The organism is Pseudophaeobacter leonis, from assembly GCF_002087335.1.
Classification (GTDB): domain Bacteria; phylum Pseudomonadota; class Alphaproteobacteria; order Rhodobacterales; family Rhodobacteraceae; genus Pseudophaeobacter; species Pseudophaeobacter leonis.
Genome location: NZ_MWVJ01000006.1, coordinates 57,672 through 115,342, shown reverse-complemented (window position 1 = coordinate 115,342; position 57,671 = coordinate 57,672). Strand labels below are relative to the sequence as shown.

At 61.2% G+C, this 57,671-nt stretch carries 40 protein-coding genes, 1 tRNA gene and 12 pseudogenes (2 of these 53 cut by a window edge); 24 read left to right on the top strand and 29 right to left on the bottom strand.

What is annotated here, in order from left to right; genetic code table 11:
* From nosZ to B4968_RS02925, 4 genes and pseudogenes are all read right to left on the bottom strand, one after another.
* Positions 1 to 205: pseudogene (gene nosZ / locus B4968_RS02945) on the bottom strand (TAT-dependent nitrous-oxide reductase) (it extends 1,708 nt beyond the left edge of the window).
* A gap of 11 nt (positions 206 to 216) precedes the next feature.
* A pseudogene (locus B4968_RS02940) lies at positions 217 to 2,391 on the bottom strand (4Fe-4S binding protein).
* A gap of 20 nt (positions 2,392 to 2,411) precedes the next feature.
* Entirely contained in the window at positions 2,412 to 2,879 is a 468-nt protein-coding gene (locus B4968_RS02935) for a hypothetical protein (RefSeq protein WP_083096454.1), read from the bottom strand.
* A 428-nt stretch (positions 2,880 to 3,307) separates the two neighbouring features.
* A complete protein-coding gene (locus B4968_RS02925) occupies positions 3,308 to 3,778 on the bottom strand; it encodes a hypothetical protein (RefSeq protein ID WP_139792557.1) in 471 nt (156 codons plus the stop codon).
* 83 nt (positions 3,779 to 3,861) lie between these two features.
* On the opposite strand from B4968_RS02925, the gene B4968_RS02920 reads away from it, so the two are divergent.
* Genes B4968_RS02920 through B4968_RS02900 form a run of 5 tightly spaced genes read left to right on the top strand, consistent with a single transcriptional unit; the run spans position 3,862 to position 7,851 of the window.
* Positions 3,862 to 4,434, top strand: coding sequence for an efflux RND transporter periplasmic adaptor subunit (locus B4968_RS02920; protein ID WP_139792556.1), 573 nt, complete (start codon positions 3,862 to 3,864; stop codon positions 4,432 to 4,434).
* Positions 4,413 to 4,721: an efflux RND transporter periplasmic adaptor subunit gene (locus B4968_RS02915; RefSeq protein WP_139792555.1), complete on the top strand. Its 309-nt coding sequence runs from the start codon at positions 4,413 to 4,415 to the stop codon at positions 4,719 to 4,721. Before B4968_RS02920 ends, B4968_RS02915 begins: the two co-directional genes overlap by 22 nt.
* Before the next feature lies 1 nt (position 4,722).
* Entirely contained in the window at positions 4,723 to 5,598 is an 876-nt protein-coding gene (locus B4968_RS02910) for an efflux RND transporter permease subunit (protein WP_083096439.1), read from the top strand.
* Positions 5,513 to 6,289: an efflux RND transporter permease subunit gene (locus B4968_RS02905; protein ID WP_161492544.1), complete on the top strand. Its 777-nt coding sequence runs from the start codon at positions 5,513 to 5,515 to the stop codon at positions 6,287 to 6,289. Before B4968_RS02910 ends, B4968_RS02905 begins: the two co-directional genes overlap by 86 nt.
* Positions 6,280 to 7,851: an efflux RND transporter permease subunit gene (locus tag B4968_RS02900; RefSeq protein WP_083096434.1), complete on the top strand. Its 1,572-nt coding sequence runs from the start codon at positions 6,280 to 6,282 to the stop codon at positions 7,849 to 7,851. The genes B4968_RS02905 and B4968_RS02900 overlap by 10 nt, the downstream gene beginning before the upstream one ends.
* A gap of 36 nt (positions 7,852 to 7,887) precedes the next feature.
* Here the strand turns inward: B4968_RS02900 and nagA are convergent, their stop codons facing one another.
* From nagA to paaZ, 6 genes and pseudogenes are all read right to left on the bottom strand, one after another.
* On the bottom strand, positions 7,888 to 9,075 hold the full coding sequence (gene nagA / locus B4968_RS02895) for an N-acetylglucosamine-6-phosphate deacetylase (RefSeq protein ID WP_083096503.1): 1,188 nt from the start codon (positions 9,073 to 9,075) through the stop codon (positions 7,888 to 7,890).
* A gap of 104 nt (positions 9,076 to 9,179) precedes the next feature.
* Positions 9,180 to 10,070 carry a glucosamine kinase nucleotide-binding domain-containing protein gene (locus tag B4968_RS02890; RefSeq protein ID WP_083096432.1) on the bottom strand — a complete coding sequence of 297 codons (891 nt, stop codon included), beginning with the start codon at positions 10,068 to 10,070 and terminating at the stop codon, positions 9,180 to 9,182.
* A 65-nt stretch (positions 10,071 to 10,135) separates the two neighbouring features.
* Positions 10,136 to 10,212 (bottom strand) — tRNA-Met (locus B4968_RS02885).
* Between the two features lie 106 nt (positions 10,213 to 10,318).
* Positions 10,319 to 11,302 (bottom strand): alpha/beta fold hydrolase, encoded by a 984-nt coding sequence (locus B4968_RS02880; protein ID WP_083096430.1) that lies wholly within the window; start codon positions 11,300 to 11,302, stop codon positions 10,319 to 10,321.
* A gap of 32 nt (positions 11,303 to 11,334) precedes the next feature.
* On the bottom strand, positions 11,335 to 12,186 hold the full coding sequence (locus B4968_RS02875; RefSeq protein WP_083096428.1) for a PaaX family transcriptional regulator C-terminal domain-containing protein: 852 nt from the start codon (positions 12,184 to 12,186) through the stop codon (positions 11,335 to 11,337).
* Between the two features lie 69 nt (positions 12,187 to 12,255).
* Positions 12,256 to 14,288, bottom strand: a pseudogene (gene paaZ, locus B4968_RS02870) (phenylacetic acid degradation bifunctional protein PaaZ).
* 214 nt (positions 14,289 to 14,502) lie between these two features.
* Between paaZ and paaG the strand changes: the two are divergent.
* From paaG to B4968_RS02850, 4 genes and pseudogenes are all read left to right on the top strand, one after another.
* A complete protein-coding gene (gene paaG / locus B4968_RS02865) occupies positions 14,503 to 15,288 on the top strand; it encodes a 2-(1,2-epoxy-1,2-dihydrophenyl)acetyl-CoA isomerase PaaG (protein WP_083096502.1) in 786 nt (261 codons plus the stop codon).
* Positions 15,289 to 15,290: 2 nt separating this feature from the next.
* Entirely contained in the window at positions 15,291 to 15,716 is a 426-nt protein-coding gene (gene paaI / locus B4968_RS02860; RefSeq protein ID WP_083096426.1) for a hydroxyphenylacetyl-CoA thioesterase PaaI, read from the top strand.
* A 14-nt stretch (positions 15,717 to 15,730) separates the two neighbouring features.
* A pseudogene (paaK, locus tag B4968_RS02855) lies at positions 15,731 to 17,040 on the top strand (phenylacetate--CoA ligase PaaK).
* Positions 17,041 to 17,061: 21 nt separating this feature from the next.
* Positions 17,062 to 17,658, top strand: a complete 597-nt coding sequence (locus B4968_RS02850; RefSeq protein WP_083096424.1) for a TetR/AcrR family transcriptional regulator — start codon at positions 17,062 to 17,064, stop codon at positions 17,656 to 17,658.
* A 61-nt stretch (positions 17,659 to 17,719) separates the two neighbouring features.
* Here the strand turns inward: B4968_RS02850 and B4968_RS02845 are convergent, their stop codons facing one another.
* Together B4968_RS02845 and trpS are read right to left on the bottom strand one after the other, a co-directional pair.
* On the bottom strand, positions 17,720 to 18,151 hold the full coding sequence (locus B4968_RS02845) for a VOC family protein (RefSeq protein WP_083096422.1): 432 nt from the start codon (positions 18,149 to 18,151) through the stop codon (positions 17,720 to 17,722).
* A gap of 279 nt (positions 18,152 to 18,430) precedes the next feature.
* A complete protein-coding gene (gene trpS, locus B4968_RS02840) occupies positions 18,431 to 19,459 on the bottom strand; it encodes a tryptophan--tRNA ligase (RefSeq protein WP_083096420.1) in 1,029 nt (342 codons plus the stop codon).
* 222 nt (positions 19,460 to 19,681) lie between these two features.
* On the opposite strand from trpS, the gene B4968_RS02835 reads away from it, so the two are divergent.
* Entirely contained in the window at positions 19,682 to 20,368 is a 687-nt protein-coding gene (locus B4968_RS02835; RefSeq protein WP_083096418.1) for a rhomboid family intramembrane serine protease, read from the top strand.
* Positions 20,369 to 20,516: 148 nt separating this feature from the next.
* Here B4968_RS02835 and murJ read toward each other — a convergent pair whose 3' ends face one another.
* From murJ to B4968_RS02820, 3 genes and pseudogenes are all read right to left on the bottom strand, one after another.
* Positions 20,517 to 22,073 carry a murein biosynthesis integral membrane protein MurJ gene (murJ, locus tag B4968_RS02830; RefSeq protein WP_083096416.1) on the bottom strand — a complete coding sequence of 519 codons (1,557 nt, stop codon included), beginning with the start codon at positions 22,071 to 22,073 and terminating at the stop codon, positions 20,517 to 20,519.
* Positions 22,070 to 24,855 (bottom strand): annotated as a pseudogene (locus tag B4968_RS02825) ([protein-PII] uridylyltransferase). Before B4968_RS02825 ends, murJ begins: the two are co-directional and overlap by 4 nt.
* Before the next feature lie 7 nt (positions 24,856 to 24,862).
* Entirely contained in the window at positions 24,863 to 26,035 is a 1,173-nt protein-coding gene (locus B4968_RS02820) for a penicillin-binding protein activator (RefSeq protein WP_083096414.1), read from the bottom strand.
* An 86-nt stretch (positions 26,036 to 26,121) separates the two neighbouring features.
* Here B4968_RS02820 and rsmI point away from each other — a divergent pair, with 86 nt between their 5' ends.
* The 3 genes from rsmI (at position 26,122) to gshB (ending at position 28,381) form a co-directional block, all read left to right on the top strand.
* Complete coding sequence (gene rsmI, locus B4968_RS02815; protein ID WP_083096412.1) at positions 26,122 to 26,979, top strand: 16S rRNA (cytidine(1402)-2'-O)-methyltransferase; 858 nt, start codon at positions 26,122 to 26,124, stop codon at positions 26,977 to 26,979.
* A gap of 1 nt (position 26,980) precedes the next feature.
* Positions 26,981 to 27,355 carry a YraN family protein gene (locus tag B4968_RS02810; RefSeq protein WP_083096410.1) on the top strand — a complete coding sequence of 125 codons (375 nt, stop codon included), beginning with the start codon at positions 26,981 to 26,983 and terminating at the stop codon, positions 27,353 to 27,355.
* Positions 27,356 to 27,439: 84 nt separating this feature from the next.
* Positions 27,440 to 28,381, top strand: a complete 942-nt coding sequence (gene gshB, locus B4968_RS02805; protein ID WP_083096408.1) for a glutathione synthase — start codon at positions 27,440 to 27,442, stop codon at positions 28,379 to 28,381.
* Between the two features lie 90 nt (positions 28,382 to 28,471).
* Here the strand turns inward: gshB and B4968_RS02800 are convergent.
* The 4 genes and pseudogenes from B4968_RS02800 to cobU form a co-directional block, all read right to left on the bottom strand.
* A pseudogene (locus B4968_RS02800) lies at positions 28,472 to 29,973 on the bottom strand (YifB family Mg chelatase-like AAA ATPase).
* A 164-nt stretch (positions 29,974 to 30,137) separates the two neighbouring features.
* Positions 30,138 to 30,820 (bottom strand): annotated as a pseudogene (locus B4968_RS02795) (glutathione S-transferase).
* Between the two features lie 58 nt (positions 30,821 to 30,878).
* Positions 30,879 to 31,460, bottom strand: coding sequence for a histidine phosphatase family protein (locus B4968_RS02790; RefSeq protein WP_083096405.1), 582 nt, complete (start codon positions 31,458 to 31,460; stop codon positions 30,879 to 30,881).
* The gene (gene cobU / locus B4968_RS02785) at positions 31,457 to 31,975 is read right to left on the bottom strand and encodes a bifunctional adenosylcobinamide kinase/adenosylcobinamide-phosphate guanylyltransferase (RefSeq protein WP_083096402.1); all 519 of its coding nucleotides are present in this window, start codon (positions 31,973 to 31,975) and stop codon (positions 31,457 to 31,459) included. Before cobU ends, B4968_RS02790 begins: the two co-directional genes overlap by 4 nt.
* A gap of 381 nt (positions 31,976 to 32,356) precedes the next feature.
* On the opposite strand from cobU, the gene B4968_RS02780 reads away from it, so the two are divergent.
* From B4968_RS02780 to B4968_RS02755, 7 genes and pseudogenes are all read left to right on the top strand, one after another.
* Complete coding sequence (locus B4968_RS02780; protein WP_083096399.1) at positions 32,357 to 33,235, top strand: RNA polymerase factor sigma-32; 879 nt, start codon at positions 32,357 to 32,359, stop codon at positions 33,233 to 33,235.
* Positions 33,232 to 34,128: a ChaN family lipoprotein gene (locus B4968_RS02775; protein WP_083096397.1), complete on the top strand. Its 897-nt coding sequence runs from the start codon at positions 33,232 to 33,234 to the stop codon at positions 34,126 to 34,128. Before B4968_RS02780 ends, B4968_RS02775 begins: the two co-directional genes overlap by 4 nt.
* 72 nt (positions 34,129 to 34,200) lie before the next feature.
* Positions 34,201 to 35,469 (top strand): bifunctional phosphopantothenoylcysteine decarboxylase/phosphopantothenate--cysteine ligase CoaBC, encoded by a 1,269-nt coding sequence (coaBC, locus tag B4968_RS02770; protein WP_083096395.1) that lies wholly within the window; start codon positions 34,201 to 34,203, stop codon positions 35,467 to 35,469.
* A gap of 127 nt (positions 35,470 to 35,596) precedes the next feature.
* The gene (gene dut / locus B4968_RS02765) at positions 35,597 to 36,052 is read left to right on the top strand and encodes a dUTP diphosphatase (protein ID WP_083096392.1); all 456 of its coding nucleotides are present in this window, start codon (positions 35,597 to 35,599) and stop codon (positions 36,050 to 36,052) included.
* On the top strand, positions 36,052 to 37,110 hold the full coding sequence (locus B4968_RS02760) for a HesA/MoeB/ThiF family protein (protein ID WP_083096390.1): 1,059 nt from the start codon (positions 36,052 to 36,054) through the stop codon (positions 37,108 to 37,110). Before dut ends, B4968_RS02760 begins: the two co-directional genes overlap by 1 nt.
* 1 nt (position 37,111) lies before the next feature.
* The gene (locus B4968_RS22935) at positions 37,112 to 37,501 is read left to right on the top strand and encodes a hypothetical protein (protein ID WP_139792554.1); all 390 of its coding nucleotides are present in this window, start codon (positions 37,112 to 37,114) and stop codon (positions 37,499 to 37,501) included.
* Between the two features lie 203 nt (positions 37,502 to 37,704).
* Positions 37,705 to 39,721: pseudogene (locus B4968_RS02755) on the top strand (M3 family metallopeptidase).
* 102 nt (positions 39,722 to 39,823) lie between these two features.
* Here the strand turns inward: B4968_RS02755 and B4968_RS02750 are convergent.
* The 7 genes and pseudogenes from B4968_RS02750 to B4968_RS02720 form a co-directional block, all read right to left on the bottom strand.
* Positions 39,824 to 40,750: a 2-hydroxyacid dehydrogenase gene (locus B4968_RS02750; RefSeq protein ID WP_083096388.1), complete on the bottom strand. Its 927-nt coding sequence runs from the start codon at positions 40,748 to 40,750 to the stop codon at positions 39,824 to 39,826.
* A complete protein-coding gene (locus B4968_RS02745; RefSeq protein WP_083096386.1) occupies positions 40,747 to 41,157 on the bottom strand; it encodes a VOC family protein in 411 nt (136 codons plus the stop codon). Before B4968_RS02745 ends, B4968_RS02750 begins: the two co-directional genes overlap by 4 nt.
* Before the next feature lie 97 nt (positions 41,158 to 41,254).
* Positions 41,255 to 42,395: pseudogene (gene rodA / locus B4968_RS02740) on the bottom strand (rod shape-determining protein RodA).
* Positions 42,392 to 44,338: a penicillin-binding protein 2 gene (gene mrdA / locus B4968_RS02735; RefSeq protein ID WP_083096383.1), complete on the bottom strand. Its 1,947-nt coding sequence runs from the start codon at positions 44,336 to 44,338 to the stop codon at positions 42,392 to 42,394. Before mrdA ends, rodA begins: the two are co-directional and overlap by 4 nt.
* Positions 44,335 to 44,874, bottom strand: coding sequence for a rod shape-determining protein MreD (locus tag B4968_RS02730; protein ID WP_083096381.1), 540 nt, complete (start codon positions 44,872 to 44,874; stop codon positions 44,335 to 44,337). Before B4968_RS02730 ends, mrdA begins: the two co-directional genes overlap by 4 nt.
* Complete coding sequence (gene mreC / locus B4968_RS02725; protein ID WP_083096379.1) at positions 44,867 to 45,808, bottom strand: rod shape-determining protein MreC; 942 nt, start codon at positions 45,806 to 45,808, stop codon at positions 44,867 to 44,869. Before mreC ends, B4968_RS02730 begins: the two co-directional genes overlap by 8 nt.
* A 62-nt stretch (positions 45,809 to 45,870) precedes the next feature.
* Positions 45,871 to 46,922: pseudogene (locus B4968_RS02720) on the bottom strand (rod shape-determining protein).
* A 279-nt stretch (positions 46,923 to 47,201) separates the two neighbouring features.
* On the opposite strand from B4968_RS02720, the gene B4968_RS02715 reads away from it, so the two are divergent.
* Positions 47,202 to 47,990: a 23S rRNA (adenine(2030)-N(6))-methyltransferase RlmJ gene (locus B4968_RS02715; protein WP_083096377.1), complete on the top strand. Its 789-nt coding sequence runs from the start codon at positions 47,202 to 47,204 to the stop codon at positions 47,988 to 47,990.
* A gap of 60 nt (positions 47,991 to 48,050) precedes the next feature.
* On the opposite strand, the gene B4968_RS02710 is transcribed toward B4968_RS02715, so the two are convergent.
* The 3 genes and pseudogenes from B4968_RS02710 to B4968_RS02700 form a co-directional block, all read right to left on the bottom strand.
* Entirely contained in the window at positions 48,051 to 49,502 is a 1,452-nt protein-coding gene (locus tag B4968_RS02710) for a sulfotransferase family protein (RefSeq protein WP_083096374.1), read from the bottom strand.
* Between the two features lie 203 nt (positions 49,503 to 49,705).
* Entirely contained in the window at positions 49,706 to 51,280 is a 1,575-nt protein-coding gene (locus B4968_RS02705) for a 2-isopropylmalate synthase (protein ID WP_083096371.1), read from the bottom strand.
* A gap of 414 nt (positions 51,281 to 51,694) precedes the next feature.
* A pseudogene (locus B4968_RS02700) lies at positions 51,695 to 53,168 on the bottom strand (MORN repeat-containing protein).
* 186 nt (positions 53,169 to 53,354) lie between these two features.
* On the opposite strand from B4968_RS02700, the pseudogene B4968_RS02695 reads away from it, so the two are divergent.
* From B4968_RS02695 to gltX, 3 genes and pseudogenes are all read left to right on the top strand, one after another.
* Positions 53,355 to 55,014: pseudogene (locus tag B4968_RS02695) on the top strand (NAD+ synthase).
* 195 nt (positions 55,015 to 55,209) lie between these two features.
* Positions 55,210 to 56,517: an NAD(P)/FAD-dependent oxidoreductase gene (locus B4968_RS02690; RefSeq protein ID WP_083096369.1), complete on the top strand. Its 1,308-nt coding sequence runs from the start codon at positions 55,210 to 55,212 to the stop codon at positions 56,515 to 56,517.
* Between the two features lie 155 nt (positions 56,518 to 56,672).
* Positions 56,673 to 57,671, top strand: partial view of a glutamate--tRNA ligase gene (gene gltX / locus B4968_RS02685; RefSeq protein ID WP_083096367.1) — the 5' portion only. The gene runs 327 nt beyond the window's last position; only the first 999 of its 1,326 coding nucleotides appear in the window; it begins with the start codon at positions 56,673 to 56,675; its stop codon lies beyond the right edge, outside the window.

Genomic DNA, 57,671 nt, shown 5'->3' with positions numbered 1-57,671 from the left:
CGCCGGTCTGACCCGAGGACCAGAAGCCATAATACTCGTCCAGCTCACCCGGAGCCAGGCTGGCCGCATTGCCCGCAGCGTTAGCAGCTGTTGCGCCCAGCATGGCGCTGCCGACGCCGGTCGCAGCAAGGGCGGCGCCGGTGGCGGTTGCCCCCAGCAGGCCGCGGCGGGTGACGGAGAGGTCGTTTTTCTGGTCTTCAGACATGGTGTCCTCCTTTAGGAAACAGGTGTCTTGTTCGCGTTGGGGTGATTGGCCGGTGGGCGGCCAAGGTTGAGGTCAGGAGGGAGATTGGGGCCCGGGCTGCCGGTCTTGGAACGGCGTTTGATCTTTTTGATCACCACCGGGCATTTGGTGTCCGACTGGTACAGCACCTGACAATGCAGACAGTTGACGCATTCATTCGGGTTGATTTCACCCGTGGGGTGAATGGCCTGAACCGGGCATTCATTGGCGCAGGTCTGGCAGGGGCTGCCGCAGTCCTTGTAGCTTTCCAGCCAGTCAAACATGCGGATCCGGGCCGGGATCGCCAGCGCGCCGCCCAGCGGGCAGAGGTAGCGGCAGTAGAACCGCTCGACAAACAGACCCGCCAGCAACAGCAGCAGAGCAAAGACGACAAAGGGCCAGGCGCGCGCGAACTTCAGAATGATCGCGGTCTAGAAGGGTTCAATCTCGGCGTAGGTTTCTGCCAGCGGCATCGACACCATCGAGAGGCCAAACAACCCGAGAAAGATCATGTATTTCAGCGGCCAAAGGCGTTCATGCAACCCCCAGGGCAGGGTCCATTGCGGCACCTTGAGGGCGCGCGCCAGTCTGTTGGTCAGCTCCTGCAGCGCGCCAAAGGGGCACAGCCAGCCGCAATAGGCGCCACGGCCCCAAAACAGCAGGGCCGCCGCAATAGAGAACCACTGGATAAACACCAGCGGGTCCATCAGGAAGGCGTCCCAGGTAAAGCCCGACCGCAAGCTAGCCGCCAGCGCCATCAGGTTGACCACGGAAAGCTGCGCATTGGCGTACCAGCCGAGAAACACCAGGGTAAAGCTGAGATAGCCAATGCGGAACCAGTAAAAAGCACGCGCATTCCTGGTGGCCTGAACCTGAAAGAAAAAGACCCCGGTCAGCACCAGCAGCATGACGCCAAGCACGGCGATCTCAATCTGTTTGTCGCGCCAGATCCGCTGCCAGAGCGCAGATTTTGCAGCCGCCTCATCTGTCGCGCTGTCGACCACCACAGGCGCGGCGGCCAGGGGCAGCAGATAGTGTTCCGGCAGCTTGTAGCCGAGATCAAAGGTCAGGAAGGTCTTGTCGATCGCACCGACCACCCGCTGCGCCAAAAGCTGCAGCCGGAAGGGCTCAGTCGGGTCGAACCCGGCGTTGGCAGGGATCTTGAAGATGTCCAGCTCGGAAAAACTGGGGCTGTCAGGGGTCGCAAGCGCGCCCAGCCGACGCTGTTGTTTGTCAAAAAAGCGCACCGAGTTGTCGCCCTGGATCAGCTGGATACGGTCAAAGATTCCGCCGCGCACATAGCCCGAGCCCTTAAAGCTATAGACGCCCCGCCCCAGCACCAAAATGGCCTCTTCGCCCTCTTCCAGCCAATCGGTGAGGTTCTGGTACTCGGCTTCGCCCAGCAGGCTGAGGCCAATGGCGGGCACCGAGACCAGCGCCACATGCATGTCGATGTAGGTGCCGTCAGCTGCGCCGCGTTCCCGGCGCCGAATGGCGCGCCGGTCCCCTGTGGCCTCAAAGGCGGCGTTGATCTGGCCGATGTCCAGTGTCATGCGCCGGGTGGTGCCGTCGCCTGCCATGCTGTGCCAGTCAGATGTCTCGCGCTGGGCCATGTCGACGGCGCGCGTGGGGCCGGTGGCCAGATTGGGCGCAAGGCCGCCCAGACCCAATGCGCGCGCAACCTTGATGCCGCCGCGTACCAGGCTGTCGTCAATGATCATGATGGTGACGGTGGCGCCGGAAATAATATCGAGGTCATGGGCTTCGCCGCCGGTGGCCGCCTCTGCCTTTAGATCCAGCCCGGTATAGCTTTCGGTCAGGTTCACCATTTTGGAGTTGGGAATACCGATGAGCACGATCGGCTCGGAATGTTTCACTAGCTTGACGCCGGTTAGCACGGCCTCGGTGTCAATGCCTGCAACCACGTGGATCGGTTTGCCGGAATACCCGGTGGTGCCGACAAAATCCGAGGTCAGAAAGGCGTAGGCGACCGTGTCGCCCCCCCGCAGGATCGGAGCAACCGGCACGTCCGCGCGGATCGGGCCAAAGGCATCGGCACCGGGGTAAAGATCTGCAGGGGTGAGCTCTGTGAGGAAGGAGGCGAGGCTATCTGCCTGGGCCGGCCCCGGGGCGACAATGGCCACGAGAGAAATCATCAGGGCTGTCATCCAGCCACAAAGAGTGCGCGTTAGCTCCAAAGCACCGCCTCCTTACCTTGAGTGGTTGCCATGGCCGCGCCGCATGCGCGTGTCATTGTATCTGGGGTCAGGCGCGGCGGTCCCCGGCCGTCATGCCAAAACTGCGCCGGGTTTGACGCCGTCTCGATGGGGTGCCCCTGTGCTGTCACGCGGGTGATCCAAACAGCGCTAAGCACGGGGCGCGCGACGCTGCGGGACAGACCATTTTGCGCAGCACACATCAGGCAGATGTCGCAGTCTGGGCAGTCCTGAGACGGGGCATTGCCCTCTGTGACCTGCACCAGGATTTCGATCGCGCCAAATTCGCTGCAGATTTCGATCCATGTCTCTGCCGCACCGGCCTTGCCAATGCTGGGCAGCAGCAGTTGCACCGCAAACAACAGCACCGTCACACAGCCCGCAAGGCGGCGGAAAGCTCCGGTGCCGCGCCGCGGGGGATATCGGGAGAAAGGATGCATTGCTCGCCAGATTCGGTTTCAGGATCTGGGGCAACCCTAGCGAGGTCGCCATAGCCGAAGTTTGTTCCAGCACAAAGATACGCGAATTCCTGCGTCAAGAAATTCGAATTCAATATATTGAATTTATTGTGAAATTTTCTGGGCATGTACAGGAAATGGTCAATGAGGCCGCAGACTTTTGGGAGGCTTGCGAGTGACTTGCGAGTGGTATTCCGGCGTCATCTCCTCTGCGAAATCGTGAAAGGGTATCTTGCCTGCGCAGCGCTGTCAGGGCGCCAAAGAAAAACAGATCGCCCCTGGAAGGGCATCAGGTTTCTGCGGTGGCAATTTCTCTGAAAAAGCGCACAGTAGGGGCGACGGAACACATCTGGTTCTGCGTGTATTACGGGTTGCCCCTTGCTCTGCGGGGGCTGCAGAACTGGTCACAGTCAGAAAGAAGCCTTTATGAACCTCCGCCCTCTTCTCGTTCTTCCGCCTGTCGTGCTGGGTGTTTTGGCTTTCGTCTGGATGACCTCCCGGCCGGACCCTGAGGTGAGCGCGCCGCCGGAAGCGGCGCTGGCCGTGCGGGTGCAGGCGGTTACCCCCAGGACGATCATCGCCACAGCCCAGGGTTTTGGCCGGGTCGAGGCCGAACACAGCTGGGCCGCCCTTGCCGAGGTGCAGGGCCGGGTCACAGGCGTTTTGCCGGGGCTGAACACCGGCAGCATCGTCGAGGCCGGTGCGGTTCTGATCGAGATCGACCAGACCGACAATGAGCTGTCGCGGCAAAAGACCCTTGCCAATATTGCCGCGGTCCAGGCCGATCTTGCAGAGCTGAGCCGCCAGGAGGAAAACTCACAGCGGTTGCTGCTGGTCGAGCAGCGCATCCTCAAGGTGGCCGAAGCAGAGCTGGCCCGCATTCAGTCACTGCTGGAAGCGGGGCGCGGGCACGCAGGCCAATGTCGACACCGCAGAAAAGTCGTTTTTGTCGCAGCAGACATCGGTGACCAATCTGACCAATACACTGTCGCTTTTTCCGGCTCAGGGCGATGCTCTGCGCGCGACTTTGGCGGTGCGGCAGGCCGAACTGGCCGAGGCAGAGCGCGCACTGGAGAAATCCACGATCATAGCGCCCTTTCGGGGCCGGGTGGCCAGCATGGACGCGGAGGTGGGGCAATTTGTCGGCACGGGCGACAACCTGCTGTCGCTGGACAGCACAGCCGCCGCCGAAGTGGTGGCAGAGATTCAGCCCAGCAGTTTTGGCCCCGTTGTCTTTGCCAGTTTTGCCACCGCGTTTCTGCAGGACGGCAGTTTTGACACCAGCCAGTTTATTGCCGCCCTGCAACGCTCTGGGGTGAGCGCGCGGGTTGAGCTGTCGAGCACAGAGGCCTTTGCCGCCGGGGAGGCCGAGATTGTGCGGCTGCGCGGCACGATGGATTCAGAGACGGGCACCATGGGGATTGTCGTCAGAGTAGCCACCCGCTGGTCTTGCGCCCGGGTGTGCGCCCCCCGCCGCTGCATACCGGCAGTTTTGTGCGCGTGGTCTTCTCCAGCATGCCCCGTGCCGACAGTATAGCCGTGCCGCGCCATGCCTTGCATATGAGCGATCAGGGGAAGCCCTTTGTCTATCTGGCTGTTAGCCCGCCTGACAGCCCCTCTGACAGCCCGACTGGCAGTCCCTCTGGCAGTGCCGCGCGACTGGAGATCCGAGAGGTAGAGACGGGCCAGATCATTGGCAGCGAGGTGATCGTGACGGCGGGGCTGGACGGCAGCGAGACCCTGGTTCTGGGCCAGCCCAGCCCGCCGGTTCCCGGTATGAAGCTGGTGCTGATACCCGCGGCGACCCTGGGTGAAGGCAACTGATATGATCTCCTTTTTTGTCCGCCACCCGGTTGCGTCAAACCTGATGATGGTTCTGCTGTGTATTCTGGGGATCGGGGTGCTCGGCAATCTTGAGCGCGAAACCTTCCCGGAATTTACCGCCTCAACCGTGGGGGCCACGGTGATCTACCCCCGCGCCTCGGCGCGGGACGTGGACGAAGAAATCTGCAGCCCGCTAGAAAGCGCGCTCACAGGCACCAACGGCCTGGCTGAGCTTACGTGCCTGTCGACCGATGGTATGGCCACGCCCACGGCAGAGTTGGAAGAAGGCGGCGATCTCACCTTGTTTTTCAACGATGTTTTCTCAGCGGTGTCGGGCATCAATGACTTCCCCACGGATGCCGAGGCGCCAACGGTCGAGATACTGGCGCGCAGTGATCTGGTGGCGCTGGTTGCCGTCTCGGGAATCTCGAGCAAACAGGGCTTGATCGAATATGCCGACCAACTGGCGGATCAGTTGCAGGCCTTGCCGGGGGTGGCTGACATTTCTGTGTCGGGCATTACCGACCGCGAGCTGCAGGTGGTTTTTGACGAGGACACCCTGTATCGCTACGGGCTGTCGACCCGCGATATTGTCGATGCGATCCAGGCCCGCAGTCTCAGCCAGCCGCTTGGTAATGCTGAGTTGGATGAAAACAGCATTGTGCTGCGCTATGCCAATACCCGCCGCACCAAAAGTGATCTCGAAGACCTGATCGTGTTGCCAAACAGCTCTGGCAGTTTTGTGCGGCTGCGCGACCTTGCCGAGGTCCGCATGATGGATACCGATGAGAATGTCGCCTCCTTTATTGACGGCGATCAGGCGGCGATTATCTCGGTGTCCGAAATCCAAGAAGGTCGACAGTATTCGTGTTTTTGAGGCGGTAGAGACGGGGCTCAACGCCGAGCGCGCCGCCTATCCCGCGCCGTTTCGCATCACCGTGACCAACAATATGACCGAACTGGTCGAAGAACGCCTGAACCTGATTGCCGAGAATATCGCCGTGGGGCTGGTGCTGGTCTTCATCACCATGTGGCTGTTCTTTTCCCTGCGCGAAGCCCTGTCGATCTCAGCCGCCCTGCCGGTCTCATTTTTGGGCACGCTGTTTGCCATGAGCGTCTTTGGCATCACCATCAATATGATCACCCTTGTGGCCCTGTTGATGGCGGTGGGACTGATCATGGACGATTCCATTGTGATCGCGGAAAACATCGACAAATGGCGCGCCCGCGTGGGGCCAGCCGAGGCCGCGGCCCGGGGGGCTATGGAGGTCCTGCCCGGCGTTGTCTCGTCCTTTCTGACAACGGTCTGTGTCTTTGGGCCTTTGCTGTTTCTGGCCGGGGATATGGGCCAGATCCTGCGGTTTATTCCCATGGTGCTGCTGATCACCCTGGCGATCTCTCTGTTTGAGGGGTTCTTCATTCTGCCGCATCACCTCAATCACGACGCAGCTTCAAAGCCCGTCTCAAAACCCGGCACAAAACCTAGGCGCATAAAATCCGCCTCGCAGCGCGGGGCCTTGAATGGGTCAAAGAACACGGCGTTCTGCCCATCGCGGCCATGCTGGTAAAGCTGCGCTATCTGACGCTTGGCTCGGTCTTTGCGGTGCTGATTGTGTCGATTGGCCTGATCGCCTCGGGTTCGGTCAAGATGATCGGCTTTCCCTCGACCGAAAGCGACACGCTGACCATGCGGTTTTCGCTGACCTCGGGGATATCCCGGGCGCATACCGTCAGCACGGTTGAGCAATTGTTGCAGGGGCTGCGCGAGGTCGATGCCGAGCTTACCCCCAAGACCGAAGGCGGTGCACCGCTGGTTGAACGGGTACTGGTGCGCTATGCGGTGAATTCCGAGGTCTATGACAATGGGTCAAACACCGCCACCATTACCGTGGATCTCCTGGCCAGCGCGCAGCGCAATGTGCAGGCAGATGACGTGCTTGAGGCCTGGCGGCTGGCGGCGGGACCGATCCCCGATCTGATCCAGTCTTCGTTCTCGCAGTCGGAAATGGGCCCCGGCGGCTTTGATCTGGATGTAGAGCTCACGGGCTATGATCTGGAAGAGCTTGAGGCGGCCTCAACCGCGCTGCGCAACAGTCTTTTGCAGCGTTCTGATGTGGTCGAGGCCTTTCAGGACTTTTATGGCGGCCGGCAAGAAGTGCAGCTGGCGCTGAATGAATATGGCTATCTCACCGGGCTCACGCCGCAGGGGCTGTCCGACCAGCTGCGCAGTGCGTTTGAAGGCACCGAGACGGATAGTTTTCGCTCTAACCAGTCCAATATGGCGGTGCGGGTAAAGCTGGACGATACGGTCTCCCATCTGACTGAGCTGGAGCGGTTCCCCATTCTGGTTGGCAATGGCAAGCTGGTCGCCCTGTCCGAGGTTGCCGAGATGACCCTGACCCAGGGCTATCCCACGAGCACCCGCAAGAATGGCAAAGCCCTGGCGCGTATTCGGGGCAAGATCGACACGACCACCGTCACCTCGGCGCAGATTTCGGCCGTTATCAGCACTGCGCTGGCAGCAGAGCTGCAAGAGCGTTTCCCAGGCGTCGAGGTCGGGATTTCCGGTGCCACGGCCGAGCAGAACAAATCACAGGCGTCTTTGCTAAAGCTTCTGCTGCTTGGGCTGGTGGGGGTCTATATGGTTCTTGCCTTCCAGTTCCGCTCTTATTCGTTGCCGGTGGTGGTGATGCTGTCGATCCCCTTTGCACTGGTCGGCACCATCTGGGGCCATTGGGCGCTGGGAATGGATATCTCGATGCCCAGTCTGATCGGCTTTGCCTCGCTGGCGGGCATTGTGGTCAATAATGCGATCCTGTTCCTCACCTTCTTTCAGACCCATCTTGAGGGCGACGACTATGTTGCGGCCTCACTGGATGCGGTGCGGGCCCGGTTCCGGCCAATCCTGTTGTCGACCTCGACCACCATTGCAGGGCTGGTGCCGATCCTGTTTGAGACCAGCCCGCAGGTGCAGACCCTTGTGCCGGTTGTGGTCTCTGTCGCCTTTGGGCTGATGGCCTCGATGGTATTGGTGCTTTTGGTGCTGCCGGCGCTGATTTCGGTCTATTTTGATGTGGTCAATGTGCGCAAATGGGTGGATCAGTTTCCACGCAGCGAGAACGTTTTGTAGCGCTCAGGGCAAACAACAGCGTCAGGTGCGCAAAGACTACATGCTCAGAACAGGCGCCTCTAAGCCGGGCAAATCCAGAACAGGCTGCGCTGCGGACAGATCGCTTTGAATTCTGATAAAATCAGTTTCTGCCATGCCAAGGGCAGTGCTGCCCGGCGCCCATTGTCCGATCACGTGGCGCGGCGTGGTGATGGCCGCCGTCAGAGCCTGTTGCAGAGGGATATCGCAGTGTTCAACCAGCACCCGCAGGGCTGTGGTAAGATCAAGATCCGCGCCCGCCAGCGTGCCATCGGCCAGCGTCAGCCGTCCATGGCTGCGCGAGATCTGCCGCCCTTCGAGCCTGAAAGAGGTGATATCACTGCCTGCTGGTGCCATAGCGTCGCTGACCAGATAGATCTGTCCAGTCGTTCCGGCCAAAGCCTGCTTGGCGGCCCAGGCGGCGCGCAGTGTCGCTGGGTGGACATGTATCCCATCGGCAATCACCCCGGCGCATAGCCCCGGTGAGCTGAGCGCGGCGCCGACCAGACCGGGGGCACGATTGCCCATCTGGCTCATGGCGTTGAACAGATGGGTGACACAGCTGACGCCCGCCTCGGCATAGTCCATCGCCAGCTCGAACGACGCGTCCGTATGGCCCAGCGACAGGATCACCCCGGCCTGTCGCAGTGTTCTGACCTGCGCAAGGGTGACGTTTTCGGGGGCCAGCGTGACCATGAGCACAGGAAAAAGGGCTGCGGCTGCCACTAGCTGTTCCAGATCGTCCTGTGTCATGGGCCGGATCAGCGCGCCGTCATGGGCGCCCTTGCGGGCCTGCGACAGATGCGGCCCCTCAAGGTGTAGCCCGGCAATTCCGGGCAGGCCTGCGGCGCGGGCCTCGACCACCGCCGCAATGGTTTGCGCTGTTTTCTCTTGCGTGTCGGTGATCAGGGTGGGCAGAATTTGCACCGCACCCAGGCCCCGGTGCGCGGCTGCGATGCGCTGTAGCCCGGCGCAGCTTGGCGCTTCATTCAGCATGATGCCATCGCCGCCATTGACCTGCAGATCCAGATAACCGGGGCTGAGGATGTCGCCTGCGAGATCCACATAGGTCTCGCCTTCGGCTGCGCGGTCTGCCTCTGAGACACTGGTCAGCCGCCCGGCGCTAAATCGTGCGACCAGGTCCCGGTGCAGGGTCTGGCCGTCAAATATGGCCCCGCCCCCATATAGAGTGTCTGTCTCCCTCATTCTGTAACGCTCATCCCGTCTTTCTGATCCGATTTTGAGGGCGTTGCCCACCCGGGGCCCAGCCAAGCTGGCCCAAACCCCGCGCCACAAGACACCCGCCTGCGTCATGTGGCGCGCAGGGTCGCAAAATCCCGCGCCAATGCAAGCGCACCTGTCAGCGGTTCCGCCTCGGGTTGGCACAGGGCCTGCTGCATGTCTTGTGGCAGATAGCGGCTATACTGCGGGGCCAGCCCGCCGGTGAGACAGAGGCGCGCGCCCGGAGACCAGCCGATCTTTAACAGCTGTGCTGCGATATAGTCGGCCCCACGGCGCATCAGGTCAATCGCCAGCCCATCGCCGCTGGTGGCATGCTCTGTGACCTCTCTGGCAAAGGCGCCCATATCCTTTGGGCTGGCCGAGGCGGCAAAGGCCACAATACGGGCCGGGCTTGGCAGGCGCGCCAGGATCGCGGTGCTGAGCGTTGAGGGAGCCGCCAGCCCGTCGACCACATCCAGGGTAGCTGTCAGCGCCATCCGTCCCAGCCACTGCGCCGAGGCCTGATCGCCCAACTGCGGTCCCCAGCCGCCAATGATGCGCTGCTGCAAATTGATCTGGCTGGCGAGGAATGAGCCGGTGCCACAATGGGCAATCGCGCCATCCGCCACCCCTAGCGCGCCGCGTAGGGCTGCGGGTCTGTCGTCTTCGATACGGGTGCGCGATAGCGGTAGTGCTTGGCGCAGACGCGCAGCGATCTCGGGGCTGATCATGCCCGCAAGACCCAGATAGGCGGGTGTTTCGGCCAGAGCTTTGGGCGAGAGGCCTGATGTGGCCGCAAGTTGCGCCAGCCCCAGTTGGATTTGTGCGACGGCCAAATCAAAATTGCTGGAGACATTGGCCGGGCCGGTCTCAACCCGCACAACCTCGGAGCCCCGTGCCAGAGCAAGACGGCAGCGGGTTCCGCCACCATCGAACGCAAGAATTTGGTCAGGATTCTGGACAGGGCTGTGCTGCGTCATATGGATATCTATACCGACCCTAACGAGGGCATGGAAAGAGAACTTATTGGTTTTTTGGGGAAAAGTGGTGGCGTGGGGGAGACTTGAACTCCCGACCTATCGATTATGAGTCGATCGCTCTAACCAACTGAGCTACCGCGCCACTGTCTGTGAAGGGCGATTTACGGAATGGAGCCGATGGGGTCAAGTTGGAAATGCAGCAGAATTCTGTTTTGGGTGAAATATTTTCGCCTCTCTGCTCAAATCCGTTATTCGTCAACCGGTTGCTGGGGTGCGGGTAATTTTGCAAGGGTGGCGCGGATAAAGTCTTCGCACAGCTCGGGCGCGGTAATCGGCAGCATGTGGCCGCGCTCGGGGGCGATTTGACAGTCAAGCCCATAGGCCTGCATGGATTTGCCCTGGGCGGTGGCGTCCAGAATGGCGTCCTGCGCTCCAAACAGAATCGCGCCCGGTGCCGAGAGCTCATTGGCGTAGCGCGCTGCCTGGGTCTCAATCGCGGGATAGAGAAACGAGGCATCCGCCGAGGCCGCAACAAAGCTCTCGGGTCTGAGCCCCAGCGCGCCGCCTGCCTTGAGCAGGAAATCGTCGGGGCAGGATTCCGGCGCAAAAATCTGGCTCAGTATCGGCGCGGCGGTGCGTTTGGCGGTTGGGACGGCCACGGTCTGTGCCATCAGGTGGCGCATCAGACTGGTGTGTACGATCAGGCCTTTAAAGGCATCGACCCCCTGCGGCGCAGGGTGGGTGAGCGGTGCCAGCAGCGCCAGGCCGCGAATCTTCTCAGGCGCCTGCAGTGCCATCGCCAGAGAGACAGCGCCACCCAGGGAATGCCCCACCAGCACGGGCTGTTTGATGTCTAGACTGTCCAGGCAGCTGAGCAGGGTTTTGGCCTGTTCCGGCAGGCGGGCCATCGCATCACTGGCGCGGGTGGAATAGCCACAGCCGGGCCGGTCCAGCGCGATCACACGGTAGTCCCGGGCCAGCGCATCCGCCAGAGCATAGGTGAAATGCTGCAGCTGGCCGCTGAGCCCGTGGATCATGACCAGAGGTTGGGCGTCGCGCGGCCCGATGTCGATATAGTGGATGCGCCCATGGGGAGTGTCGCAGAACTGTCCAACCGGCGGCACCAGCGCGCGGGCCTCGCGTGCCAGTTTGCGGGTTTTGAGGTGGGCTGCACCCAAAAGCGCTGCGGGGGCGGCAAGGGCCATAAGGGCAAGGCTGCTGAGGGCGGACATTGTGAACTCCGGTATAGAGAGACCCTAGGGGCCTAGGGGGTTGGGGGGGATTGATCCAGCGCCTCTAGGGTCGGTTTCGGCAATCTGTCGAGCAGGTCAAACACAAGGGCGCGGCAGGTCTCACCGCTCCAATCTGTGGGATGGAACCTGTCGGGAAGGTCAGGGTGGCGCAGGGCAATACGGCGCCAGTGGTGCACGATCAGGGTGCGCAGGGTGGCAATCTGCACCGCAGAAATATCAGCCGGGGGCGCAATCGTGCGCAGCGCCGCAAGCAGCAACTGACAGGCCTGCACCAAATCATCGGGAAACAGTCGCGCCTGCAACCAGCGTGGGGCGTCCAGATCGGACACCACTGCGACAAACAGATCGTCAAGCCCGGTTGGCACTGTGCCATGTCCCAGTGCTGTGCTGCGGTTGATCGAGATATATTGCGGCAGCAAAAGCGCCTCTTCCAGCGCGTTCTGTCCCCTGTCCGGGCCATTACCCTGTCCGCTACTCCGTCCGCTCCCCTGGCCATTGCCCTCTTCGGCGACCAGCAGATGCCAGCTTTCAGGCACCTGTGGGTTGCGGGCATAGATGCGCGGCGTCACGGCGGCGGACTGGCTGCGGCCAAACCCGGTCAGGTAATGCACCGAGGCGCGTCCCGAGCGCTCACTTTCGATCCAGCCATCTTTGCGCAGGCGATGCAGGGCGACGCGGATCGCTTCGGGCTTTATGCCCATGGGTGTGATGATCCGGGTGAGGGTTGTGCCGCTGATCTGATCACCGGGCCTTTGCGCCAGATCACCAAACAGCGACACGATGATTGACCAGACCCGCAGGTTTTGCAGATCGTTCAGCTGGGCGATGCTTGCCTCAAACCATTGGGAGTGCGCGCTATTCATCCGCTCAATCTAGGGCGTCCGGGCCAGTTAGACCAGCCCGGCGCGCAAATGCTTTGTGCAAAGACTGCTTTAGAAGGCGTTCATGGTCAGCAGCTCGTATTCCGCGACCTTTTCATCGTCCTGATTGGTCAGGGTGACATGCCAGCGCACCTCGCCGTAGTCGTCGTTGCGGGGTGTCTTTTTCTTCACGCTCAGGCGCACCTTGATGCTGTCACCGGCCGACACTGGCTTCATAAAGCGCAGATTATCCAGCCCTGTATTGGCCAGAACCGGACCCTCATTAGGATCGACAAACAGCCCGGCAGCAAAGGACAGCAGCAGATAACCATGCGCCACGCGACCGGGGAAGAACGGGTTTCGTTTGGCGGCGGCGTCATCCATATGGGCATAGAAGGTGTCGCCGGTGAAAGTGGCAAAATGCTCGATGTCGTCCAGCGTCACAATGCGCGAGGGGCTGTTCAGGGTCTCGCCAAGCGCCAGCTCACCATATTTTCGGGTAAAGGGATGCGCGGGGGCGGGGATTTCTGTGCCGCCGGGAACCCACTGCTCGCCGATGGCCGCAAGAATGTCGGGGCTGCCCTGAATGGCGGTGCGCTGCATATAGTGTTTCACGCCGCGAATACCGCCGAGCTCTTCGCCGCCGCCGGCCCGTCCGGGGCCGCCATGCACCATATGCGGCAGGGGTGAGCCGTGACCGGTGCTTTCCTGCATCGAGGTGCGGTTGTTGAAATAGATCCGTCCGTGATAGGCTCCGGCCCCCAGTGCGACCTCGCGCGCCACTTCTGCATCATTGGTAATGCAGGAGGCCACCAGCGAGCCTTCGCCGCGGTTGGCCAGGGTTACGGCATGCTCCAGATCGCGGTAGCCCATCACGGTTGAGACGGGGCCAAAGGCCTCGGTGTCATGCACGCGCTGGGCGGCATCGGGGTTTTCACAGTGAAACAGCATCGGCGGCACAAAGGCGCCTTTGTCGGCAGCGGCACCCACAACGGTAAAAGCATCGGGATCGCCATAGACGCGGGTTGCCTCGGTGGCGATGATCGCCGCCTTTTCCAGCACGTCGCGTTTCTGGCTACCTGACACCAGCGCCCCCATGCGGGTGGCCTCAAGACGGGGATCGCCAATCTGCACTTTACTCAGCCGCGCTGACAGAGCTTCGATTACGGCCTCAGACTGGGCTTCGGGTGTGATGATGCGGCGCACGGCGGTACATTTCTGCCCCGCCTTGGTGGTCATCTCGCGGCTGACTTCTTTGATAAAGAGATCAAACTCGGGCGTGCCGGGCGTGGCGTCCGGTCCCAGGATCGACGCGTTGAGGCTGTCCTGTTCCGCGACAAAACGGATGGAGTTTTCCAGAATGACCGGGTTTTTACGCAGCATCAGCGCGGTCTGGGCCGAGCCGGTAAAGCTGACGATGTCCTGCATGGTCAGATGGTCCAGCATATCTCCCAAACCACCAGAGACCAGCTGCAGAGCACCGGCAGGCAGGATGCCACTGTCGAGCATCAGGCGCACGGCGAGTTCGGTGACATAGCAGGTGGCAGTCGCAGGTTTCACAATCGCGGGCACCCCGGCCTGCAGGGGGGGGGCCAGCTTTTCCAGCATGCCCCAGAACCGGAAAAGCTGAAGGCGTTGATATGCACGGCCACGCCCTGCATCGGCGTGCAGATATGCTGGCCCAGGAAGGTGCCGTTGCGCGACAGCTGCTCGACCTCGCCATCGAGATAGACCTTGGCGTCGGGCATCTCGCGGCGGCCCTTGGAGGCAAAGACAAACATTGTGGCGCAGCCGCCGTCGATATCGACCATATGGTCGGCCTGGGTGGCGCCGGTCTCGAAACTGAGATCATAAAGCGCCTGTTTGTGCTGGCCAAGGTGGGCCGCCAGCGCCTTGAGCATGCGGGCGCGGTCATGGAAGGTGAGGGCGCGCAGGGCAGGGCCGCCCACCTCGCGGGCATAAGACAGCATCGCCTGCACATCCAGCGCATCATTGCCCGCCTGCGCAAGGGGGGCGCCGGTCACGGCGCTGGCGATGCTGCGGGCCCCTGCGCCGGGGGCAATCCATTGACCGGCGGCAAAACTGGATATGTCTAGCAGGCTCATGCTTTGTCCTTTTCTTTCCTGATGCGGGCGCTGTCAGTGCTTGGCCAGACAGTGTTCGGCCAGACAGTGCCCCGAGGCGGCGCCTCAAATTCACGTTGATTGATATATTGACCGTCCGGTCGGTTTATGCAAGAAATTTGTCAAGCGGGGTTTGACGGGTCTGTTGCTGCGATGGCGCCAGGCCCGCAATCTGGCCCGAAAAGGGGAGAGAGACATGTCCGAGTCAATTTTGGTGGCGGATCACGGCGCCTGGGTGGAGATCACTCTGAACCGGCCGGATCGGCTCAACAGTTTCAACGATGAGATGCACTATGCCCTGCGCGCCGCCATAGAGGCCGCGCGGGATGGGGGCGCACGGGCGATCCTGCTGACCGGTGCCGGTCGGGGGTTCTGCGCCGGCCAGGATCTGGGCGACCGCGACCCCAGCAAGATGGACGGCCCCCCCGATCTGGGCAAAACCGTGCGGACCTTCTATGCGCCGCTGGTGCGGCTTATCCGGTCGCTGAACTTCCCGGTGATCTGTGCCGTCAACGGCGTCGCCGCCGGAGCCGGGGCCAATATCGCGCTGGCCTGTGATATGGTTTTTGCCGCTGAGAGCGCCAAATTCATTCAGTCTTTCTCAAAGGTTGGCCTGATCCCCGATACCGGTGGCAGCTGGCATTTGCCGCGTCTGCTGGGAGAAGCCCGCGCCAAGGGGCTTGCCTTTACGGCGGAGCCTTTGAGCGCGCAGCAGGCCGAAGACTGGGGGCTGATCTGGAAGGCGCTGCCAGACGCAGACCTGATGGGCGAGGCCCGCGCTATGGCGGAAAAGCTGGGCAATGGCCCCACCCTGGGGCTGGGATTGAGCAAGCATTGCATCCAGGACGCCGCCGTCGCCACGCTGCACGACCATCTGGAGCAAGAGGCGGACGCTATGAAGACCTGCGGTGAAAGCGCGGATTATGCCGAGGGCGTTAGCGCCTTTTTGGAAAAACGCGCGCCAAAGTTTCAGGGGCGTTGAGCATGACACCCAAACAACGCGCCGAAAAATCCGCCGCTGCCATGTGGGCCAGCGACAATGCCTCGAAATGGGCCGGGATGGAGATTGCTGCGATCAACGAAGGCACCGCAACACTGGAGCTGACGGTAGAGCCGCATCACTGCAACGGTCACGGCATTTGCCACGGCGGGGTGACCTTTATGCTGGCGGACAGCGCCTTTGCCTTTGCCTGCAACAGCCGCAATCAGTCGACTGTGGCCCAGAGCAACAGCATCACATTTACCGCCCCCGGCAAGCTGGGCGACCGGCTGGTTGCACGCGCCTCTGAGGTCTCTCTGACCGGGCGCAGCGGGATTTATGACGTGACAGTGGAAAATCAAAACGGCCAGATGATCGCAGTGTTTCGCGGGCTTTCCCGCGCGATCAAGGGCCAGTTGTTTGACGAATAGGTGAGGAAAAAGCCATGAAAGATCTGACCCCGAACAAGGCTGAGCTGGACCCGATCGAAATTGCCTCGATTGATGAAATCCGCGCCCTGCAACTGCAACGCCTGAAGTGGTCGCTGCGCCATGCCTATGACAACGTTGCGATGTACAAAGAGCGCTTTGACGCGGTCGGTGTGCACCCCGACGATCTGCAGCAGCTTTCGGATCTGTCAAAGTTCCCCTTCACCTATAAAAACGATCTGCGCGACAACTATCCCTTTGGGCTGTTTGCAGTGCCACGCGAACAGATCCTTCGCCTGCATGCGTCCTCCGGCACCACCGGCAAGCCCACCGTAGTTGGCTATACCGCTGGCGACATCTCCAACTGGGCGGATCTGGTGGCGCGGTCCTTGCGCGCAGCGGGCCTGCGCCGCGGCGATATGGTGCATAACGCCTATGGCTATGCTTGTTCACCGGCGGGCTGGGCGCGCATTATGGCATTGAAAAGCTGGGCGCGACCGTGGTGCCAATGTCGGGCGGCCAGACCGAAAAACAGGTGGGCCTGATCACCGATTTCCAACCCGACGGCATCATGGTGACCCCCTCTTATATGCTCAACATCCTTGAGCAGTTTCACAAGGTCGGCATTGATCCGCGCAAAAGCTCGCTGCAGGTGGGCATCTTTGGGGCCGAACCCTGGACAGACGCCATGCGCCGCGAAGTGGAAGCCGCCTTTGATATGCATGCGGTGGATATCTATGGCCTCAGTGAGATCATGGGGCCGGGGGTTGCCAGCGAATGCGTCGAGACCAAAGATGGGCCGGTGATCTGGGAAGACCACTTCCTGCCCGAGATTATTGATCCAAAGACCGGCGAGGTGCTGCCGGACGGAGAGATGGGCGAGCTGGTCTTTACCACTCTCACCAAAGAGGGCTTGCCGATGGTGCGCTATCGCACCCGCGATCTGACCCGGCTGTTGCCCGGCACCGCGCGCACGATGCGGCGGATGGAAAAGATCACGGGCCGGTCCGATGACATGATCATCCTGCGCGGCGTCAATGTCTTTCCCAGCCAGATCGAAGAGCAGCTGATGGCCACCGGTGGTCTGGCGCCGCACTACCAGATCGAGCTGTACAAAGCCGGTCGTATGGACGCGATGCGGGTGCTGGTCGAGGCGACACCATACGCCACCGACGAGATGTCTAAAACCGCAGCGGCGCGTATGCTGACCAAGCGGATTAAGGATATGGTTGGCGTCTCTACCGAGATCATCGTTGGCGACCCCGGCGAGGTCGAACGCAGTCAGGGCAAGGCCAAGCGCGTCGTCGACAACCGCGTCGCGGATTAATCAGAAGAGAGATATCAGGCCATGGCCCGCACCATTGCAAAAGATCACGACGAAAAGCGCGCCCAGATTTTGAAATCTGCGGCCAAGGTCTTTGCTGAGGCGGGCTATGACCGGGCCTCAATGACCCAGCTGGCGCGTGAATGCGGCATCTCCAAGGCCAATATCTATCACTACTATGATAGCAAGGATGCCGTGCTTTTCGGCCTCCTTGATGCCTACCTTTGCGCCTTGCGCGACCGGGTTTGCGGCGTCCAGGTGGCGGATCTGTCGCCTGATGACGCCCTGCGTCAGGTGGTGGCAGAGATCCTGCTGGCCTATCAGGGCGCCGACGATGAGCATAAGGTGCAGTCAGGGGCTATGGGGGCGCTGCCGGAAGAGCAGCAAAAACTCCTGCGGGCCTATCAGCGCGAGATGGTGCAGTTTCTCAGCGACACGCTGCAGAGCGTCGCTCCCGATGTGTTTGACAAAGACCCTGCCAAATTGCGCGCTGCCACCATGTCGGTCTTTGGCATGTTGAACTGGTACTACATGTGGAATTCCGGGGCTGGCCCACAGGCGCGCGAAGACTATGCCGACCTGGTCGCCAACCTGACCCTGAATGGCGTGCGCGGGCTTTAGCGCGGGGGTGCCGTGTTTTGGCGCATTGTTTTGGTGCATTGTTTTGGCCCTGTGGTTTGTATCAGTTGTCCCGCCCGGGGTCTTTTGGATTGCTGGAGAACAGTGCTATCTTGTTGCCCTGAGGATCCCGCAGGTAGCCAACATAGAAACGGGGACCATAAGAGCTGCGAAAGCCCGGCTGGCCCGCGTCACTGCCGCCTGCCGCAAGGGCGGCGGAGTGAAGGCTGCGAACCTGCTTTTGACTGCTGGCCTCAAATGCGATCATAGCACCGTTGCCGGCCGTGGCCGGATTTCCATCAAAGGTTGGTTTGACGTAGAAATCCGGCAGGGCGCCCGACTGACCGGGTTGTGACTGTCCCGGCTGTAACGGCAGACTATAGCTTAGCCCCTCGGGACCCTCCTTTAAGCCGTAGTTAAGTGCAGGCAGCAAGGCCGCGTAAAACCGTTTCGCGCGGGCGATGTCATCTGCGCCGACGGTGACGTAGGCAATCATGCTGCATGTTCCTTTCCTGACGTTTGGCATTTGAGGCACGCCGACTGGTTTACGATAGGGCCCCATAGAATTTGGCTCAAGAGACGCGCGGGTATAAACCGCAGCGCAGTTGGGAGAACTGGGCGCGGGGGCTAGCTGTGCGTTGAAGCCTTGCGTTGAAACTGTGCGTCAAAGCTGTGCGTTGAGGTCGCGCCCGGCTGAAAGCAGGCGGCGGCAATAGCAAAACCCGCCCAGGGTGAGCCGGGCGGGTTTGTATTACGCAACCATATTCTGACTGGGTCAGATTTCGACCGGTGGCACCATGCCGACGATCTCGTAGGTCTGGCGCAGGATGGGGGCGGTGATGGCGCGGGCGCGTTGGGAACCGCGGGTGAGGATCTTGTCGATCTCATCTTGGTGCTGCATCAGCCGCGCCATCTCGGTCGAGATCGGCGACAGTTTTGCCACCGCCAGATCCACCAGCATCGGCTTGAATTCCGAGACCTGTTTGCCGCCAACATCTGCCAGAACCTGATCCACTGACTGCTCGTTCAGGGCGGCAAAGATATTGACCAGATTGCGCGCCTCGGGACGCTCTTCCAGTCCCTTGGCCTCTGAGGGCAGGGCATCGGGATCGGTCTTGGCCTTACGGATCTTTTTGGCAATGGCGTCGGCATCATCGGTCATATTTATGCGGCTGGCGTCCGAGACATCGGATTTTGACATTTTCTTTGAGCCATCCCGCAGAGACATGACGCGGGTGGCTGCGCCCTCAATCACCGGTTCTGTGATGGGGAAGAAATCAACGCCGTAGTCGTGGTTGAACTTGGCGGCGATGTCGCGGGTCAGCTCAAGGTGCTGTTTTTGGTCCTCACCCACCGGAACATGGGTGGCGTGATAGACCAGAATATCCGCCGCCATCAGCGCCGGGTAGGCAAACAGGCCAAGCGAGGCGTTTTGGGCATTTTTGCCGGCCTTGTCTTTGAACTGGGTCATCCGCTGCATCCAGCCCATGCGGGCGACGCAGTTGAAGATCCAGGCCAGCTGCGCGTGTTCCGGCACCTGGCTTTGATTGATCAGGATCGAATTTTCCGGATCCAGCCCGGCTGCGATAAAGCCCGCGCAGAGCTCGCGGGTGGATTGCTGCAAATCCTTTGGGTTTTGCCAGACGGTGATCGCGTGCAGATCAACCATGCAGTAGATGCTCTCGACATCGCGGGCCTGCCAGTCGACAAAGCGCTTAAGGGCACCAAGATAGTTGCCCAGGTGCAGGTTGCCGGAAGGCTGAATGCCGGAAAAAACGCGTGGCGTGAATGTCGTATCGCTCATGAGGGCGAAACTCCCGTCTGGAATAATGGACCCTAGTCGCTTACCCATGGGTTTGGGCAGCGTCAACAGGCAGGCCGTGGAATGCGGGCGAAAGCCGCTGTCAGGCCTCTAAAAGGCATGGATCGGATCACTGGGTAAGATGGTGGGCCAGATCCAGGGGCCAAATCACTGGGGCATATTACTGGGCCAAATGAATGGGACAGATCAAGGAGTAGGTAGATTATGAGCAGCGACCCCAATATTTCTCCCGTCAACCCACTGCCGCCCGCGGTGGTGGCGCTGGTGCTGGTGATCATGGGCATTGAGGCGGCGTTCTCGCTGGGGATGCGTGGCATCATTGGGGGCCCCGAGGCGATCGGATGGCGGCTGGAGGCCTTTCAGTCCTATGCCTTTTCGTCCGAGATCTTTTGGTGGATGGCAGAGACCGGGCAATGGCCGGCCGAACATCTGATCCGGTTCCTGTCTTATGCCTTTGTGCATGGTGCCTTTACCCATGCGCTGTTTGTCTGCGTCTTTGTGCTGGCCATGGGCAAGATGGTGGGCGAGGTCATGGGCGATCTGGCCATGGTTATCATTTTTGTGCTCTCGGCCATTGGTGGCGCACTTGGCTATGCTGTTTTGATGAATGCGCCTGCGCCGCTGATCGGCGGCTTCCCGGCCGTTTATGGCCTGATTGGGGCCTTTACCTATATCCTGTGGCGGCAATTGTCGCTGGTGGGGGCGCAACAAAGCCGTGCCTTTTCGCTGATTGCCTTTTTGATGGGAATACAGCTGTTGTTCAGTCTGTTGTTTGGCGGCCAAAAAGACTGGGTGGCTGATCTGTGTGGTTTCGCCACTGGTTTTGGGCTGTCGTTCTTTCTGGCGCCCGGCGGCTGGGCCCGCATTCGCCGCAATATCCGTCGCGACTAAAACCTGCGCGGGATCACAACAGTTCGGATCGCATCAGTCAGGTGGGGCTCCCGCCCGTCTTGGCGGCATTTAAAAATGCCACATTCCGTTGGGCATGGCGCCGCGCTGACGCGCGGCGCGGGCACCTGTGGCGTGCCGGTGGGCAGGATCATTTCGTGCCGGATCTGTTGCGACGCACAGAGGCCTTCAGCTCGGACAGTTGGAACGCGCCCAGAAAGTGACCAGCACTAAAAAAGACAGCGGCGCCGCCAAGGATAAGGCCGAGCAGGGCGAGGTAGCGCCAGCTTGGCAGGGAAAAGAGCCAGTCGAGCTGTTGCACCGCCAAAAACAGCAGGGCACCCATGGTGAGCGAGGCCAGCAGGATGCGGAAGGTGCGGCGAAAGAAGCGGGCAACAAAGCGCGCCGCGTCGCCCATGCGCCCGGCGCCAAGCCAGAGCAGCGCCACCATGGCCCAGCCCGCCGCAGAGGCGGCAATGGCGGGGGCAATCCAGCCCACCACACGGTTAAGGCCAATCGCAAGGCCCGCATTCACCACCATGGCAAACAGCGCATAATAAAAGGGGCTACGGGTGTCTTCGCGGGCAAAATAGAGCGGCTGCAGCACCTTTTGCAGGATAAACGCGGGCAGGCCAACGCCGTAGATTGCCACGGCCAGCGCAATGGCGGCGCTGTCTTCGGGGCCGGTGGCGCCGCGCTCATAGAGCACCGAGACCAGCGGCAGTGGCACCACGATAAAGGCAATGGCCGAGGGCAGGGTGAACAGCAAAGAGAACTCTCCGGCCCGCGTAAGGGCCGCGCGCGCGCCACTGTCATCGCCGTTGCTCAGCCGCCGGGTGAGATCGGGCAACAGCACGATCCCCACAGCGACGCCAATGACCCCAAGCGGCAGCTGATATAGCCGGTCGGCAATGAACAGCCAGCTGACCGCGTTTTCAATATCCGAGGCCACCAGCTGTCCGACCACCAGATTGACCTGAGTGACCCCCATGGCCAGAGCGGCTGGCAGGGCCACGCGCATCAGGCGGCGCATGGCCGGGGTCAGTTTGGGCAGGCCTGGCCGCAAGCGTATGCCGGCCCTGCTGGAGGCACGCCAGACCAGCGCCAGCTGTGCCACGCCCGCCACCGGAATGGTCCAGACCAGCCAGTTGACCACCTCACCGCCCAGAGCGGCCCCCAGCATCATGGCACCGCAGGCAAAGATATTCAGCAGCACAGGGGCCGCCGCCGCCACCGCAAAGCGTCCAGTGGCATTCAGCACCCCGGAAAACAGTGCCGCCAGCGACATGAAGAAAATATAGGGAAAAACGATGTAGCCAAAGCCAACCGCAAGATCAAAGCGCTCATTGCCATGAAAGCCTTCGGCGGTGACCCAGACCAGTCCGGGCATAAACACCATGCCAATCCCAACCAGCGCCAGAACAGCGGCTGTCAGCAGATTAAAGGCGTCCTGGGCAAAGCCACGCGGATCCTCGCCGCTCTCCAGGCGTTTGGAGAACTGCGACACAAAGGCTGCGTTAAAGGCGCCCTCGGCAAAGAAACGGCGGAACATATTGGGCAGCCGGAAGGCCACGACAAAGGCGTCGAGCAGCGGGCCGGGGCCGATATAGGCGGCTATCATGATCTCACGGGCAAAGCCCAGGATTCGGCTGGTCAGGGTCCAGAACCCAACCGGCATAAAGCCCGAAAGCAGACGTACGGGCTTCATGAGCGGGACCGTTTGCTACCCTCAGAGAGCGCTTCGCGCAGTTTGCGTTCAAGGGAATCCTGCTTTGACTTTGTATGGTACTTCAACCCAAACATATCCTTGACATAGAAGGTATCGACCACCTGTTCGCCATAGGTCGCAATCACCGCATTGGCGATATAGACATTGGCGCCCGCCAGGGTGCGGGCCAGATCATAGAGCAGCCCGGCCCGGTCACGGGTGTCGACCTCGATGATGGTGTAGATCTCCGAGCCCTCGTATCAATGGAAAATGGGTCGGCACCTTAAAGGCCTTTTCCCGTTTCTTGATCTTGTCGCGCGATTCCAGAGCCTCGCCGGTGATGACCTCGCCCTTGAGGGTCTTGAGGATCATCTGGGTCAGCCGGGGCAGGCGGGAGGCCTCAAACGGGTGGCCCTCCGCATCCTGAATCCAGAAGGCATCCGTCACATAGCCGTCTTTGGTGGTAAAGCTGCGGGCATCCACAACATTGGCCCCGACCAGAGCCAGAGCGCCAGAAAGGCGGGCAAAAATTCCGGGATGGTCAGCCATGACAAAACAGGCACGCGTGGCGTCGCGATCATCATCCGGGTGCAGGCGAATGACCACTTCGCCAGGGTCATTCAGCGCCTCAAGCTCACGCAGCATCTCGGCAAAATCCACATGCGCCGTGACGTGTAACCCCTGCCAATAGGGGTCATAGTGCCGCCCGGTCTCGCGCTTCAGCTCGGCTTTGCTCCACTCGGGCAGGGCTGCCCGCAGCGCTTTTTTGCCAGCGGCACCGCGATGCTCACGGTTCAAGGCCTCCATGCCATTGTCCAGCGCTACGCGGGTCTGGTTATAGAGTGCGCGCAACAGGGCTGCTTTCCAGTTGTTCCAGGTATCCGGCCCCACGCCGCGAATGTCACAGACCGTGAGCACCAACAACAGGTCCAGCCGTTTCACCGACTGCACCGCCTTGGCAAAGCCGCGCACGGTGCGGGGGTCGGCAATATCGCGCTTCTGCGCCATATCCGACATCAGGAGGTGATTGCGCACCAGCCATTCCACCGTCTCGCTGTCCGCCTTGTTGAGGCCAAGACGCGGCGCCACCTTGCGGGCAATCTGCGCGCCCAGAATGGAATGGTCCTGCTCGCGCCCCTTGCCGATGTCATGCAGCAGCATCGCCACCAGCAGCACCTTGCGGTTGATCCCCTTGCGGATCACTTCCGACGACAGCGGCAACTCTTCTTCCAGCTCGCCCTTCTCGATGGCGGTGAGATTTGAGATCACCTGAATGGTGTGCTCATCCACGGTGTAGGAGTGATACATGTTGAACTGCATCATCGCCACAATGGGTTCAAATTCGGGGATAAAGGCCGAAAGCACGCCGAGCTCGTTCATCCGGCGCAGGGCGCGTTCGGGATTGCCGTGCTTGAGCAACAGATCCAGAAAGATCCGGCAGGCTTCTTTGTCGGCGCGCATGCTGTCGTCGATCAGATGCAGATTGGCCGTGACCAGCCGCATGGCGTCCGGGTGGATCAGCATGCCGGTGCGAAGCGCCTCTTCGAAGATCCGCAACAGGTTCAGCTTGTCGGTCAAAAACGCGTCAGGATCTGCCACATCCAGCCGGTTGTGGATCACCTCGTAGCCGGGCTTTACCCGGGGGCGGCGGCGGAAAATCCGCTCGAGCAGCGGCGCGCCTTTCTGCTGGCTTGCCTCCAGCTTGGTCAGCAGAAAGGCGGGTGAGATCGCCCACCCTTGTGGCGTGGCGGAAATATTCCTGCATGAAGAATTCAACACCGCGCCCTCCGGCCCGGTCCTTAAAGCCCATGCGGCTGGCGACCTCGACCTGCAGATCAAAGTTGAGCTGCTCGGTGGCGCGCCCGGTGGCGAGATGCAGATGCGAGCGCACCGCCCAGAGGAAATTGGCCGCCTTGGTAAAGCTGTCGAGTTCTTCCGGCGAGAACAGCCCAATCGGCACCAGTTCGGCCACATCCTGCACCTGGTAGACATATTTTGCGATCCAGTAGAGCGACTGCAGATCCCGCAAGCCGCCTTTGCCTTCCTTTACGTTGGGCTCGACCATATAGCGCTCGCCCTGTTTCAGGTGGCGCGCGTCGCGTTCGGCAAGCTTGGCTTCAATAAATTCAGTTGCATCGCGCGAGAACAGGTCACTGCGCAGCCTGTCTTCCAGCTCATACGCACGATCACGATCCCCGATGAGATAGCGCTGCTCCATCATGGCGGTGCGGATGGTGAAATCCTCGGCCCCCAGCCGAATGCAGTCTTTGATGGTGCGGCTTGAGTGACCCACCTTGAGGCGCAGATCCCACAGGATATAGAGCATCGATTCAATAACGCTCTCGGCCCAGGCGGTGATCTTATAGGGGGTGAGGAACATCAGATCGACGTCCGAGAAGGGCGCCATTTCACCGCGCCCATAGCCGCCAACGGCGATCAGGGCGATGCGCTCGCCGGAGGTCGGATTGGCAATCGGGTGCAGATAGGTGCTGGCCACATGAAAGGCTGTCCTCACCAGCCCATCGGTCAGGTAGCTGTAAGACTGCGTCAGGGCGCGGGCCGAAAAGGGCGCCTTGGCAAAGGCCTCAGCAATGGTGGCGCGGCCCTGTTTGTTGGCCGCGCTCAGCAGTTTGACGGTTTCGCCGCGCAGTGAGTCCCGCGCGACGGTCTGCGCCAGCTCGGCGATCCTGGCCTGGATCCCTGCGGGGTCAAAAATGGCCAGAGAGTCGCAGATCAGCCCGGCTTTGAGGCTGGGGCCGGGCTGGTCGGGCTGTGCTGTCATGGCTGGATCAGAGTCCGGCGCCTGTGAAGCGGCTGGGGGCAGAGTCAATGACGACAACTTTCTGATCTGTAATTGTTGCAATGGCCAGACCGCGGTCATTGGTGCCATCGGGGCGCAGACGGAAGATGCCGCTTGTGCCCAGGAAGCCGGCACCCTGTGTCAGGGCTCCAGCGGTCAAAGCGTCGGATTTACCGGCGCCAACAAGCGCTCCAACCGCGGCAATCCCGTCATAGGCCAGCCCGCCAATAGAATGGGGTGCCGCGCCATAGGTGGCCTCATAGCGATCGCGGAACCGGCGCGCCGTGCCGGGATCTGGCATGGCAAACCAGCCGCCCTGAACTCCCGGAAGCGCCAGGGTCTGCGCAGGCACGTCCCAGCGGGTGAGGCCGACATACTGGATGTCTTCGGGTTTCACACCGGCTTCGGGAAGCAGCTGTGTCAGCAGGGGCAGAGCGCCGGCCGTGGTGGCGGTCAGAAACAATACATCCGAGGCACCGCCGCCTGTGGCTGCGCGAATTTCCGGAATGGCGTTGATCACGCCTTTCTGTGACAGCTCATAGCCGATGCTGCTGGTGATGGTTGATCCCGACTGCGCGGCAGCGTTGCGGATGGCGGCCTGACCCGCCAGACCCGCAGAGTCAGCGCTGCTGGCGATCACAATCCGGCTTTTGCCCTGCGCTTTGGCATAGGTCGTCAGGCGGCGGGCCGTGTTGTCAAAGGTTGGCCCGAGGATAAAGACGTTGCCCCCGGCAATGGAGCTGGTGTTGGAAAAGGCCAAAACATTGACGCCCTTTTTCGCGGCGGCAATTCCGGCGGCATTGGCGGCCTCGGCATAGACCGGTCCCAGAATGATACGTGCCCCGGCATTTACGGCTTCGGTGGCTACGGCTGCGGCGCGGGCAGGATCGCCGGCAGTGTCATAGATGCGTAGGTCAATCTGCACGCCTTTGAGATCTGCAATCGCCAGACGGGCGGCGTTTTCCAGGCTCTGGGCCAGAACGCTGTCGCCGGACTGTGCCGATCCGCGCGGAACCAGCAGGGCAACGGGCACCGGCTTTGAGGTGTTGATGGATGGCCCACCCCCAAGAGAGGCCGGGTCACAGGCGGTCAATGCAAATGTCGAAAGTGCCGCAACAGCAACCAATGTTGCCTTGCGGGCGCGTTTGAAAACAGCAAACATAATGAACTTGAAACTCCCCTTGTCCGGCGCTTCTGCGCCGTGTTGGTTCTGGGGCGATAATAAACGACCAAAAAGGCGGGTCCAGCGTGAATCATCAGATCGTCAATTTGTTGCCGGGACTGTATTTTGTGGCAACACCCCTGGGCACCGCGCGTGACATCACGCTGCGGGCGCTCGACGTGCTGGCCTCGGCGGATCTGATCGCGGCCGAAGACACGCGCTCGCTGCGTCGCCTGATGGAAATTCATGGGGTGCCGCTGCGGGATCGACAGGTTCTCGCCTACCATGATCATAGCGGAGTGGGTGCGCGCTCCAAATTGCTGGCCGCCCTGGAGGCGGGAAAATCTGTCGCCTATGCCTCAGAAGCGGGGATGCCGCTGATTGCCGACCCCGGATATGGCCTGTCGAAAGCTGCGTCAGATGCTGGCTATCTGGTGACCACAGCGCCGGGGGCCACCGCCGTGACAACGGCCCTTGCGCTGGCGGGCCTGCCGACGGACGCGTTCTTTTTTGCAGGCTTTCTGCCCAATGCCACCGGGGCCCGGCGCAAACGGCTGGAAGAGGTGAGCGCGATTCCCGGAACACTTGCCTTTTACGAATCCCCAAAACGGGTGGCGGCCTCGGTCGCGGATATGGCCGATGTGCTGGGAAATCGCCCGGCGGCGCTGTGTCGTGAGCTGACCAAAAAATTCGAAGAGGTCCGCCGCCTGCCGCTGGTGGAGCTGGCCGCCAGTCTGGTGGAAACCCCTGTGAAGGGTGAAATCGTGATACTTGTGGACCGGTTGAGCGAAGTGGTGGTCAGCGATGGCGACATCGAGAGCGATCTGCGCGCCGCCCTGATTGACAATTCGGTCAAAGACGCCGCCGCCATCGTCTCGGAGGCGCATGAGATGCCGCGCCGCAAGGTCTATCAGATGGCCCTGAAGCTGGCGAAAGAAGACTGAGATGGCAAAGGGCCGCGCCTCCACCGGATTGCGCGCACATCTTGCGGGCAGCTCGGCCGAGGCGCAGGCCGCGCGCACCTATGAGGCACAGGGCTATACCGTCGAAGAGCTGCGCTGGCGCGGTGCGGGTGGTGAGATCGACCTCATCCTGCGCCGCGGCGCGCTTTTGGTTTTTACCGAGGTCAAGACCGGCCCCAGCATCACGGCGGCGGCCTCCCGGATCACCGAGGGCCAGATGCAGCGGGTGCAGGCGTCAGCGGCCCTATATCTGGAGCAGCAACCGCTGGGCGGGTTGAGCGAGGCGCGCATCGACGTGGTGCTGGTGAGCCGCGATGGCGCGGTCGAGATCCTGGAAAATGCCTATGGCCAGGGATGAACGCACAGGGTGTTGTTGAACTTAGCATATTGAACCTCAGTCGCAGCTGCGCCATCTATTGCCAAAGCAAAAGGGACAAGCCGCATGAAAATCGCCTTTCAGATGGACCCGATCATGGGTGTCGACATCAACGCCGACAGCAGTTTCCGCCTGGCGGAAGAGGCACAGGCGCGGGGGCATGAGCTGTTTTTCTATCTCCCCGACCAGCTGGCCTATCAGGAAGGCAAGATCACCGCGCGCGGTCAGGATATGACAGTGCAGCGGGTGGCGGGAACGCCTGCTATTCTGGGGGAAATGCGAGAGGTGGATCTGGCCGACTATGATGTGGTCTGGCTGCGTCAGGATCCGCCGTTTGACATGCATTACATCACCTCGACGCATCTTCTGGACCGCCTGAAGGACGACTGTCTGGTGGTGAATGACCCGTTTTGGGTGCGGAATTTTCCGGAAAAACTGCTGGTGCTGGACTTCCCGGATCTGACGCCCCCCACTGCCATCGCCCGTGACCTTGAAACCATCAAGGCCTTCAAGGCGCGCCACGGCGACATCATCCTGAAGCCGCTTTATGGCAATGGCGGCGCCGGGGTGTTTCGTTTGGATGCCAATGACCGCAACCTCACCTCGCTGCACGAGCTGTTCACCGGGTTTAGCCGCGAGCCGCTGATTGTTCAGAAATTCCTGCCCGACGTCAGCAATGGCGACAAGCGGGTGATTCTGGTCGATGGCGAGCCTGTCGGTGCCATCAACCGGGTGCCTGCGGCTGGTGAGACCCGCTCGAACATGCATGTTGGTGGCCGTCCCGAGAAGATCGGCCTGACCGAGCGCGACCTTGAAATCTGTGCCGCCATTGGGCCGCTGCTCAAGGAAAAGGGGCAGGTCTTTGTTGGCATCGATGTGATCGGCGACTATCTCACCGAGATCAACGTCACCTCGCCCACCGGCATTCAGGAGCTGGAGCGCTTTGACGAGGTGAATATCGCGGAAAAAATCTGGCTGGCCATCGAGGGGCGCTGCGCGCAGCGATAACCTGCAGCGCATGAGGTGAGTGTGGGCCGACTTTCAGCCCGCTGTCTTGCTGCGCTCCCGGTTCTCGCCTCAAGCCTCTAGCTATTCAGGCTAGTTGTTCAGGCGAAAGCTGAGGGCCTCGGCCACATGGCTGCGCTGAACCTGATGCTGCGCGGCCAGATCAGCAATGGTGCGCGCCACCCGCATCACCCGGTGATAGCCGCGCGCTGTCAGGCCAAAACGCTCGGCGGCGCGCAGCAACAGCGCGCGGCTGTCGGGCGTAAGGGCGGTGATCTGATCCAGAACCTCGCCCTCGGCATCGCTGTTGAGCCAGACCTCTGGCATGTCACGATAGCGCTGGCTCTGCAGTTCGCGGGCGCTGGCGACACGCAGGGCCACCTCTGCAGATCCCTCGCTGGTGGGCGGCAGGTCCAGGTCGCGAAAATCCACCGGTGGTATTTCGATGCGCAGATCAAACCGGTCAAGCATCGGCCCCGAAATGCGTCCCAGATAATCGGCGCCACAGCCCGGCGCGCGGGCACAGGCGCGGGCGGCATCGGCCAGATACCCGCATTTGCAGGGATTGGCCGCCGCCACCAGCATAAAGCGGCTGGGGTAGCGGATATGGGCATTGGCGCGGGCGATCATCACCTCGCCGCTTTCCAGCGGCTGGCGCAGGGTTTCCAGCACGGTGCGACTGAATTCGGGCAGCGCATCCATGAACAGCACGCCGTTGTGCGCGAGGCTGATCTCGCCGGGATGCGCCCGGCGTCCGCCGCCAACAATCGCCGGCATCGAGGCGGTGTGATGCGGCTCGCGAAACGGAGGGCTGCGGCTGATGCCGCCCTCCTTGATCATGCCGCAGAGCGAGTGGATCATCGAGGTCTCCAGCGCCCCTTGCGCCGACAGCGGCGGCAGAATGGAGGGAAGACGCGCCGCCAGCATGGATTTTCCTGACCCCGGCGGCCCGGTCATCAGGATATGATGCCGCCCGGCGGCGGCAATCTCCAGGGCCCGTTTCGCCTGTTCCTGGCCTTTGATGTCGCGCAGATCGCGGGGGTGGCTGTCAGAGAGGACTTCGCCGGGGCGCGCCGGGGCAAGCGGCATCTCGCCAGAAAAATGCCGGACCGCCTCGATCAGGCTCGCGGCACCATGACCAGCGCATCCCCCGCCCAGGCGGCCTCGGCGGCCGATGCTTTCGGGCACAAGAGGTGACGATCCGCAGCGGCCGCAGCCATGGCGGCCGGCAAGGCGCCAGTGACTGGCATCAACAGCCCGTCCAGCGACAGCTCGCCCAGTGCCACGGTCTCAGCCACCGCCTCTGGCGGGATGATGCCGATGGCGGCCAGCAGCGCGAGGGCAATGGGCAGGTCGAAATGGCTGCCCTCCTTGGGCAGATCTGCAGGCGAGAGATTGACGGTGATCCGTTTGGCCGGCAGCGCGATTGACATGGCCGCAAAGGCGGCGCGCACGCGTTCACGCGCCTCAGAGACCGCCTTGTCGGGCAGGCCCACGATGGCAAAGGCCGGAAGGCCTGCCACCAGCGAGCATTGCACCTCGACGGGGCGCGCGTCTATGCCGTGAAAGGCCACCGTGTTGGCGCGGCTGATCATGCAGTCTCATTCCCTTGATCAAACAAGAAAAAATCATAGAGACCGTGGTATTGGAGTCATCAACAGAACGGTGGCCCGGGCGGATTTTGCGCTGTTTTCTCGCAAGCGGCGCGCCGGGGCCGAGAGCTTGCGGCGCAGGCCGTCACGGCCTGCAGCAAACAGATCTAGCCAATGGGCCAGGGCGCACGCGGCAGGTCCAGCTGGTAGGGTTCCGTCGCATAGCTGACGGCGCGTGCCTGCTGTTGCCAGCGCAGCACCACAGGGTCGGCCAGCAGCATCTCGCAATAGGCGCGGGTCGCGGCAGAGACGGGCAGATCGTAGCCAATGATCCGCGCTGCTATGGGCGTGTAGAACACATCTGCCAGACTATAGGTCCAAACAGCGGACCATTTTTGGCCCCCGACAGGCTGCGGGCATGGGCAAACAGCGTTTCAATGCGGGCGAGATCCGCCAGCACTGCCGCGGCAGGGGCAAAGCCCTGCCAGACATGAGACAGCTGCATGGGGCAGTCGCGCCGCAGAGCTACAAAGCCGGCCACCATCTCTGTCACCAGCCAGCGGGCGGTGGCGCGCTGATCCGCAGCGCGGGGCCATAGACCAGCTGTGGGAAACTGCTCGGCGAGGGTTTCACCGATGGCGAGGCTTTCTCCAATCACCAGGCCCTGATCCGTCCTGAGCGCGGGCACTAACCGTGCCGGGGCCAGCGGCGCCATATCGGCGGCCATGGTCCCGGAAAAAAGTCCTACCAGATGGGTTTGATGCGGGATTGCAAATTTTTCGAGCATGAGCCAGCCGCGCAACGACCAACTGGAATACATGCGATCACCAATGTAGAGTTCATATGTCATGGGGCGACTCTAGCGGCGCGTAATTAATTCTTAAATCGTATATTTGTGCGATATTATATCACAATATTTGATTTAATGCCCCGGAGGTCCAGCCCTCAGGGCCATATTGCACTTCGCTGACCGAGAGATTGTCGATGCGGTGAGAAAAGGCAGCCGCCGCGCTGAGTCCCCCGGCGCGCTGGATCTGTGTCAGGATCTGACCAAAGTGGCCGACAATCACCAGATCCTGTCCCAGATGGGCCTGTAGCAGCGTATCTATGGCGGTATTGACCCGGGCGCAGACCTGGTTCCAGCTTTCGCCCCCCGGCGGGGTGCTGTCGCCCGGCGTCTCCCAATAGGCGCGGATGCGGGCCGGGTCTTCGGCGTCGATCTCTTTCCAGCTGCGCAGCTCCCAGGCGCCAAAATGGATTTCCCGCAGATCGGCCTGATGCGGCAGGCGGCGGCGGCGGCCCTGGATGGCGCTGGCGGTATCGACGGCGCGGATCAGGTCGGACGAGACCACCAGAGCTTCGGGCGGCAGGGCAGCCTCAAGCCGGGCCAGAGCGGCGGTGTCGGACAGGGCGGCGGGCAGGTCGGACCAGCCCACCATGGATTTGGCATGGGTCGGTCCATGCCGGACCAAAAACAGTCGGGATTTCATAGCGCCCCTTTCAGCACCAGCGGCAGCCCGGCAATGACCTGCACCACGCAGTCGGCCCTGGCGGCCAGGGCGATGTTCAGTCGGCCCTGAGCTTCGCGAAAGCGGCGGGCCAGGGCGTTGTCGGGCACAATGCCCTGGCCGGTTTCATTGGAGACGATGACCAGCTCTGCGGCGCAGGTTTCGATGGCCGCCAGCAGCCCGGCCTGCGCCCGGGCCAGATCGGTTTCGGCCAAAAGGTGATTGCTCAGCCACATGGTGGCGCAGTCCAGCAGGCAAATCTGGTTGGGCCTGAGCTGATCAAGAATCTGCGCCGCCTCAAAGGGTGCCTCAAAAGTGTCCCAGCCGGCACCACGCTGCCGGATATGCTGTGTTACCTTCTGCTGCATCTCGTCATCAAATATTTGTGATGTTGCCAGGTAGGCTTTTGATTTTTGGGACTTAATACAGAGATCTTCGGCGAATTTTGACTTGCCGGAGGCCGCGCCGCCCAGAATGAATGTGACAGGTGCCGACAAGTTCTTTACCCTTAGATATGAACGGTTTCGCTATTGTGCGTACCCGCTGGAGGCGCTCAAAACAAGGGCGAAGACAGGGCAGGGTCCCACCTCGCTATAGCCAGTGAAACAGCTGATGCCCCTGGAATTATACCGGGCACAGCGCGCATGGCGCGCGGGCTGGGTCGGCCAATGTGTCGGATGCAGTGAAAATGCAGTGAACAGGTGCGCACTCTGCGTGCCAGGCTCTCCCAGGCAGGGGGAGGTTCATTCTGAGGGACTGTGCCGTGGCCTTGTGCTGCGGAAGGAATTGCGGGAGCCCGGCCGCTTGTTACGTTCAGAAATCTCACGACCTGCTGCTGTGCCGCGCTTCTCAAGACGAACGGATCCGGGGGGAAGACCATGGCGCTTGACCACATGACCGCAAACCCATTGCCAAAGCAGGCGATGAAGGCAGAATTGCTTGATGCAGAAACGGAACGCCAGCTGGCCTATGCCTGGCGGGACGAGGGCGATGTTATGGCGCTGCACCGGCTGATCAATGCCTATATGCGGCTGGCGATCTCGATGGCGGCGAAATTCAAACGCTATGGTGCGCCAATGAATGACCTCATTCAGGAGGCCGGTCTGGGGCTGATGAAGGCCGCTGACAAGTTTGACCCGGATCGTGGCGTCCGCTTTTCGACCTATGCGGTCTGGTGGATCAAGGCCTCCATTCAGGACTATGTGATGCGCAACTGGTCGATGGTGCGCACGGGGTCCACCGCGTCGCAAAAGTCGCTTTTCTTTAATATGCGCCGGGTGCAGGCACAGCTGGAACGGCAGGCAGAGGCAGATGGGGCGCGTTTGGATAAACACCAGCTGCACCAGAAAATCGCCTCGGAAATCGGGGTGCCGCTCAGGGATGTGCAGATGATGGACGGGCGTCTTGCGGGGGCTGATTTTTCGCTCAATGCGGTGCAGTCCAGCGAGGCCGAGGGGCGCGAATGGATTGATGTGCTGGAAGATGACAGCGCCCAGGCGGCTGAGGTTGTCGAGGGCAGCCATGATCGCCGCCAGTTGCGCCGATGGCTGGTGGAGGCGATGCAGGGATTGAGCGGCCGCGAGCAGCTGATCGTGACGGCGCGCAAGCTGCGGGATCCTCCCCGTACGCTTGAGGATCTGGGACGCGAGCTGCAGCTGTCAAAAGAGAGGGTGCGCCAACTGGAGGCAGGGGCCTTCCTGAAAATGCGAAAAGCGCTTGAAATGCAGTCGCGAGAGGTGCAAAAACTGCTTTTATGAAAAAGCATAGTTTTTTTGTCAGATATATTCTGGCCGCCGCCACAGCCGGAGTGTTCGCTTGCATGCCTGTGGGGCTATTGGCTGACACCACAGCTGCACCGGAACCTTTTGTGGCGCAGAGCCTTGATGCGGTGGCAGAGCGCCTGTCCGGGGCGGATGTGATCATTCTGGGTGAGGTGCACGACAATGGTGAGCATCATCGCAATCAGGCGGCGCTGATCACAGCGCTGCAGCCCACAGCGGTGGTCTGGGAGATGATTACGCAGCAGCAGGCCGATACACTGACGCCAGAGGTGTTGCAGGATGCGGCAAAGACCTCTGCTGTTCTGAACTGGGAAGAGTCTGGCTGGCCAGCCTTTGAGCTTTATGCACCGGTGTTTTACGCAGCCCGGCAGCTGCCGCAGTTTGGCGCGCTGGTGCCACGTGCGGCGTCGCAGGCGGCGTTGCAGGCGGGGGTTGCCAGCCATTTTGGCGCCGACGCAGCGCGGTTTGGCCTCGATCAAGCCTTACCGGCAGCGGAACAGGTGCGGCGTGAGGCCGATCAGCTGGTCAATCACTGCAATGCGATGCCCGTCGAGATGTTGCCGATGCTGGTGGATTTTCAGCGCCTGCGCGACACCAGCCTTGCAGCCGCGACCGAGCGCGCGCTGCAGCGCGCGGGCGGGCCAGCGGAGGGGGCAGCGGGAGGACCTGTTGTGGTGATCACCGGCAATGGCCATGCCCGCAGGGACCGTGGCCTGTCGGTCTATCTGACCAGGGCGATGCCAGAGCTGGAGGTGCTGGCCCTGGGGCAGAGCGAAGAGGGCCGTATTGAGGGGCTTTTTGATATCACCCTCTCCAGTCCTGCAGCGCCCCGTGGGGATCCCTGTCTGGCCTTTGCCAAACCTGACTAGCAGTGGAACGTAAGGCGCGCGCAAAAGCGTTTCCCTCTTGCTGCCAGAGGCGGTAGAGTTGCCGCAAACCCGATGCCAACTGATGCAGCGGCAGGCGTGAGGAGCAGGCAAGATGCTGGAGGAAAACAAATTCTTTTGATCATTGGCGGCGGTATTGCTGCCTATAACTCATTGGAGTTGATCCGGCGTCTGCAGGATCAGGGGGCCTCGGTGACGCCGGTTCTGACCCGGGCCGCAGAAGAGTTTGTGACGCCTTTGTCCGTTGCTGCCCTGTCTGGGTCTGCGGTGCACCGGGACCTGTTTGATCTGACCTCCGAGGCCGAAATGGGCCATATCCAACTGTCGCGCAGCGCTGACCTTGTAGTCGTGGCACCGGCAACGGCTGATCTGATGGCAAAGATGGCGCAGGGCCATGCCAATGATCTGGCCTCAACCCTGTTGCTGGCAACGGATACGCCGGTTCTGCTGGCCCCGGCGATGAATGTGCGCATGTGGCAGCACCCGGCGACCCAGCGCAATATCTACCTGTTGCACTCTGACGGCGTGAATTTTGTCGGCCCCAATGAGGGTGGCATGGCCTGTGGTGAATTTGGTCCCGGTCGCATGGCCGAACCAGAGGAGATGGTGGCCGCTATTGCGGCGCAGTTTAGCAGTCAGGGCAGGCTACAGGGGCGGCGTATTCTGGTGACCTCTGGCCCGACGCATGAGCCCATTGACCCGGTTCGCTATATCGCCAACCGCTCCTCCGGGGCGCAGGGGGCAGCGCTGGCCCGTGCTCTGCGCGATCAGGGGGCGGAAGTGGTGTTTATCACGGGCCCTGCCGAGGTCCGGCCCCCCGAGGGGGTGGAGGTCGTGCGGGTGCAAAGCGCGCTTGAGATGGAGGCGGCGGTGCAGGCGGCGCTCCCGGTTGACGTTGGCGTCTTCGCAGCGGCGGTTGCCGACTGGCGGGTTGCCAGTGCCTCGGATCGCAAGCTGAAGAAATCAAAGGACGGCCTGCCGGTGCTGGAGTTTGCGGAGAACCCGGATATCCTCAGGTCTGTGTCGCAGATGACCAAGGGCCGGCCGCCGCTTGTTATCGGTTTTGCCGCCGAGACCAATGATGTGGTGGAAAACGCCACCGCCAAGCGCCTGCGCAAGGGCTGCGACTGGATCGTTGCCAATGATGTATCGCCGTCCACCGGCATCATGGGCGGGGCTGAGAATGCGGTGATCCTGATTTCGGATCAGGGCGCTGAGGAATGGCCACGCCTGGACAAGGCAGAGGTGGCCAGTCGCCTCGCGGCGCGGATCGCAGACAGGGTCGCGCCTGCGCCTTTAGCCGAGGGCGTTCCATCCCTTTGAATGATCTGGCTGCGGTAAGGCCCGGATCGGTCTATACCGGTGCCAGAGCTGAGACCTGCCGGGGTAAAACAAACGGGGCAAAATCCCGGAGTAAAGCCCCGGGACAGAATCAATGAGAGAGACTAATATGGTTGAGATCCGCATGATCTTTGACAGGGGCGCGGACCAAAGCCTGCCTCTGCCATCTTATGAAACCGCAGGTGCTGCTCGCGCGGATTTGCGGGCCAATTTGCCGGACCGAGGTACCCTCACACTGGCCCCTGGCGGGCGTGCTCTGGTGCCGACGGGGCTGCGGCTCGCAATCCCGCAGGGCTATGAAGTGCAGCTGCGGCCGCGCTCTGGGCTGGCGTTGAAACACGGCATCACCCTGCCGAACAGCCCCGGCACCATAGACAGCGATTATCGCGGCCCCCTTGGTGTCATCGTGATGAACGCCGGGGATGCGGATTTTGAAATCGCCCATGGGGACCGGATTGCGCAGATGGTGGTGGCACCAGTTCTGCAGGCGCAGTTCACCCAGGTCGCAGAGCTGGATACAAGCGCGCGCGGCAGTGGCGGTTTTGGCGCGACGGGGCGGCGCTGATGCTGCGGATACTCGCGCTGGCGGCTTTTGTCTGGTGGGGCGGCGGCTACCTTGGCTGGGGGCGGGCCATGCGGGCGAGCCTGCTGGCGGTGTTGTTTGCCGCGGTGATGGCGCTGCAGCTTACGCTGCCCGAAGGACATGCGCTGCGCGAGGCCACTGGCGGATCAGCAGCGCCCTGGCTGATGCTGGCAGGGGCTGGCCTCTTGGCGGCGGGCTACGGCTGGATTATCTCTCGCCTCAAGACCCGCGCGCAATCAAAAGCCAGCACACAGAAAGCCAGCACAATGTCCCAAACACCGCCTCTGTTTTCCGACACGGAACTGAACCGCTATGCGCGCCATATCGTCTTGCGTGAACTGGGCGGGCCGGGGCAGAAAAAGCTGAAACAGGCCAGGGTTCTGGTGATCGGAGCCGGCGGGCTGGGAGCGCCGGCGCTGCAGTATCTGGCGGCTGCGGGGGTTGGCACCATTGGTGTGATTGATGACGACGAGGTGGAAAACGCCAATCTGCAGCGCCAGGTGATCCACCGGGATGCGGACATTGGTATCCCCAAGGTTTTCTCGGCTGAGGCGGCGATGAAGGCGCAAAACCCCTATGTCGAGGTGCGCCCCTTTCATCGCCGGCTGACCGAAGAAAATGCCGAAGCCCTCTTTGCAGAGTTTGATTTGATCCTGGATGGCACGGATAATTTTGCCACACGATATCTGGTGAACCGCACGGCGGTAAAACTGGGCAAGCCATTGATCTCAGGGGCGCTGTCGCAATGGGAAGGCCAGCTAAGCCTGTTTCACCCCAAAACTGATGGCCCCTGCTACCAGTGTATTTTCCCTGAAGCCCCGGCTGCCGGACTGGCGCCCTCCTGTTCCGAAGCCGGAGTGGTCGGGCCACTGCCGGGCGTTGTCGGAGCGATGATGGCGGTAGAGGCGATCAAGGCGATCACCGGGGCAGGCGCGCCGCTGCAGGGGGAAATGCTGATCTACGATGCGCTATACGGCGAAAGCCGCAAAATTCGTTTGTCACAGAGATTGGATTGTTCTGTGTGTGGTGGGGAGACCTGATGTGGCTGATTATAGAGAGATTTCTCAGGGATATGCACAGGGCGCCATTCGGGCTGTTGTCTTAATAAATAGCGGTGCTGCTATAGCTCTATTAAGTCAAATTTCTTCGCTGCTTCCCGAAGTTGGGGCTAGGGTGATTGGGATCGCGTTCATTTGCTTTGTAGTTGGTGTGGCGTGCGGCGTCACATCTTGGGTTTGTGGTTTTGACAATGCACGATCTGTCGATTTGACTGAAAGGGGACAGCTTTCAAACTACTCAATCGCAGACAGATGGCAGTGCATAGGCGTGTGCGTTCTGGCCTTTGGGCTTATTTTGTTTTTAGTGGGCTGCCTTTCACTCGCGTGGGAGTTCCTAGATGCCGGTGTTGTTTCGGGTGAGAAAATTTCTTGACGCAACGGCCGCGCGCGTGAGCGCGCGGCCGGGCCCAACAGCAAGGCGGCATCTTTGATGCCGCAGGCGCTGGCGGGAGCCCCCGCCCCTTTTGTCAGTCTTTCTATTCTTTGGCCTTTTACGCTTTGGTGACCGACAATCTGCCTGCCGGATTGCGGCCAGGATGCATCATCGCTACCCTGCGGCCAAAGGAGATCTCTTTGATGACAAACCCCCTCTTGGCCCATTGGGACACCGCTTTTGAAATTGCCCCCTTTGACCGGATTTCGGATGCAGATTTTGCACCTGCGCTGGATCAGGCGCTGGCGCAACATCAGGCGCAGATCGCCGAAATCGCCGGAAATCCTGCGCCCGCGACATTTGCCAATGTGATCGAAGCCCTGGAAACCCCGTGTCAGGGGTTGGAGCAGGTTCTGTCGGTGTTTTTCACCGTGGCCGGCGCCGACAGCAATCCGGAACGCGAAGCCCTGCAGCGGCAATTCTCTCCCAAACTTGCGGCGCATTTTTCCGCGATCACTGCCAACAAAGCCCTGTATGCACGGGTGAACGCGGTATGGGATCAACGCGACAGCCTTGATCTGACGTCGGAACAGCAGCGGGTTTTGATGCTCACCCATCGGGGATTTGTGCGCGGTGGGGCTGCTTTGGTTGGTTCAGAAGACCAGCGTATGCAGGCGATCAAAGGGCGTCTTGCGACCCTTGGCACTGATTTCACCCAGAACCTGTTGGCGGATGAGCGCGACTGGTTCATGGAGCTGAGCGAAGCCGATCTCGAAGGTCTGCCTGATTTTGTCATCGCAGCCAGCCGCGCGGCAGGCGCTGAAAGAGGCGCTCCGGGGCCGGTGGTCACCCTGTCGCGCTCTGTCATCACGCCGTTTCTGCAATTTTCACCGCGGCGGGATTTGCGCCAAAAGGCTTTTGCCGCCTGGACGGCGCGCGGGGCCAATGAGGGAGAGACAGACAACCGCGCCATTGCCGCCGAGATTCCTGGCCCTGCGCGCCGAACGCGCAGCCCTTTTGGGCTATGCCAGCTTTGCCGACTATAAGTTGGAAACCGAAATGGCTAAGACGCCGGCTGCGGTGCGGGATCTGTTGATGCAGGTCTGGCAGCCTGCAAAGGCGCAAGCCGAGGCGGACGCAGAGGTTTTGGCGCAGATGATGCATGAGGATGGCATCAATGGTGATCTGGAGCCCTGGGACTGGCGTTATTACGCGCAAAAGCGCCGCAAGGCGGAGCACGACCTCGATGAGGCGGAATTGAAGCCCTATCTGCAACTTGACCGGATGATCGAGGCCAGCTTTGCCTGCGCGACGCGCTTGTTTGGACTGGAGTTTGCGCCGCTTGATATCCCCCTGTACCATCCGGATTGCCGGGCCTGGGAGGTGACGCGAGGCGGCAAACATCTGGCGGTGTTTATCGGCGACTACTTTGCGCGTGGCTCGAAACGCTCTGGGGCCTGGTGTTCGGCGATGCGCTCTCAGGCCAAGTTCCCTAGAGAACAGACTCCGATTGTAATAAATGTCTGCAACTTTGCCAAAGGCGACCCGGCGCTGTTGTCCTGGGATGATGCCCGGACCCTGTTCCATGAATTTGGCCATGCGCTGCATCAGATGCTGTCAGATGTCAGCTACGAGAGCATCTCTGGCACATCGGTGGCGCGGGACTTTGTTGAGCTGCCAAGCCAGCTCTATGAGCACTGGCTGGAAGTGCCTGAGGTCTTGCGAGAATTTGCCACCCATGCTGACACCGGCGAAGCCATGCCTGCGGAACTGCTGAACAAAGTTCTGGGTGCCTCGACCTTTGATATGGGGTTTCAAACGGTGGAATATGTCGCCTCGGCCCTAGTTGATCTGGCCTTTCATGAGGCGGCAGCGCCGCAGGATGTGATGGCAAAGCAGGCTGAGGTTTTGGCAGAGATCGGTATGCCAGGCGCGATCACCATGCGCCATGCCAGCCCGCAGTTTGCCCATGTTTTCTCGGGTGATGGCTATTCTTCCGGGTACTATAGCTACATGTGGTCCGAGGTGATGGACGCCGATGCCTTTGCCGCCTTTGAAGAGGCGGGAGGCGCGTTTGACCCGGAGCGGGCCCGTGCGCTGGAGAAACATATCCTGTCGAGCGGCGGATCAGCGGATGCCGCTGAGCTCTACACCGCCTTTCGGGGGCGGTTGCCGGGGGTTGACGCCTTGTTGAAGGGGCGCGGTTTGGCGGCGGAGTAGCGGAGTGTTGCCACTCAGGCTGGGGGCGCTGCCCCCGGTCTGCGACCTCCCCCGAGGTATTTTTAGCCAGATGAAGCCGGGGGAGGGCTGATTGTGAGCTTTCTAGTAGCCCAGCTGACGATCAACCTGATTGACAAAGGGCTGCCCGGCCTCGCCGCGTTGGATGTTTTGGGCAATCATCTGCGCCGCTGTCAGCGCCCGGGTTTCTGCGGCGATATGCGGGGTCACCGTCACATTGGGATGGGCCCAATAGGGGTGTTCTGCAGCAAGCGGCTCTATGCGGAACACATCCAGAGTGGCATGGGCTATCTGTCCCGTCTTGAGCGCGGCCAAGAGGGCATCATCGTCAATCAGCGGACCACGCCCCGGATTTATAATGCGCGCCCCCTGTGGCAACAGGGCAAGCGATGCGCGGTTCAGAGTGTTTTCAGTAGCGGGGGTGTCTGGCAACAGCAGCACCACGATCTGAGCCCGCGACAGGGCCCGCACCAGACCATCGTCGCCGTGTTCGCAGCGGATCCCGGCAATGTCTTTGGGGGAGCGTGACCAGCCGGTGACGGGAAATCCAAGGCGGCTGAGGCTGCTGGCACAGGCTGCACCCAATGCGCCGAGCCCCAGTATGGTCACCGGGCGTTCCTGTGCCAGGGGTGGCACCACTGGCTCCCAGCGGTCCTGGGTGGCAAGGCTGCGGTCGATGTCCAGGTGGTAGCGCAGCACATGGCCTGTGACCCATTCCACCATGCCAGCGGTCAGACCGGGATCGACCATGCGGCACAGGGGCTGGGTCAGGGTCGTGTTCCCGACAATTTTTTCCACCCCGGCCCAGAGGCTGAGCACAGCTTTGCAGGCGGTATAGGGCGTGAAGTCCTGCAGCTCGGAGTTGGGCGCGTAGACCACATAGCCGACCTCGCAGGGCGGGTGGTCCCGGCGCAGATCGACCTCGAGCCCGGCCTGTTCAAAGGCGCTTTTGAGGGCGGGCGCGTAGGTTGTCCAGCGTTCGGGACGGGCGGCAAACTGAACCTTGATCATGTGGCAAAAACGCCAGACATATCCGCAAAGCCCTTGATCTCGATCGGATTGCCGGCGGGGTCATGAAAGAACATCGTGCTTTGCTCGCCCGGCTCACCGGCAAAGCGCGTGGTGGGCGCGAGGGTAAAGTCCTGACCGGCCTTGGTCAGCCTATCCGCAAGCACTTGCCACTCGGCCTGCGTAAGGATCACCCCGAGATGCGGCATCGGCACCATGTGGTCGCCCACCTTGCCGGTGTTGGCGCTGGCAAAGACCGGCCCCAGGTGCAGTGAAATCTGGTGGCCGAAAAAGTTGTAATCCACCCAGGTTTCCGTGCTGCGCCCCTCAATGCAGCCTAGCAGGCCGCCATAAAAGGCGCGGGCCTTGTCCAGGTCATCCACATGATAGGCGAGGTGAAAGATGCTCATGGTGTATGGTCCTTTTGCTACGGCCCAGCGGGCAGAAAAAATAGATCAGGCGGCTGGGCTGGCAGCTGCGCTTTGCCTTGCCTCAGGGGCGGCGGCCTTAACGGGTGCGGTGAACAGTGGCGCTTTGTACCAGGCCAAAGGCCGCCAGCAGCACCAGCATTGCCGAGCCGCCATAAGAGACCAGGGGCAGTGGTACGCCAACCACAGGGGCCAGCCCCATGACCATCGACATATTGACGGCAAAGAACAAAAAGAAGGTGATCGCCACGACCAGAGAAACGAGCGAGGAAAACCGGTCCCGGGCGGCAAGGGCGGTTGCGACACAAAAGACAATGATCAGGATGTAGAGGCTGAGCAGGGTGAGGCCGCCGATAAAGCCGAACTCTTCGGCCAGGGTGGTAAAGATGAAATCCGTGTGTTTTTCCGGTAGAAAATTCAGCCGCGACTGGGTGCCCTGCATATAGCCGCGCCCGGACCAGCCGCCGGACCCCAGCGCGATCTTGGACTGGGTGATGTGATAGCCGGCCCCCAGAGGGTCCTGCGAGGGATCCAGAAAGGTGTCGATGCGGCGGTATTGGTAGTTCTTGAGCAGCTGCCCGGCGGTGGCGCGGCCTTTGGAACACGGCTGTGATCAAGCCGATGCCTGCGGCAAAGACGGCGGCAAAATAGGCCCAGTGCACCCCGGCGAGAAACATCACCCCGCCCCCCGCCGCCAAAAGCAGGATCGAGGTGCCAAGATCGGGCTGGCGCAGCACCAGCAGGGTGGGGAGCAGGATCATCAGCACCGGCACCAGCACCCAGATCGGGCGTGAGCTGCGCTCGGGCGGGAGCCAGTCATAATAGGCGGCCAGCAGCATCACCGAGGTGATTTTCATCAGCTCAGAGGGTTGCAGCCGCATAAAGCCAAGGTCGATCCAGCGCTGTGCGCCCATGCCAACCGTGCCAAAGAACTCAACCGCCAGCAGCAGCATGACGGATATCAGATAGGCCAGGACCGAGATATTGCGCCCGAACCAGATTGGCACCAGGCCGATCACGATCATCACGCCCATGCCCAGCAGGAATCGTTTGAATTGTGGCTCTGCCCAGGGCGAAAACGACCCTCCGGCCACCGAATAGAGCATCAGGAACCCCACGCAGGCGACCGAGGCCAGCAGCAAGGTCAGCGGCCAGTTCAGATAGAGCACCTTGCGCAGGCCGGTGGGGGTCGATTTGGCGTTATATTCAAGATAGCTCATGCGCGGTCGCTGTCCTGATTTTGCGACCGTTTGATGCGTTCACGCTCCAGACGTTCCTGCTGCGCCTTGATCCGGCTGCGGTCGCCCTTTGGGTAGGCCTCCAGCGGCGGCGTGCCATTATAGAGAGCCTGTAGCATCACATCGCGGGCAATGGGCGCCGCCGCAGTTGATCCGCCGCCGCCATGTTCCACGATCACCGAAATTGCGTATTTCGGTTTGTCAAAGGGGGCAAAACAGACATAGAGCGCATGGTCGCGCCGCTCCCAGGGCAGGTCTTTGTTGCTGATCACGCCGGCGGCACGCTCGGCGGCAGTGATATTGCGCACCTGACTGGTGCCGCTTTTGCCGCCCATGCGCAGGCCTTCTGCGATGATGCGTGAGCGATATCCGGTGCCGCGCCGGTCGTTGCTGACCGAATACATGCCGCGCCGCACCATGCGCAGATTGTTCTCATTCAGCCCCATTTGCTCGCCGACCCCTGAGGGCTGCTCAATGCCGTCGATGGATTTCACAAGGCGCGGCGTGATGCGGCGCCCGGTGGCCAGACGCGCGGTCATCACCGCCAGTTGCAGTGGCGAGGCAAGCATAAAGCCCTGACCAATCGAGACGTTGACCGTATCACCCACCAGCCAGTCCTGACCCCGCACCCGCGATTTCCACTCGCGGTTGGGTGCCAGGCCACTGGCCACGGCAGACATAGGCAGATCGTGGCGAATGCCCAGCCCCAGCCGATTGGCCATGGCTGAAATCTTGTCGATGCCCACCTTGATGGCAAGGTCATAGTAGTAAACGTCGCAGGACTGCTTCAGCGCGGTATTGAGGTCGACATGGCCGTGACCAGCCCGCTTCCAGCAATGAAACCGCCGCCCGGACACCTCAAGATGGCCGGGGCACCAGACGGTGTCTTCCGGCCCGATCAGCCCTTCTTCGAGCGCCGCCAGCGAGGTCACCATCTTAAAGGCAGAGCCGGGCGGATAGGTGCCCTGAACCGTTTTGTTGGCCAGCGGGCGATAGGGGTCATCGGTCAGTTGCCGATAGTCCGCAACCGAGATGCCGCGCACAAACAGATTGGGGTCAAAACTGGGGGCCGAGGCAATGGCGCGCAGATCGCCATTGTCGCAGTCGACCACCACAACGGCGGCGCTTTCTGAGCCCAGCCGCGCCTGGGTATAGTGCTGCAGGTCGGCATCCACCGCCAGCTGCATATCGGCGCCGGCCTGACCTTCCTTGCGATCCAGCTCGCGCATGACGCGGCCGGTTGCGTTGACTTCGACCCGTTTGGCACCGGCGGTGCCGCGCAGAACATCTTCGCGTTTTGCTTCAAACCCCACCTTGCCGATCTGAAAGCGCGGGATGCGCAGGATCGGGTCAGGGGTGTCCAGCTTGCTGAGGTCATAGTCGGAGACCGGGCCGACATAGCCAACCACATGGGCAAAATCGCTTTGCTGTGGGTAGATCCGGGTCAGGCCGACTTCGGGGGTGATGCCGGGCAGGGCAGGTGCGTTCACCGCCACCTTTGAGATGTCTTCCCAGGTCAGCTGGTCTGCAAGAGTGATCGGCAGGAAGGGCGGCGAGCGGCGCATCTCGGCCAGGGCGCGTTCCACATCTTCGGGGGACAGGGTGATCAGGCGCGACAGTTTGGAGATCACCTCGTCCACATCGCCCGCATCCTCTGGCACAATAATGATGCGGTAAGAGGGCGAGTTATGCGCCAGCGTGGTTCCGTTGCGGTCAAAAATCTCACCGCGGGCCGGGGCAAGCAAGCGAATATTGATGCGGTTCTCTTCGGCCAGCAGGCGGAACTGGTCGGCCTGATCCACCTGCAAATAGCGCATACGGGCCGCCAGTGCACCGGCAACACCCAATTGCAGCCCGCCCAGCAGCAGTGCGCGGCGGCTCAGCTTGCGATGGGCACCTTCCAGGTCTCGTGGGTTGCGTTTCATCCGCGCGCTCCCATGATTTCTGCCTCAGCGGGGGACAGTTTGCGCACGCCCAAAAGGCCCTGACTAAACAGCACCACCACTGGGTAGGCTATGATTGTCGCCAGCATTTCGATCAATGACAGGCTGAGCGGGGCCTGCGCCACCGCAAAGAGCGACAGGATGAACCGGTTCAAAAGCGTGATCGCCGCGATAACCAGAGCTACCGAGAGCCATTCAACCGCAAAGGTGGTTTCATGCTGTGGTTGGGTGCGTGACTGCAGGAACTCGCAGCCCAGAACCACCAAAAGCGCCAAGACCCCCGGCGGCCGGTCGAACAGAAAATCCGCGAGCAGCATGATCAGGGTGAGAAGCAGGATCGGCACATAGTCAGGGCGCCGCAGCGACCAGGCCATGGCAAGGGCGATCAGTAAATCCGGCGGTGCCCAGTTGCGTGCCACCGTGTCGAGGGGCAGCAGGTGAAAGAAAATCACCACAAAAGCAAGCCCGGCAAAACTGGCCCGCATCGTCAGGGTGCGTCCCGCAGAGACCTCAGCCATTGTCAGCTCCTGTGGCTGGCGCGGTTGTGCCAAGGCCCAGACCACCGGGGCGGGATCTGGGGGTATTGGCGCCGGGGGCAGGGACAATCAGCCCGCCGGGGTCGCGGATCACCTGGGTGCCGTGGGGCCGCAGCACCCGCAGATACTCTAACCGTTCGTAATCGGCTGACAGGCGCACCCGGATGCGGCCGCTGCGATCTTCGGTGACCTGACCCACCAAAAGCCCGGCGGGAAACACTGCGCCATCGCCCGAGGTGACAACCCGGTCGCCGGGGCGCACCAGATCGGCGTTTTCCAGAAAGGCCAGCAGCGGCGCGGCACTGTTGTCGCCGGTCAGCAGGGCAGTCTGGCCTGAGGGCTGAATGGTGACAGGCACCGCACTGGCGGCATCGGTGAGCAGAACCACCCGTGCGGTATTGCGCCCGGTGCCAGAGATCCGTCCAACCAGGCCGATGCCATCCATGGTGGCCCAGCCATCCTGAAGCCCATCGCGGGCGCCAACGTTCAAAATCACCGATTGGCGAAAGGGAGAGCCGCTGTCTGCTGTCACCACGCCGGTGATAAAGGCGAGTTTGGGATCCAGACGCACATTGTTGAGATCCAGAAGCCGGGCATTCTCCTGTTCCAGTTGCAGGGCGGCCTCTTTCCAAGCACGCATCTGGCGTAGTTCCGAGCGCAGCTCGCGGTTCTGGTCGGCCAGACGCTGATAGCTTTGGAAGTCACGCACCAGGTTGATGGTTCCGGTCACCGGCGCCATGGCCCAATCCATATTGGGCACAACCGCGTCAATCAGCTGGGCCCGAAACCGCTCAACCCGGGGGCTGTCGATGCGCCAGACCAAAAACAGCGCGGCCAGACACAGGCACACCACAGCAACCAACAGGCGGCGCAGTGGCGCGGCATAATCTTCGCGCTGGGAGCGGTCTTTGGCCAAGGGGCTCCTTTCCGGCATCCGTGCGCGCGCTCTGAGGTGTCAGAGCGGCTGCGCAGCGGGGCTTAGCTGTCGTAGTCGATGGCGTGACGCAGTTGTTTTTCGAATTCCAGCGCTTTGCCGGTGCCAAGGGCAACGCAGTTCAGGCATTCATCGGCGATCGAGACGGCCAGTCCGGTTTGCTCGCGCAGGGCCAGATCGAGATCGCCCAACAGCGCGCCCCCCCCGGTGAGCATGACGCCCCGGTCAACAATATCAGCAGCCAGATCCGGCGGCGTTGTCTCCAGCGCGGTCATCACCGCCTCACAGATCTGCTGTACGGGTTCCGCCAGCGCCTCGGCGACCTGGGCCTGGCTGATTTCGATTTCTTGCGGCACGCCGTTCAAAAGATCACGCCCGCGGATTTGCATCGACTGGCCGAGGCCATCGTCGGGCATCCGGGCGGTGCCGATAGAGGTCTTGATACGTCCGGCGGTGGCCTCACCAATCAACAGGTTCTGCTGGCGGCGCAGATACGAGAGGACCGCCTCATCCATCCGGTCGCCACCAACCCGCACCGAGCGGGCATAAACAATGTCGCCCAGCGACAGAACCGCCACCTCGGTGGTACCACCGCCGATGTCGACAACCATGTTGCCGGTTGGATCCGTGATCGGCATGCCGGCACCAATGGCGGCGGCAATGGGCTCTGCAATCAGACCGGCGCGGCCAGCACCTGCCGAGAGAACCGAGGTGCGGATGGCGCGTTTCTCAACCGGGGTGGCGCCATGGGGCACACAGACGATGATTTTTGGTTTTCTGGAAAAGGGCGAGCGTTTGTGCACCTTGCGAATGAAATGTTTGATCATTTCTTCGGCGGTATCAAAATCGGCAATAACGCCTTCGCGCATGGGACGGATCGCCTGAATACTGCCGGGGGTCCGGCCCAGCATCAGCTTGGCGTCTTCGCCAACGGCAAGCACCTTTTTCACACCCCATCTTTGATATGATACGCCACCACAGAGGGTTCCGACAGGATCACGCCACGGCCTTTGACGTAGACCAGCGTGTTTGCGGTGCCGAGGTCGATGGCCATGTCCGTGGTGAACAACCCGCCAAGATTTCCGAAAAACGCCATTAAAATATGATCCTATCAAGCTGGAGCAAGGGACGACTCTTCTGTCGCCGCCAACCTACGTCTTATACCAGCGCAGCCCTGCCGTAAAAGGGCGTTTTGCGCGTTGCTAGCGCCTTTTCGCCGGTGCGGGTGTCTCAATGGGCATTGGGGTTGCACTTTGCGGCCAAAGGTCTCAGCGACCGGGGCGCTGCGAGTCAGCTGCGCGCTGGGGCTGCGCTGGGTTATCCGCCCAGTGGTTTGTGGTTCCCAGCGCGGCAAATACGCGCTAGAGCCGGTGCTATGCTGTCATATCAACATATTTATCATGCCGGAAATCTGGCCGATGTCCAAAAGCACATGCTGTTGGCTGCGATGCTGTCTTATCTCACGCGCAAGGACAAACCGGTCAGCTATATCGAGACCCACGCCGGACGCGGGCTGTATCATCTGGATGCGCCAGAAGCGATCAAGACCGGCGAGGCTGCTGCCGGAATAGATCGTCTTCTTGGCGATGGCAGCCTGCCTGCGGATCATCCGTTGCTTGCGGCCCTTGCGGCTTGCAAGGCGGCGCATGGCGAGCCGGCCTATCCCGGCTCTCCGTTGATTGCGCACCATCTGCTGCGTCCGCAAGACAGCCTGCATTTTGCCGAGCTGCATCCCGGTGAACACGAAGCCCTGCGTCAATCCCTGCCACGGGGGCGGGCCAAAATACACATGCAGGACGGGTTTGAGCTGGCCCAGTCTCTGGCGCCGCCAACGCCGCGGCGCGGGCTTTTGCTGATCGATCCGAGCTATGAGATCAAAAGCGACTACGGCCGCATTCCCGGCATCATCGCCACGCTGCATCGCAAGTGGAACGTTGGCATTATCGCGCTCTGGTATCCGATCCTGCAAGATGGCGCCCATGGGCCAATGCTGCGGGCGCTGGAAAGCCAGAACCTGCCCGGCGCGCTGCGCCATGAGGTGCGGTTCCCTGCGGCGCGCGAGGGGCACCGGATGATCGGCTCTGGGATGTTCCTGGTCAATGCCCCCTTTGGCATCGAGGCGGAATGCGCCCGCCTGGATGGGCTTTTTGCCGGACTGCAATAACCATCGTAAGATCACACAGGCGGAAAAAAGACGTCCTGGCCGCCTTGCTTGCTAGCTGTGCTAGTCGAGTGTTGCGTCGCGGGCTTCCCACTCTTTGATCCAGTCCCAGCCGCCCAGGGCGTCAATCAGCGGCTGTAGCTGCGTCTCAAAACGCTGCCATTTGTTCAGGCCGGATCGGTTCACCCCTTCGCGCACCTGCAGCAGCGAGGCGGTGGTGACGGATTCTTTGGAGTCTTGCGGCGCAAGGCAGGCAGCCTCCCAGCCAAGATCAAGATGCGCCAGGATGGCACGCATCTGCGGCTCCGGGGTTTCGACAAGCTGGCGATAGGATTGCAGCCGCACCCTGTCGCCAAGTTTTGGGATATAGTCATCCAAAGACGCGTAGTTGGCGCGAATGTGCTGCCCGATCGATTTGAGGTCTTTTGAATAGTAGTGGCCCTGATGAAAATTGGTGGTGAACAGCGACAGGCCAATATCCAGCGGATGGCGCATCATAAAGACAAACCGCGCGTCGGGCAGGATCATGCGGGCAAAGCCCATTTCAAACAGGTTTTGCGGCAGCTTGTCGATGGTGACGCGGCAGGGGACAGTACCGGGCGCGGTATCGGGTTGCGAAAGCTGCGCCAGATAGGCCTCGCGTCCGGCCTGGGCCAGCTCGGGGCTTGTCTGGTCACACCAGGCCCAGTCCGGCGCGGCAGGGTCGTGCTGGCGCAGGTGGTTCTGAATGGCCTGACGGGTTTGGATCAGAGCCGGGCTTTCGCCAATGCTGGCGACGTGGGGATGCGCCCTCAGCATGGTTTCCAACAGCGTCGTGCCAGACCGGGGCAGGCCCACAACGAACAAGGGCCGGGAGGTGTCGCCAGTTTTCGTGTTTCCGGTGGTTGTGATCTGCGGCAGCCGCTTGGGGTCAAAGCTCTGGCATTGCGCGGCAACAGAGGCTGATGTTTCGCTCGAATCGTAACTTCCCGGGGTTGCATCTTTGGCGACCTGAAAATAGCGAAACGCGATGGCCGGTTTGTCAGCAGCAGAGGCCAGCTTGCCCAAGGTGTTCGAGGCGCTGACCTTTTCTGCCTTGGACAGTTTTGCGCTGCTGGCAAGCCTGCGCAGACGTTTGCCATGTGCGCTGTCCCAGGTGTAGGGCGCGGCAAGATACAGCGTGCTCAAGGCCTGCGCCGAATTGGGATTGTGTTTCAGAATTGCCTTAAAGGCCTCAGCGGCGCGCTCCTTATGGCCGCTTTGCAGGCTGCGGGCGCCCAGTTTGCCCCAGGCCGCAAGGTCGTCCGGCCAGGTGGCCACAATGGCCTCGAGGACTTCGATGCCGCGATCGGCGCGACCAAGTCCAAAATAGCAATCAGCCACAAGGTCCAGCATTCCGGGGTCCGAGGGGGCGCGGGCCAGCTGAGGCTGCAGGGCAATCATAACCTCCTGGAAGGCGCCGCGCTGCATCAGGCCAGCATAGGTACTTCTGTCAAAGGCTTCTGCCAACGGGTTTTCCATACTGGTTTGGTGCATTTTTGCTGCCACTTTAGGAGAACGAACTGGGGCAGGCTAACAACGGCATATTTCAAAGCGGTAAATTTGAGGGCGGCGTGATGTTTGCGCAAATAACTTCGATCAGGACATAAAAACGCCCGCCCCGGAGGTTCAGGGGCGGGCGCGCTATGATGTGTCGCAGTTTAGCCGTAGCCGGAACCATAGCCGGAAAGGGCGCGCCGTCAGGTCACGTCTTTATAAGAGATTTCGCGGGCGTCTGCCCCTTCGCCCACCCGGTCGCGGCGCACAATCACCCGGTTCAGCGCATTGATATAGGCCTTGGCCGAGGCCACAACCGTATCGGTATTGGCGCTTTCGCCGGTGGCAATAATACCGTCTTCCTCAAGGCGGACCGAAACTGTGGCCTGGGCGTCGGTGCCTTCGGTCACCGCGTTCACCTGATACAGCTGCAGACGGGCCGTGTTGGGGTAGATCTTGCGGACGGCCTTAAAGGTGGCATCCACCGGGCCATCGCCCTCGGCGGTCGCGGTGACATCCTTGCCATCCACCTCCATCTCGACTGTGGCTTCGGCCGGGCCGCCGGTGCCGCAGATAACCTTCATCGAGACCAGTTGCAGATGGTCGTTCTCAGAATCCTCGCCCGAACGCATCAGGGCGATAATATCGTCGTCAAAGACTTCTTTCTTGCGATCCGCCAGCTCTTTGAAGCGCACAAACAGGTCTTTTAACTGGTTGTCACCGACCTCGAACCCCAATGTGTTGAGCTTGTCGCGCAGCGCAGCCCGGCCCGAGTGTTTGCCAAGCGGCAGCGAGGTGCCGGAGAGGCCGACATCCTCGGGGCGCATGATTTCAAAGGTTTCTTTGTTCTTCAGCATGCCATCCTGATGGATGCCGCTTTCGTGGGCAAAGGCGTTCTTGCCGACGATGGCCTTGTTGAACTGCACCGAAAAGCCCGACACCGTGGCGACGCGGCGCGAGATATGCATGATCTTTTTGGTGTCGATGCCAGTCTTCCAGGGCATGATGTCATTGCGCACTTTCAGCGCCATCACCACCTCTTCGAGGGCGGTGTTGCCGGCCCGTTCACCCAGGCCGTTGATGGTGCACTCAACCTGACGCGCGCCGCCTGCGACAGCGGCCAGCGAGTTGGCCGTCGCCATGCCAAGGTCATTGTGGCAATGGGTGGCAAAGATCACCTCATCGGCGCCCGGCACGGTTTCGATCAGGCGTTTGATCAGATCGGCACTGTCAGCAGGGGCTGTATAGCCGACGGTGTCGGGGATGTTGATGGTGGTGGCGCCGGCCTTGATGGCGATCTCGATCACCCGGCACAGGTAGTCCCATTCCGTGCGGGTGGCATCCATCGGCGACCACTGCACATTGTCCACCAGATTGCGCGCATGGGTGACGGTCTCGTGGATGCGGTCGGCCATCTCATCCATGCTGAGATTGGGAATGGCGCGGTGCAGTGCCGAGGTGCCGATAAAGGTGTGAATGCGCGGCTTTGCCGCTTGGCGCACGGCCTCGGCGCAGCGGTCGATGTCTTTGAAATTGGCCCGTGCCAGCCCGCAGATCACCGAATTCTTTGACCGCTCGGCAATCTCGCTCACGGCTTTGAAGTCGCCCTCAGAGGCAATGGGAAAGCCGGCCTCGATGATGTCGACGCCCATATCATCCAGCAGCTCGGCAATCTCAAGCTTTTCGTCATGGGTCATGGTGGCGCCGGGGCTTTGTTCGCCATCGCGCAGGGTGGTGTCGAAGATCAAGACGCGATCTTTGTCAATGATATTGGTCATTTTAGTAACTTTCTAACTCTGTCCTGAGGTCCATTTCTGGCAGCTCGTTTTCGGCGGTCCATATTTTGGCGCGCATGCCTATCTCCTCTGAGCGGACGCGCCAAAAGGCACGCTCAGAGGCGGACTAGGAGCAGTAGGGCACGCAGAGACGCGCCGCGAAAGGCGGCGTCGGTCATAGGGATATCTGCGCAAACTGTCATAGCGGCAATTTATACAGAGGCGGTTGCGAATGGAAAGAGGGAAAACAAAGCGCAATATCGGTTTTGTTGTGGGCGCGCCAAAGATGTGCAGGGCAAAGACCTGCGGGCTGGAGACGTGCAGACCTGCGTTGTGATGTCAGACCTGTGTTTCACCACAGGCCTGCGGCACCCGGCCCCCACAGGAACCCACAGGAACCCACTGGCGCCTGCTGGCTTATTGTGATGCGGTGGCGTCTGGCTGTGCTTCAGTCTCTGTTTCAGCCGCTTCGTCTGCTTCAGCATCGGCATTGGGGGGCGCGCCGTTGTTCCAGCTGCCGCTGCCCGTCTGCCCGCCGGTATAGGTCATGGTGCCGGGGCCCTGCCGCTTGCCGTTCACAAAGGCGCCCACATAGATATCGCCATTGGCATAGGTGGCCTTGCCCTCACCGGTAATCTTTCCCTCTGTCCAGTCGCCCTCATAGATAAAGCCGCTGGGCATTTCGATCTTGCCGCTGCCGTGGCGTTGGCTGTTGACAAAACTGCCAGTATAGATCGAGCCATCTGCATAGGTCACCCTTGCTTCGCCGTGGCGCTGCCCGTCCTGCCAGCCGCCGTCATACAGATAGCCGCTGGCATCCGTCATGATGCCCTGACCGTGGTTGCGGGCATTCACAAAGGCGCCTTTGTAGACCGGCGTCATTGGGGTAGGTGGCAGTGCCATTGCCCTCAATGACGCCGGAAATCCAGTCGCCTTCATAGGTCGAGCCATCAGGATAGGTGATCTTGCCGACGCCATGGGACAGGTCGTCCTGAAAGGCGCCCTCATAGACCGAGCCGTCGGGATAGGTCACGCGGCCCTGGCCTTCGATCTGCCCGGCCAGCCAGGCGCCGGTATAGGTATAGCCATCTGTCTTGGTGAACGTGCCGGTGCCGTGGCGCAGGTCGTCTTCGAACATGCCCTCAAATGTGTCGCCATTGGCATGGGTCTGGGTGCCGATACCCTGACGGCGGCCGTTGGCCAGCGGGCCGCTGTAGACATCGCCGTTGGGCTGGGTGAGGGTGCCGACCCCGTTCATCTGATTGTCGGCCCAATCGCCCTCGTAGCGCAGCCCGTCCGGCATCTCCAGCGTGCCAACCCCGTGCAGCTGACCATCGCGAATATCGCCCTGATAGGTGGCGCCATCAGGATAGGTGATGGTGGCCTTGCCCTCTTTGCGCCCCTCAACCCAGTCGCCATTGTATTCATAGCCGCCGGGGTTTTGCATCACACCCTTGCCCTGATGCTGGCCCTGAACAAAGCTGCCCTCGTAGCGCACGCCATTGGCATAGACTGCAACGCCCTGGCCATTGATGACGCCAGCCATCCACTCGCCTTCATAGGTGCCGCCATCCGCCAGGGGGATTTTGCCCAGTCCTTCGGGCTTACCTTTGACGAATTCGCCCTCGTAGATCGATCCATTGGGAAAGCGCGCCACGCCCAGCCCAAGAATTTCGCCGTCAACCCAGGCGCCGGAATACTCATAGCCATTGGGCAGGCGGTAGGTGCCGGTGCCATGTTGCAGGCCGCCCCGGAAGGTGCCCTCGTAGACGCCCCCGATTTCATCCTGACTGGTGATGATCCTGTCGTCCTGGGCCCGGGCGGGGGTGCCGGCGGGAGCGGCCAGGGCCAGAATGAAGAGCGTTGCAAGCGTTCTGCTGAAACCGGTCATGAAAACCTCTGTTTGCCGCAAGCCGGTCGAAACCAACCTTTGGGAATTGCTTCTGCCAATGGGTTACTTGCTAGGAAACTAAGCGAGCAAACCACTTGCCGCAATGTCTTTTGCGGCTCGCCCCTTTTCCTTGGCTGCTGATCTGATAAACGACTGGGAATATGTTTTGCAAAGGGCTTGTGCAGGATGGCAGATCGGTTTCGTGTGACACTGGCGCAGATGAACCCCACGGTTGGGGATCTTGCGGGCAATGCAGCCAAGGCGCTTGAGGCCTGGCAGGCCGGGCGTGCCGCCGGTGCTGATCTGGTGGCGCTGCCCGAGATGTTCCTCACCGGTTATAACACGCAGGACCTGGTGCTGAAGCCGGTGTTTCAGCAGGCTGCGATGGCCGCCGCGGCCCAGCTGGCTATTGACTGCGCCGAGGGGCCAGCGCTTGCGATTGGCTGCCCCTGGGCTGAAGATGGCAAGCTTTATAATGCCTATCTGATCCTCAAGGGGGGCAAGATCGCCTCGCGCTGTCTAAAGCATCACCTGCCCAACGAGACTGTGTTTGACGAGGTGCGAATCTTTGATGCGGGTCCGCTTGGCGGACCCTATGCGGTGGGGGATACGCGCATTGGCTCGCCGATTTGCGAAGATGGCTGGCACCCTGATGTGGCCGAAACGCTGCAGGAGACCGGCGCTGAATTCCTGCTGATTCCCAATGGCTCTCCCTATTTCCGTAACAAGATGGAAGTGCGGCAGAATTTCATGGTGGCCCGTGCGGTCGAAACCGGGTTGCCGGTGATCTACCTCAATATGGTAGGTGGCCAGGACGATCAGGTCTTTGATGGCGGTAGTTTCGTGGTGCAGCCTAACGGCGCGCTGGCGTTGCAGATGCCCGGTGTTTGACGAGGTGATCACCCAACTGGATCTGGAACGCACCGACGCTGGCTGGCGTGCCATTGAGGGGGAAAAGGCGCATTTGCCTGATGAATGGGAGCAGGACTATCGCACCATGGTCGAATCCCTGCGTGACTACATGGGCAAAACCGGCTTCAAGAAAGTGCTGCTGGGACTGTCCGGCGGCGTCGACTCGGCCATTGTTGCCGCCATCGCGGTGGATGCGATCGGATCCGAGAACGTGCGTTGCGTCATGCTGCCCTCGGAATACACCAGCCGGGAGTCCCTGGAGGACGCCGAGGCGGTGGCCGAGGCGCTGGGCGTGCACTATGACTATGTGCCCATTGCCGAAGGCCGCGCCGCCATCACCAATACGCTGGCACCGCTGTTTGCCGGGCGTGACGAGGACCTCACCGAGGAAAACATCCAGTCCCGCCTGCGGGGACTGCTGCTGATGGCGATGTCGAACAAATTTGGCGAGATGCTGCTGACCACGGGGAATAAATCAGAGGTCGCAGTGGGTTACGCCACAATCTATGGTGATATGAACGGCGGCTACAACCCGATCAAGGATCTCTACAAGACCCGGGTTTTTGAAACCTGTCGCTGGCGCAATGCCAATCACCGCCCCTGGATGAAGGGCCCTGCCGGTGAGGTCATCCGCCCCAATGTGATCGACAAGCCGCCTTCGGCTGAGCTGCGGGATGACCAGAAAGACAGTGACAGCCTGCCGGACTACCCGGAGCTGGATGCGATTTTGCAGATTTTGGTTGATCAGGATGGCTCGATTGCGGACTGCGTGGCACAAGGTTTCGCGCGCGAAACAGCCAAACGCATCGAACATCTGCTCTATATCAGCGAGTACAAACGCTTTCAGTCAGCCCCCGGAGCCCGGCTTTCGCCACGGGCTTTTTGGCTTGACCGCCGCTACCCTATTGTCAATCGTTTTCGCGATCCCTCCTAGGAATTGTCTTGAGAGGATGACGCGGTGTCACAGGGGGTTTCCAGTTGTTTTCTCATGATTTTCAGGGAATTAAGTGGCAAAAAACTGCGCAAGAGAGACGATGATGCGACCCAAAAATCACATTTTGTTAACGGGCAGGGCGAGGGCGGTTTTGTCCCCTAGACCCAAAGCAAAACGCGCGGCATAGACCACCTCATGCCTGGACCTAAGCTGCCCCATTTCCAAGCCGATCTTGCTCTGCCCAAACGCGTTGACGCGGTTGTTATTGGTGGCGGCATAATTGGTGCTACGACCGCGCTGGAGCTTGCCGAGCGCGGCCATTCAGTAGTGCTCTGTGAAAAGGGGCAAATTGCCGGAGAGCAAAGCTCGCGCAATTGGGGCTGGGTGCGCATTTCACAGCGCGATCCGCGTGAATTGCCCCTGATGGCCGAGGCGATGCGGATCTGGGAGGGGCTGGATGCCCGCACCGGACATGCCACCGGCTATCAGCGCTCAGGGATTGTCTATACAGCCGAGCGCGGGCGTGAAGAGGTCAGGCTCGAGGCCTGGGCACCGCATCTGGCGGCGATGGATTTGCCAGGGCAGATGCTGCGGGGGGATCTGTTGAAACAGGTGATGCCAGGGCATCAGAGCAAAATCATTTCCGGGTATTACACACCTCTGGATGGGCGGGCCGAGCCGCAGTTGGCCACCCATGCGATCGCTTTGGCAGCGCAGGCGGCGGGCGCTAAGGTGATGACCGAATGCGCGGTGCGCTCGGTCGAGACCGAAGCGGGCCGTATCAGTGGCGTGATGACAGAGCGTGGCCGGGTGGCCTGTTCGGCTGTGGTTGTGGCTGGCGGCGCCTGGTCGCGGCTGTTTTTGGGCAATGCCGGAATTTCCCTGCCGCAATTGAAGGTCTTGAATTCTGTCCTGCGCACCTCACCCGTGCAGGGTGGGCCGCAAACCTCGATCTGGAGCAGTGGCTTTGCGCTGCGCAAAAGGCTGGATGGCGGCTATACCATCGCGAACGGTACCGAGAATATTGTTGATATCGTCCCCGATAGCCTGCGGCTTGGCTGGAAATTCCTGCCCAGCTATCTGGAGGAATGGCGCTCCTTGCAGGTCCGCTTCTTTGGCTCGGGACGTTGGCGCGAGGAGGCAGCGCAGGACCGCAACTGGTCGTCGCAGCAGACCACTCCGTTTGAGAAATCCCGCATGCTGGACCCGGCGCCCTCGCAAAAGGCGATCAAGCAGGCCTGGGAGGCGGCACAGAGTGTCTTTCCCGTGCTGCAGTCCGCCGATGTTGTGCAAAGCTGGGGGGGCTTGATTGATGTGACCCCTGATGCGGTGCCGGTGATCTCGCAGGTGGATGATTTGCCGGGGTTGTTCGTGTCGACCGGCTATAGCGGTCATGGCTTTGGCATTGGTCCTGCTGCGGGGCGTCTGACGGCTGATCTGGTCACGGGCGATGCGCCCGTGGTGGACCCGCATGACTTCCGGCTGTCGCGGTTTTCCAAATAAACGCGCCGGGGCCTTCCGGAGCCTGCTGAGGTTTCTGGTTTCCCGCCTGTGGTTTCGGGCCTGTGGTTCTGCGTCAAAATTAGCGCCGGGCAGGTCTGCAAAACTGGACAAAATGCCGCCCGTGTGACATGGGGCAAGGCAACAGGAGACATGTCATGACCACCACCCGTTTTGCCCCATCGCCCACTGGGTATATCCATGTTGGCAATCTGCGTACCGCGCTGATGAACTTTTTGATTGCCCGGAAGGCGGGCGGCGAATTTATTTTGCGCATCGACGACACCGATCCTGAGCGGTCGAAAGAAGAATATGTCGATGCGATCAAGCAGGATCTGGAATGGCTGGGCCTGACCTGGGACCGGGTTGAGCGTCAGTCAGAGCGGCTGGAGCGCTATGTCGCTGCCGCGGATGAGCTGCGCCGCATTGGCCGCTTCTACGAGGCCTTTGAGACCCCGACCGAGCTGGACCTCAAGCGCAAAAAACAGCTCAACATGGGCAAACCACCGGTCTATGATCGCGCAGCTCTTGAGCTGTCTGAGGCCGAGAAAGACGCCCTGCGCGCTGAGCGCGGCAACGGCGTCTGGCGGTTCAGGCTGGACCAGGAACGGATTGAATGGAACGATGGTGTGCTGGGCGATATCTCGATTGATGCCGCGTCAGTTTCCGACCCCGTTCTGATCCGTGGCGATGGCCAGTTTCTCTACACGCTGGCCTCTGTGGTGGACGACACCGAGATGGGCGTTACCAATGTGGTGCGTGGCTCTGACCATGTGACCAATACCGCCACCCAGATCCAGATCATCAAGGCACTGGGCGGCACGGTGCCCGCATTTGCGCATCACTCGCTCCTAACGGGCCCGCAGGGCGAAGCCCTGTCGAAACGGCTGGGCACACTGGCGCGGCGGGATCTGCGGGACGCAGGCGTGCAACCCATGGCGCTGCTGAGCCTGATGGCGCGGCTGCGCTCTTCTGATCCGGTTGAAGTGCGTCGCGATATGGCTGAGCTGGTTGAGGGCTTTGACATCAACCGCTTTGGCGCAGCCCCGACCAAATTCGACGTCGAGGATTTGTACCCGCTGACGGCGCGCTATTTGCAGTCGCTGTCGCTTGCGGATGTGAAGCCGCATGTCGACGCACTGGGCGTGCCGACTGAA

What these genes read in the sequence shown, in the direction of transcription:
- coaBC (WP_083096395.1), top strand. Translation starts at nt 34,201, where the DNA reads ATGCCAACTGATGCAGCGGCAGGCGTGAGGAGCAGGCAAGATGCTGGA.
- B4968_RS02810 (WP_083096410.1), top strand. Translation starts at nt 26,981, where the DNA reads ATGGCAAAGGGCCGCGCCTCCACCGGATTGCGCGCACATCTTGCGGGC.
- B4968_RS02790 (WP_083096405.1), bottom strand. Translation starts at nt 31,460, where the DNA reads ATGAAATCCCGACTGTTTTTGGTCCGGCATGGACCGACCCATGCCAAA.
- mrdA (WP_083096383.1), bottom strand. Translation starts at nt 44,338, where the DNA reads ATGAAACGCAACCCACGAGACCTGGAAGGTGCCCATCGCAAGCTGAGC.
- B4968_RS02875 (WP_083096428.1), bottom strand. Translation starts at nt 12,186, where the DNA reads ATGAATAGCGCGCACTCCCAATGGTTTGAGGCAAGCATCGCCCAGCTG.
- B4968_RS02715 (WP_083096377.1), top strand. Translation starts at nt 47,202, where the DNA reads ATGCTGTCATATCAACATATTTATCATGCCGGAAATCTGGCCGATGTC.
- B4968_RS02845 (WP_083096422.1), bottom strand. Translation starts at nt 18,151, where the DNA reads ATGATTGCCTACGTCACCGTCGGCGCAGATGACATCGCCCGCGCGAAA.
- B4968_RS02730 (WP_083096381.1), bottom strand. Translation starts at nt 44,874, where the DNA reads ATGGCTGAGGTCTCTGCGGGACGCACCCTGACGATGCGGGCCAGTTTT.
- gshB (WP_083096408.1), top strand. Translation starts at nt 27,440, where the DNA reads ATGAAAATCGCCTTTCAGATGGACCCGATCATGGGTGTCGACATCAAC.
- paaG (WP_083096502.1), top strand. Translation starts at nt 14,503, where the DNA reads ATGTCCGAGTCAATTTTGGTGGCGGATCACGGCGCCTGGGTGGAGATC.
- trpS (WP_083096420.1), bottom strand. Translation starts at nt 19,459, where the DNA reads ATGAGCGATACGACATTCACGCCACGCGTTTTTTCCGGCATTCAGCCT.
- murJ (WP_083096416.1), bottom strand. Translation starts at nt 22,073, where the DNA reads ATGAAGCCCGTACGTCTGCTTTCGGGCTTTATGCCGGTTGGGTTCTGG.
- B4968_RS02900 (WP_083096434.1), top strand. Translation starts at nt 6,280, where the DNA reads ATGCTGGTAAAGCTGCGCTATCTGACGCTTGGCTCGGTCTTTGCGGTG.
- B4968_RS02925 (WP_139792557.1), bottom strand. Translation starts at nt 3,778, where the DNA reads ATGCGGGCCAGCTCTGCTTCGGCCACCTTGAGGATGCGCTGCTCGACC.
- B4968_RS02820 (WP_083096414.1), bottom strand. Translation starts at nt 26,035, where the DNA reads ATGTTTGCTGTTTTCAAACGCGCCCGCAAGGCAACATTGGTTGCTGTT.
- B4968_RS02760 (WP_083096390.1), top strand. Translation starts at nt 36,052, where the DNA reads ATGCTGCGGATACTCGCGCTGGCGGCTTTTGTCTGGTGGGGCGGCGGC.
- B4968_RS02915 (WP_139792555.1), top strand. Translation starts at nt 4,413, where the DNA reads ATGCCCCGTGCCGACAGTATAGCCGTGCCGCGCCATGCCTTGCATATG.
- B4968_RS02775 (WP_083096397.1), top strand. Translation starts at nt 33,232, where the DNA reads ATGAAAAAGCATAGTTTTTTTGTCAGATATATTCTGGCCGCCGCCACA.
- B4968_RS02835 (WP_083096418.1), top strand. Translation starts at nt 19,682, where the DNA reads ATGAGCAGCGACCCCAATATTTCTCCCGTCAACCCACTGCCGCCCGCG.
- B4968_RS02910 (WP_083096439.1), top strand. Translation starts at nt 4,723, where the DNA reads ATGATCTCCTTTTTTGTCCGCCACCCGGTTGCGTCAAACCTGATGATG.
- B4968_RS02880 (WP_083096430.1), bottom strand. Translation starts at nt 11,302, where the DNA reads ATGTCCGCCCTCAGCAGCCTTGCCCTTATGGCCCTTGCCGCCCCCGCA.
- B4968_RS02745 (WP_083096386.1), bottom strand. Translation starts at nt 41,157, where the DNA reads ATGAGCATCTTTCACCTCGCCTATCATGTGGATGACCTGGACAAGGCC.
- B4968_RS02850 (WP_083096424.1), top strand. Translation starts at nt 17,062, where the DNA reads ATGGCCCGCACCATTGCAAAAGATCACGACGAAAAGCGCGCCCAGATT.
- nagA (WP_083096503.1), bottom strand. Translation starts at nt 9,075, where the DNA reads ATGAGGGAGACAGACACTCTATATGGGGGCGGGGCCATATTTGACGGC.
- B4968_RS02935 (WP_083096454.1), bottom strand. Translation starts at nt 2,879, where the DNA reads ATGCATCCTTTCTCCCGATATCCCCCGCGGCGCGGCACCGGAGCTTTC.
- dut (WP_083096392.1), top strand. Translation starts at nt 35,597, where the DNA reads ATGGTTGAGATCCGCATGATCTTTGACAGGGGCGCGGACCAAAGCCTG.
- B4968_RS02690 (WP_083096369.1), top strand. Translation starts at nt 55,210, where the DNA reads ATGCCTGGACCTAAGCTGCCCCATTTCCAAGCCGATCTTGCTCTGCCC.
- B4968_RS02905 (WP_161492544.1), top strand. Translation starts at nt 5,513, where the DNA reads ATGTCGCCTCCTTTATTGACGGCGATCAGGCGGCGATTATCTCGGTGT.
- B4968_RS02705 (WP_083096371.1), bottom strand. Translation starts at nt 51,280, where the DNA reads ATGACCAATATCATTGACAAAGATCGCGTCTTGATCTTCGACACCACC.
- paaI (WP_083096426.1), top strand. Translation starts at nt 15,291, where the DNA reads ATGACACCCAAACAACGCGCCGAAAAATCCGCCGCTGCCATGTGGGCC.
- B4968_RS02710 (WP_083096374.1), bottom strand. Translation starts at nt 49,502, where the DNA reads ATGCACCAAACCAGTATGGAAAACCCGTTGGCAGAAGCCTTTGACAGA.
- B4968_RS02750 (WP_083096388.1), bottom strand. Translation starts at nt 40,750, where the DNA reads ATGATCAAGGTTCAGTTTGCCGCCCGTCCCGAACGCTGGACAACCTAC.
- B4968_RS02780 (WP_083096399.1), top strand. Translation starts at nt 32,357, where the DNA reads ATGGCGCTTGACCACATGACCGCAAACCCATTGCCAAAGCAGGCGATG.
- B4968_RS02890 (WP_083096432.1), bottom strand. Translation starts at nt 10,070, where the DNA reads ATGACGCAGCACAGCCCTGTCCAGAATCCTGACCAAATTCTTGCGTTC.